Genomic DNA, 57671 nt, shown 5'->3' on the forward strand with positions numbered 1-57671 from the left:
CAGGCGCTTGGCTGGTTGTCCGGTTATCAGCCGGATCTCGCCAGCAACATGGACTACTACGCGACCTGGGCCGGGCTGACTCAGGAGCTGGGCCAGAATGCCGATGCGGCGGCGCTCTATGTGAAGCTGCTGCGTCAGCAGCCTGATCAGGGCCGCTGGTGGCTTGGCCTCGGTGTGGCCGAGGATGGTCAGGGCCACAGCCAGCGGGCGCTCGATGCCTATCGCAACGCCTTGCTGCACGGCAACCTCGGCGAGGCATCGACCAACTGGCTGGAACAACGAATTGGCCAACTAACCCCTTGATAAACAGTAGGTTCGATTAGCGAAGTGGAATCGGATACGGCAACGGGTGTGAAGTAACAGAGATCGGAGCAAACATGGCACAACCCAGACTGAAAATGCGCCTCGGCGACCTGCTGGTACAAGAGCAGATCATCTCTGATGATCAGCTGCAGCTTGCCCTGCAGCAGCAGCGTCAGACCGGCCGCAAGCTGGGCACCACCCTCATCGACCTCGGCTTTATCAGCGAGGTGCAGCTGTTGCAGTTTCTCGCCCGCCAGCTGGATGTGCCCTTCTTCGATCTCAACAACCTGACCATCGACGCCGCTGCGGTGCCACTGCTGCCCGAAGTGCAGGCGCGTCGCTATCGGGCGCTGGCGGTCAACCTTACCGACGACAAGGTGACGGTAGCCATGTCGGACCCGGCGGATCTGAGCGCACTGGATGCCATCGCCGCCCTGCTCAGCCCGCGCATCATGGTGCTGGCGGTGGCGCGCGAAGGGCAGCTGCTGGAGTATTTCGACCGCCTCTATCGCCGTACCCGCGAGATCGAGAGTTTCGCCGAACAGCTGCAGGAGGAGTATCAGGACTCCGGCTTTGAGCTGGGCTCCAGTAACCTAGGGGCCAACGACGAGGGGGAGGCGACGGTGGCCAAGCTGCTGCGCTCCCTGTTCGAGGATGCGGTGCAGGTGGGGGCGTCGGATATCCACATCGAACCGGACGAGAAGGTGCTGCGGATTCGCCAGCGGATCGACGGTATCCTCCACGAGAACATCCTCAACGAGGTGCGCATCGCCCAGGCGTTGGTGCTGCGCCTCAAGCTGGTGGCGGGGCTCGATATCTCCGAGAAGCGCTTGCCGCAGGATGGCCGTTTCAATATGAAGGTGCGCGGTCGCGATGTGGATGTGCGGATGTCCACCATGCCGGTGCAGTATGGCGAGTCTGTGGTGATGCGTCTGCTGGATCAATCCTCCGGCATCCTGTCGCTGACCGAGACCGGCATGCCGCCGGAGATCCTGACCCGTTTCCGTCGCCAGCTCAAGCGGCCGCACGGGATGATCCTGGTGACCGGCCCGACCGGTAGCGGCAAGACCACCACCCTTTATGGCGCCCTCTCCGAGCTCAACCAGTCCAGCAACAAGATCATCACGGTGGAAGATCCGGTGGAGTATCGTCTCTCCCGCGTCAATCAGGTGCAGGTCAACCCCAAGATCGGCCTCACCTTCTCCAACGTGCTGCGCTCCACCCTGCGTCAGGATCCGGACATCCTGCTGGTGGGTGAGATGCGTGACAACGAAACGGTAGAGATCGGCTTGCGTGGCGCCATCACAGGTCACCTGGTGCTGACCACTCTGCACACCAACGATGCGGTGACCAGTGCCTTGCGCCTTATCGACATGGGGGCGCCCGGCTATCTGGTGGCGAGCGCCCTGCGGGCGGTGGTCGCTCAGCGGCTGGTGCGGCGGGTATGTGAGCACTGCGTCGAGGAGAAGGCGCCCGACGAAGGGCAGGCCACCTGGCTCACCGTGCTCTCCGGCGAGGTGCCCGGCCAGCACACCTATCACAAGGGCCGGGGTTGCCAGAGCTGCAACTTTACCGGTTATTCCGGCCGGATCGGGGTCTACGAGCTGCTGGAGCTGGATCAGCCGATGATGGATGCCCTGCGCCGCAACGATGCGGAAGGGTTCGCCAAGGCGGCCCGTCAACACGAACACTACCGGCCGCTGGCCCTCACTGCCCTCGATTATGCCCGTCAGGGGATCACCTCGGTGGATGAGGTGCTGCGACTGGCCGAGGATCTGGGGTAAGCGATGGCTAACTTTGCCTACAAGGGGCGTGACAGCCAGGGCAACGCCACCAGTGGCGTGGTCGAAGCGGCCAACGAGATGGCGGCCGCCGAGCAGCTGATGCGCCGCGGCGTGATGCCCACCGAGCTCAAACCGGGCAAGGCCAAATCCGCCGCCATCGACTGGTCGCTGTTGCTGGAAGGGGGTGTCAAGCTGGATGAGCTGGTGATCTTCAGCCGCCAGATGTATGCCCTGACCCGGGCCGGGATCCCGATCCTGCGCGCCATTGCCGGGCTGGAGGAGAGCACTCACAGCAAGCCGCTCAAGCGGGCGCTTCATTCGCTTGGGGAAGATCTTGGCAACGGTCGCCCGCTCTCCAGCTCGATGCAGGCGCACCCCAAGGTATTCAGCAGCCTGTTCGTCGCCATCATCCATGTGGGTGAGAACACAGGTCAGCTGGAAGAGGCCTTTTTGCAGCTCGCCAACTATTTCGAGCTGGAGCTGGAGACCCGCAAGCGGATCAAGACCGCCATGCGCTACCCCAGCTTCGTGATGATCGCCATCGGTATCGCCATGGTGATCCTCAATATCATGGTGATCCCGGTGTTTGCCGGCATGTTCGCCAAATTCGGGGTGGAGTTGCCGCTGGCGACCCGCATTCTGCTCGCGACTTCCCACTTTTTCGTCCACTACTGGTGGCTGCTGCTCGCCATTCTGGCGGGGATGGTGTTCGGCTGGCGCCGCTGGGTCGCCACCACCAAGGGCAAGCTGACCTGGCACCGCTGGCAGCTCAAGTTGCCGATCGTCGGCACCATCATAGAGCGCTCCCTGCTGGCCCGTTTTGCCCGCAGTTTTTCCATGATGCTCAAGGCCGGGGTGCCGCTGAACACGGCGCTGACCCTGGTGGCCGATGCGGTGGATAACGCCTATATGGCGGGGCGGGTGCGGGATATGCGCGCCGGTATCGAGCGGGGCGAGAGCCTGCTGCGCACCGCCAGCAGCAGCGGCCTGTTCACCCCGCTGGTGATGCAGATGATCGCCGTGGGTGAGGAGACCGGTCAGGTCGATGACCTGCTACACGAAGCGGCCGAGTATTACGAGCGGGAGGTGGATTATGACCTCAAGAGTCTCACCGCTCGGATCGAGCCGATCCTGATCGGGATCGTGGCGGTGATGGTACTGATCCTGGCACTGGGTATCTTCACCCCCATGTGGGACATGATGCGCGCAGTTCGCGGCAAGTAATCTTGCTGGAACTGGATATCTTCACACCTGAGTGGTGGGACATGATGAGAGCCGTATGAGGCATGTGATCGGTGGAGTCGAGGGCTGGATGAACAGACAGACGCAGCAAGATGATCGCTGGCTGACCGGATATCGGCGGATCGCCGTGATCATCCTGTTGATGGTGATTGTTGCTACGTTGGTGCGTAGCTATCAGGGCCACCGGGAAGAGGCGCAGCAGCTCACTCTCACCCTGCTGGGGGAGCAATTTGCCGAGCGGGCACAGCGTTTGCACGGCATTTGGCTCGATGAGCGGCGTCCGCAGACACTGCATGTTGCCGGCAAGGGGTGGCAGTTTGACGCCCGGGGTTGGCCTCTGGGGCTGGTGCCGCTGCAATCCCCTTCGGAAAATTGCCGTCAGTTGTGGCTGGCACTGATGGGTGAGGCGAAGGGGGGCGTGCCTCCCCTGCAGGTTCTGGCCCGTCCTGATGGCAGTGGTTGCGAGATGGGGTGGGATGGTTATTGGCTGGTTTATCAGTTTTCTGACGGGCGGGTGATGAAAAAGCCTTGAATGAAACCAATCATATGACCCAACTACATGATTTTTTTGGGCCTGCATGAAATAATGTGGGGCATTACGGAGGGAGCATGACAATGAAACCAATGGCACCAACAATGCCGGAAAACGGGATGAGAAGACGGTCTGCCGGCTTTTCCCTCATTGAGCTGGTGATCGTTATCGTGATCCTGGGGATCCTGGCGGTGACTGCACTGCCGCGCTTTCTCGATGTGACTGACGAAGCGAAAAAGGCCAGCGTGGAGGGAGTCTCTGGCGGTTTTGCTACCGGCGTTTCGCTGGTGCGGGCGCAATGGGAGGCGGAAGGTCGCGCCAAACAGGACAGTCTCAATACCGTGCTCTATGACGGTAGTCGCTTCTATCTGACCACACCGACCGAGACCCAGATCAGCAACGGCGAGCTGTCGCCCGGCTATCCGATGGATACCGTTGCCAGTGGTAATCCCGGTGTGGATCCGGCTAATCTGACCGCCGAACGTTGTCTCAATATTTGGGAGGGGTTACTGCAAAACCCGCCCAAGGCTACGGCCACCTTCAATGAAGTGCGTGGTAGCGGCAATGACCTGAAATACTATGCCACCGTGAGTGGTAGCGGGCTTGATTCGGTCTGCCGCTACTATTTGGTCAATAGTTTGAGTAAGGGCAGTGATGGCAAGTATCAGGATCCGCAAGGCAAGACTGATGCATTTATGAGTTTCAGTTACCGCCCGGCATCCGGTCAGGTGACCACCAATATTAATTAACAGAGGAAAGTGAAATGAAAAAACAGGCGGGTTTTACCCTGATCGAACTGGTTATCGTGATCATCATTCTGGGTATTCTGGCGGTCACCGCTGCACCCAAGTTCCTGAATCTGCAGGATGATGCTCGTAAGTCTGCTGCACAAGGCGTACAAGCTGCCCTGCAAAGTGCTTCTGCGCTGGTTTATAGCAAAGCTGTTCTGAATGGCTATGAGACCAGTGCTGGGCCGATCTCTATGGCCGCTCCAATCGATAAAGTTGCTGTAGCATATGGCTATCCAACTGCAGCCACAATCAGCGAGGCGGTGGCGCTGGATGGTTGGAAAGTTTCTGGGGCTGTAGCAGCTAACACCATAACTTTTGCTCCAAGCGGTAAAGGTGACAGCTGTTCTGTTACCTACAAGGAAGTTACCGTTTCTAACGGTACACCGACCATCAGTTTGGTTGGCTGTAAGTAATTGGATGATGGAAAGGGTAGGAGTCAATTCCTACCCTTTCTATTGACATGTTAGAGTCAAGGCATAAGGGTTTTACCCTCATTGAACTGGTACTGGTGATCCTGTTACTCGGGATTCTGGCCGCCTTTGCCGTGCCCAAATGGCTGGGCAAAGGCGGCTTTGAAACTCAAACCGTGCGTGACGAGCTGCTTACCCGGCTGCGGTTGGTACAGACCGTCAATATGCATGAGCCTGCCAACCGCTGTACCCAGCTGGTGGTTGCCTCTCCCCGTTTTGCCCACCGAACTTATGCTGCGTGTCCCGCCAGCGATGATCTGGATACCAATAGTGGCTGGACTCCCCAGTTGGAGACTCGTGGTCGACTGGTTACGCCCTCTGCCGGTATCTCCATCTCCCTAGATAACAACAACCGCTTCGTGCTGCGCTTCGATCAGATGGGCAGACCGCTAGGCAGCTGCGCCACCGGTTGTACCTTGCTGGTGAGTGATGGCCGCGAAATCAGCCGTATCAAGATTGAATCCGAGGGGTTTATTCATGAGATCCCTTAAGCGCGGTTTCACCCTGATTGAGCTGATCGTTGGCATAGTGCTGCTGGCGGTGGCTTTGACCGGCATTTTGGGGTTGCTTATCAATCAGGCGCCACAGGCGGTGGATCCGGTGCAGCAGGTACGCGCCGCCCAGCTGGCCCAGCGCCTCTCCGGCGAGATCTTGCAAAAGTCGTTTGATGAACATTCGGATCATAACGGTGGTCGTTATCGTTGTGGCGAGCAGGTGGCAGGGGTGACCATCTCTTCCTGCTCCACCAGTTATGGTCCGGATGGCGAGCCCGCATCCTATGCCTATAACGATGTGGATGATTTCGATACCGCAGGTAACTGGGTGGATGCCAACACGCTGACCCAAACTGAGGTGGGAGTCAGCAGCGAGGAGTATCGCAACTATCAGGTGAAAATTGCGGTGAGTGGAGCCGATTTCAGCGACGGCACCTTCAAGAGTTGTGTCGCCCCCTGCTCTGTGGGCAAGCGCATTGATCTGCAGATCAAGCTACCGGATCAGAGCGTGCTCGACTTCTCCTTCTATCGGGGGAATTACTGATGGATCGCTCCGCTATCAGGTGTTGCCTGTCTACCAGAATTTCAGCGCCCCTAGCCAACTCCGGCGCCAGATTACGCCTGGCGGCTAATCGAACCTACCGCAAACCTCGGGGTAACCGTGGCTTTACCTTGGTCGAGCTGGTGATGGTCATCCTGCTGCTCGGGATAATGGCGACCTTTACCAGCCAGTTTATCGGTATCGGTACCCAGATTTATGGTGATGCCAGCAGCCGTGAGCAGCTGATGAGCGATGCCCGCTTCGCCATGGAGCGGCTTAACCGCGAACTGCGTGATGCGGTGCCGGGCTCGGAGCGGATCGAGACGACTGGCGGGACATGGGACGACACCGGTGCCTGTTTGCGGTTCTGGCCCATCAGCACCTCGAGCCGCTATCTGGCACTTAACCGCGCCATGTCGGGGAGCACGGCTACCCTTGAGCTGGTGATGGCGACCCCGGCTTCTGCTGCCAATCCGCTGGATGTGGATGCCACCGCCGTCAAAAAAGATGATCAGCTGATCGTCTTCCCCGTGCCGGACAAAAAAGTCGGTTCGCTCACGGCAGGCTGCGATTATGGCCGCTGCGTAGCCAAGGTCACGGATGTGCTGACGCCCGTATCCGGAGCGCAAACCATCCGCTATACCAGTGCCGAGAGTCTGACTGGCCTCTCTCCCGGCAGCCGGGTCTACTTTGCCAACCAGCAGGTTCGCTACTGTGTGGAAGGAAACACGCTGACCCGTGCCACAGCCCCCATTGGAGCATCCTTACCTGCACAGGGCGTGTTGATGGCGGATTCCCTTCGTATTGGCACCTTCTATCGGGAAACCTCGGCGTTTAACGCCGAAGGGGAGTTTGGCATGCGCTTTGTCTTCGAGCGCAAGGGGGAGTCGGTCACCTTCAACCACAAGATAGAGGTGTTCAATGTGCCCTGATCCACAGGCTTTCGGACGGATGCGAGGCAGTGCCTTGATGATCGCCCTGTTTGTGATTGTGGTGATGGCACTGCTGGCGGCTGCCATGGGCCGTTTTCTGGTCGATAGCGGCGAGAAAAATACGGTGGAGGTGCGCAGCGTGCGGGCCCTGCTGGTCGCCCAGAGCGGGTTGGAAGTGGCGCTCTATCGGTTGTTCCCCAAGCGCACGCTTGCCCAACCGACCCCCCCAGCGGTCTGCCTGGCAAGCAGCCCACTGAGCTTTGCCAGCAATCCAGGGCTGACCAACTGCCAGGCAGTTGTTCGTTGCGCCACGGTGCCGGTGACCTACAACGGATCTGTGACCAATGGCTATCGTCTCGAGAGTGTCGGAACCTGTGGCAGCTCCAACCTTAACAGTGCCAACCCTGATTTTGCCGTGAGCCGAACCCTGATGGTAGAAGCTTATGATGGAGGAACTCCCTGATGCGCAATTTATTTCTGATCATTTGCTTATACATCATGGTTTCACCAGTTTGGGCGACAATTGATTGTAATAGTATTTTCCCTGGACCGATTCAGAGCCATGATGCAGACGGAACTCTTTATATGCAAGGTGGTGCTCGTGTAGATAACTACAATGGATTTGAAGTATGTTTTAAGAAAGTTAGGGCCTATAACGAAGAGATGAATTCGTTAGCTTGTGGTACAGGTAAGTGTGAGATAACCGGTATTTCGAGTAAAAAACAGGTTAGTCTGATAATGCCTAGTGGGACAGATAACAAAACCTATTCAATACCAAGTTGGGGAAACCCTTCCCAAGTTGTACTAGGGCAAACGTCTAACTATGGTAAGGCCGTTGGTTCGCGTTGGGATGCAGGTCAGATTACTGTATCTGGGAACATAGGTGGGTATGATGGTCGCCCAGGAACTTTGGGTTTTTCTGATTTTTACGATACATATGTCATTAAAGGATTAACAATACAGAATAAGGGAGTTGTAACCTTAATTTCAGGTAAGACATATGTCATTGACGGCAACCTCAAATTGAGTTCCGGTGAGATCAAACTGATAGGTAGTGCTCCAACACGCCTTTTCGTTAAAGGCGACTTTGATGCTTATAGTGATACTCAGCTGTCAGCTAATTCAGATATGGAGGTTTACATATCTGGAGCAGTGACACTCACAGGTAATAATGTCTTAGCTGGCTCTTACTATGTTGAGGGTAATGCTACGTTTGAGAATGATGTGACTCTTTTTGGTCGAGTGAGTGCGAAGAATGTCAACTTGAAGGGCAATAGTAAGGTTATATACGATGGTGGTGTGCCTCCATTTAAATGTGAGAGTTCAGAAACCTTTGATTCAGCAAATTCGCTGGCTATGTGGGCATTATCTGCGGCAGCCCAAAGTACACTGCCTTCAGTCAAAAATGGGCGACTGCAATTAACCACTAATGACAACAGCCAATCTACGGCTGCGACTTACAAGATGCTGTTCCCTGGCGCTGACAATCAGGTTGTTCTGGAATTTGATCACTTTGCATACGGTGGATCAGGGGCTGATGGAATGGCCGTTGTTTTGTCAGATGGTTTAGTGACAGCGCAACCAGGTGCGGCTGGCGGGCCTCTCGGTTATGGCGCGCGCAGCAATGTCAACGGTTTTGCCGGTGGTTGGTTAGGTATCGGTCTTGATGAGTATGGGAACTTTTCTACTGAAGGTGGGCCAAGGGGGGCTGGACCTGGGGCTCGACGCCCCCAGTCTGTGGTGATCCGAGGTTCGGGTAGTGGTACCTCGGGTTATAGTTATCTTGCAGGTGCTTGTATAAATGGAACCCAGAATACCGGTTCTTGCCTCTCGCCAAGAGTCGATGGTAACGGTAGTGCTAACCCAGTGCATCGTTACCGGATTGAAGTTGACTCGCGCCAGAGTAATAAAACCTTTGTAGAAGTCAGTCGCCGTACCAGCGGAAATCAATTCACCATCCTCATTCCTCGCTTTGAGCTAAAAGGTCAGGTAACGACGCCTAATGATTTTCAGCTCTCTCTGACGGGCTCGACTGGCGGTTTAACCAATTTCCATGAGCTCGATAATTTTCAGGTATGTGCGCTAAAAAGTCGGCCATTGAATGTGCAGATCGATCACTTTCGTTTTGACTACAGTCGTGTGCCGCTGACCTGTAATCCACAAGATGTCACGCTAACGGCCTGTGCTAATAGTGACTGTTCGGTTCAATATAAAGGTCCTGTGACTGCTTATCTGTTACCTAAAAAACTTGCGCAAGGAGAGTGGCGCGACAGTCAGGGCAACGTGTTAGCCAATGATCAAGTGACGTTCAGCGGCGGGAAAGTGGATCTGCGCTTACGCAGCCCGATTAAAGGCAAGATAACACTGGGAGTAGAAGGATCCACGCCCGCGACCAGACCTTTAAGCTCGACTTTGTGCAGGATGGGCAGTGGTGCCTATTCGATCGGTGCTTGCACAATCGACTTCGCTGACAGTGGTTTTATCTTTGATGTGCTGGATACCTATTCCAACCAGCCTCAGGATGTGACTATCAGTGCGGTCAAAAAAGACGACATTACCAAGCAATGTGTGCCCGGATTTACCGGCGTGAGGTCTGTCGGCTTTTGGGGAACGTACAACAATCCAAATACCAATAGCTTTGGTAGCAAGATTTCCATCGATGGCAACGCTATTGCAACTTATGCCGGCAGTGTTTCTTCACCAACACCAACCACCCTCAACCTGACTTTTGATAATCAGGGTAAAGCGACCTTGAAAAAAGTGACCTACCCGGATGCGGGTCAGATGCAGCTTTCAGCCAGTCATAATGGCAGTGGTGAGACGGAGGGTCTGGTGATGACGGGGGCCGACACGTTTGTGGCACGTCCTGTCGGCTTGTGTATAACCCCTCCGCAAGGGGTCTGCGCGGTGGGTGACAGCAGTTGTCCGGTATTCAAAAAAGCAGGGGAAACGTTCCTGGTAGATATCAAGGCGATGGCCTGGGAGTCGGCCAATGATGGGGATATCTGCGTAGGGAATCAGACTACGCCCAACTTTGCCCTGCCCAATATTGCTCTGGGCAGTACGCTGGTGGCACCCAATCCGGGCACCAATGCAACGCTGGGTAATACCACCTATAGCCATGTGGCTGCGGCCAACAGTGCCAATAACGTTAGCCAGACTGTGAGCGAGGTGGGAGTGTTCCGGATGACGGCGACACCACCGGTGGCAAAGCCGCCAGAAGGAAGCACTGTATCTACGGGCTATTTCGGCTACACCATCCCTCCCGCCAGCAGCGTGCCGGTGGGCCGCTTCGTACCCTGGGATTACAGTTTGAGTAATGGCTTTATCACGCCTGCCTGCAATGCCTTTACATATATGAGCCAGCCCTTTGCCAGCGGTTTTGTCCTCACTGCACGCAATCTGCAGAAAGGGACGACAGAGAACTATAAGGGGGCGTTCGCTAAAGGGGTTACTGAGATGGTGGCTGCCAATGCTCTGGATGGGGTTGCGCGTGACAAGCGTATTACACTATCTCCCTCGCTCAGCTGGGCAAGTGGTATTGCGAGCGTTAATCAGCAGTCACCTTTGGGGCTGAATACCCGCTTTGATCGTGCAGTGAGTCCAGAAGCACCTTTCGCCACGTTGAGCTTTGGTCTCAAAGTCGATGATAAGGATGGCGGCAATACACTGTTGGCTAATCCAAATATGAATACTGCTGTCGCTGGGACATGTTCCGGATCGGGGTGTAATGCGGTGCTGCTGGGTACTCAAAAGCTGTTGTACGGCCGCCTGCAGGCGGGCACGGCGGCGGGTCTGGCCTCGGCGCCGCTGGCCATTCCACTGCAGATGCAATATTACGAAGCGGGCAATTGGCTGCAAAACAAGGAAGATCAATGTACCCAGCTCTCTTTGGCCAATCAGGGGTTCACTTTCCTCAATCCGAGTCACACCTTTGATGCGGCGACTCGCGAGCTGAATCTGGGGGCGGGTCGCAAGATCAAGCTGGGGTTGGGCAGTTCTGCACCAGGTGGGGATGCTGCACTGGCGAAAGACGGGGAGATCTTGTTCCACTTTGCCAAGCCGGACATCTCGGTGCGCATTCCCTACAAGGTCGAATTGGCAAAACAGCCGTCGCAGCCCCTCTGGTTGTCTGACCCAACGAGTGCCAATGACGGCAACCTGCAAGGTGAGGCCATTTTCGGCTCCAGCCGGGGTAATGACAGAATTATTTATCGGCGCGAAGTATTGCAGTAAATGATGTGTAAGGGGGGTTGGCTCAACAGCATCCCCCTAAATCCTTGTTTATTAGTGTTTGCAAGCGTGTGCGAGTGAGTGATGACTCGCATTTTTGTCGCGCCTGATTGATTGGCGACAGTTTGAGCGCTTGCCCATTGGGGTGGGCATTGGTAAAGTTAGCCGGTTTTCTGCACCTCCAAATTCTTAGGATTTCCCGTAGCCATGTTCAAAAAGCTCAGAGGCGTCTTTTCCAACGATCTGTCGATCGATTTGGGAACTGCCAACACCCTGATCTATGTAAAAGATCAAGGGATCGTCCTTAACGAACCCTCAGTTGTCGCCATTCGCCAAGAGCGCGGGAACGCCAAATCGGTCGCTGCTGTCGGTCATGCCGCCAAGCAGATGCTGGGCCGTACCCCGGGCAACATTTCCGCAATCCGCCCGATGAAAGACGGCGTGATCGCCGATTTCTACGTGACCGAGAAGATGCTGCAGCACTTCATCAAACAGGTTCACGACAACAACTATTTCCGCCCCAGCCCGCGTGTGCTGGTGTGTGTACCGTGCGGTTCAACTCAGGTTGAGCGTCGCGCCATCAAGGAGTCCGCACTGGGCGCCGGTGCCCGCGAGGTCTACCTGATCGACGAGCCTATGGCTGCTGCCATCGGGGCCGGCCTGCCGGTGTCCGAAGCGACCGGCTCCATGGTGGTTGATATCGGTGGTGGTACCACTGAAGTGGCCATCATCTCTCTGAACGGTGTGGTCTACTCCCAGTCCGTCCGTATCGGTGGCGACAAGTTTGACGAAGCCATCATCAGCTACGTCCGTCGCAACTACGGCAGCCTGATCGGTGAAGCGACTGCCGAGCGCATCAAGCACGAGATCGGCTCCGCCTATCCGGGCGAAGAGGTGCGCGAGATTGAAGTCCGTGGCCGCAACCTGGCTGAAGGTGTACCGCGCAGCTTCACTCTCAACTCCAACGAAATCCTGGAAGCGCTGCAAGAGCCGCTGTCCGGTATCGTGGCTGCCGTCATGGTGGCGCTGGAGCAGTCTCCGCCGGAACTGGCTTCCGACATCTCCGAGCGCGGCATGGTGCTGACCGGTGGTGGCGCACTGCTGAAAGATATCGACCGTCTGCTGATGGAAGAGACCGGCATTCCTGTCGTCGTGGCCGAAGATCCCCTCACCTGTGTGGCCCGTGGCGGCGGCAAGGCGCTGGAGCTGATCGATATGCACGGTGGCGATCTGTTCCACTACGAATAAGACCCAAAGCCGGCCAGCGTGCCGGCTCTTTTTTGACGACCCATGAAACCCATTTTTGGTAGAGGCCCTTCGCTTCAGTTACGGTTGTTTCTCGCCGTCATCATCTCCATCGCTGCCATCGTCGCGGATTCCCGCTTCGGTGTGTTTACCCATGTCCGTGTCTACCTCAGTTCGTTAGTCAGTCCCCTGCAATACATGGCCAATGCGCCGGGTACCCTGCTCGACACCATGTCGACCCAGGTGCAGACCCGCGCCGATCTCATCGAGCAGACCAAACAGCAGGAGCAACAGCTGTTTACCCTGCGTGCCCGTCTGCTCAAAATGGATCAGCTGGAACACGAGAACCAGCGGCTGCGTGAGCTGCTGGGTTCGCCGGTGCACAAGGAGTCCCGCAAGATGGTGGCCGAGCTGCTGTCAGTGGATTCTGACCCCTTCAGCCATCAGGTGCTGATCAACAAGGGGGCGCTGGATGGCGTCTACAACGGTCAGGCGGTGATCAACGATCAGGGGGTGATTGGTCAGGTGCTCCACGTGGGCTCCACCACCAGTCGCGTGCTGCTGATCACCGACTCCAGCCACGGTATTCCGGTGCGGGTGCTGCGCAACGACTTGCGCGCTATTGCCTCCGGCAGTGGTGAGCTCGACAAGCTTGAGCTGCGCAACCTGCCGCGCAACACCGATATTCAGGTGGGTGATCTGCTGGTCACCTCGGGTCTGGGTGGCCGCTTCCCGGAAGGTTATCCGGTGGCGACTGTGACCCGCTCCGAGTATGTGGAGGGCAAGCCCTTCGCCCAGGTCGAGGCCAAGCCGCTGGTGGAGCTGGACAGACTGCGTTATCTGCTGCTGCTGTGGACCGACAAGAAGCCTGAAGTTCATGATGAGGATGGCGAACGGGCGGCTCCCGCTGCGTCCGCCGCAGGAGCCACCCGCTGATGCTAGAACCCGCCAGCGGCAGGATCTGGATCTGGATCTCGATCCTGCTGGCCTTGAGCCTGTCGATCCTGCCGCTTCCTTTCGAATTTGACCCCTTCCGCCCGGACTGGCTGGCCATGGTGCTCATCTACTGGGCACTGGCTTTGCCGCATCGGACCAACGTCGGCACTGCCTGGGTGGCGGGCCTGCTACTGGATGTGCTGCTTGGCAGCACCCTCGGCGTGCGGGCGATGGCGATGGCCATCACCACCTACCTGGCGGCCTTCCAGTTCCAGAAGATCCGCAACTTCTCCCTCTGGCAGCAGGCACTGATCATCGGTGGCCTCTCGCTGGTGGGTAAAATGACGGTATTCTGGGCCGAGCATCTGTTCAGCCAGGCCAGTCTCAACTTCTCCTACTTTTGGTCGACGTTGACGACGATGCTAATATGGCCCTGGGTGTTTCTGGTGCTGCGCAAGGTGCGGCGCCGCTTCAATATCAGGTAAATATGAACAAAAACAACGAACCACAACTCTATCTCGCCTCGGCTTCTCCCCGTCGCCGTGAACTGCTGACCCAGATTGGTTACCGCTTCGAGGTGCTGAAACTGGATGTGCCCGAGCAGCGGGAAGAGGGTGAAAAGGCGCAGGATTACGTCTGCCGCCTCGCCCGTGACAAGGCGATGGCGGGCGTGGCGTGTGCGCCGACGGCGTTGCCGGTGCTGGGTGCCGACACCATAGTGGTGCTGGGCGACCGGGTGCTGGAGAAACCATCCGATCTGCTGGATGCCAAAGATATGCTGGAGTCCCTCTCCGGCAAGGTGCATCAGGTGATGACGGCGGTGGCGCTGGCCAGCAAGGATCGTTGTGACGTGCGTCTGGTCACCACCAACGTGGCGTTTCGCAAGCTGGACGAGGCCGAGATCGAGGCCTACTGGCAGACCGGTGAGCCCTGTGACAAGGCCGGGGCTTATGGCATTCAGGGTATTGCCGGCAAGTTTGTCAGCCGCATCGAAGGGAGCTATAGCGCCGTGGTCGGCCTGCCCCTGCTGGAGACAGACCTGCTGATCAAGCATCATCTGGAACAGCTCAAATAATTTCCCGTCAGCTGTGCTCTGCTGCGTTTCTTCCTTGCGCGCGTTGTACCGGATTGGCTCTATAGAATTCAAAACTGGAACAGGCAAGGTTACTTATGTCGGTAGAACTGCTGGTTAACGTTACCCCCTCCGAAACCCGGGTCGCTCTGGTCGAAAACGGTCTGCTGCAGGAAGTGCATGTAGAGCGTCAGGCCAAGCGCGGCATTGTCGGCAATATCTACAAAGGCAAGATCAGTCGGGTGCTGCCCGGCATGCAGGCAGCATTCGTCGATATCGGCATGGACAAGGCGGCGTTTCTCCATGCCTCCGACATCGTGCCGCACACCGAATGTGTGGCGGTGAAGGAGAAGGAGCAGTTCCAGGTCGGTAACATCGCCGAGCTGGTGCGTCAGGGGCAGGACATCATGGTGCAGGTGGTGAAAGATCCACTGGGTACCAAGGGTGCCCGTCTCACCACCGATATCACCTTGCCATCCCGCTATCTGGTCTTTATGCCGGGCAGCGCCCATGTCGGCGTCTCCCAGCGTATCGAGTCCGAAGCGGAGCGGGAGCGCCTCAAGCGTACCGTAGCTGGCTATGTGGACGAGCTGGGTGGCTACATCATCCGCACCGCTGCCGAAGGGGTGGGGGAGCAGGAGCTGGAGCAGGATGCTGCCTTCCTGAAACGCCTGTGGCGCAAGATCCTCGAGCGCAAGCAGAAGTATCCCCCCTGCAAGATCCTCTACGAGGATCCCAGTCTGGCCTTTCGGGTGGTGCGCGACTTTGTCGGCGCCGAGCTCGACAAGATCCGCGTCGACTCGCGCCAGAGCTTCGATCAGCTCAAGCGCTTCACCGAGGAGTATGTGCCGGAGCTGGCCAGCAAGCTGGAGTACTACCCAGGCGAGTCGCCGATCTTCGATCTCTACGACGTGGAGAACGAGATCCAGCGGGCACTGGAGCGCAAGGTAGAGCTGAAATCCGGCGGCTACCTCATCATCGACCAGACCGAAGCCATGACCACGGTGGATATCAACACCGGCGCCTTTGTCGGCCATCGCAACCTGGAAGAGACTATCTTCAACACCAACGTCGAGGCGACGGCGGCCATTGCCCGTCATCTGCGCCTGCGCAATCTCGGCGGCATCATCATCATCGACTTCATCGACATGCAGTCGGAAGATCACCGCCGTCGGGTGTTGCACAGCCTGGAGCAGGCGTTGTCCAAGGATCGCGCCAAGACCAACGTCAATGGCTTCTCCCAGCTCGGTCTGGTGGAGATGACCCGCAAGCGCACCCGCGAGAGTCTGGAGCATGTGCTCTGCTCCGAGTGCCCCGAGTGCAAGGGACGCGGCCGGGTCAAGACGGTGGAGTCGGTCTGCTTCGAGATCCTGCGGGAGATCATCCGGGTCAATCGTGCCTACGATGCGGATCAGTTCACCGTCTATGCAGCCCCGGCCGTGGCCGACTACCTCCATGGCGAGGAGTCCCACAGTCTGGCGGAGCTGGAAGTGTTTATCGGCAAGCAGGTGCGGGTAGTGAGCGAACCCCTCTGCGGTCAGGAGCAGTTCGACGTGGTGATGATGTAATTGGTCTATCGCTGGCTGAGTCGGGGCTGGTTGGCCCTGGGGGTCCTGTTCGTACTGATGGCCATGCTGGTCACCCTGGTACGGGTCGGGGGCCCTTTGCTGAATCAATACAGGGAGAGTCTGATCCACACTCTGCTGGGCGATTCACAGCTCAAGGTCAGCGTGGAGCAAGTGGGGCTGGACTGGACACAGTCCGGGCCCGCGCTCGAACTGCAGCAACTTGCCATCGCCCCGGATTCGGGGCGTTTTACCGTACAGCTCGGCAAAGCCTGGGTGCACCTCGACTTCTGGCGCACCATTAACGAGCTCAAGCCGGTGTTTGGCGAGCTGATCCTGAGCGATGGCGATATCACCATCGACTTGCGCCAACCGGCTGACGACAGCCCCTCCGGCGATCCCCAGCAGGGCGCCCTGCTGCGCTTTCTGCTGACCCAGCTCTCCACCTTCGATGTGCACAACACTCGCCTCAGCGTCACCACCTCCCTCGGTGATCTGCGGGCGCTCGACATTGCCCAGTTGCGCTGGCAGAACCGTGGCAAGCGCCATCAGGGGGTCGGCAAGGCTTATCTCATCAACGGGGTGGGCGAGAGCACCCTCGATCTGATTCTGGATGTGGACGCCCCGACTGCCCGGCTCGATCGCCTCAAGGGTCAGCTCTATCTGGGGGCCCGCCAGCTCGATATCACCCCGACCCTGGCCAAAATCCATGCGGGCGAACCCAAGGTTGCCGGTCAGCTCGACTTCCAGCTCTGGAGCGAGTTTGACAGCGGCAAGCTGGGCAATACCCTGCTGGCGTTTGGCAACAACTACCTGATCTGGAAGGATCCCAAGAAAGGGGAGATGCACCGTTTCGGCCTCGATGGTGGCAAGATCCAGCTGCGCCGTGAGGGCACCGACTGGCAACTGGCCAGCCACAACGTCAACTTCAAGCTGGACGGCAAACCCTGGTTGCAGAGCCGCTTGCAGCTGGAGCGGATCGGGGATCGGGTGCAGGGCTATCTGCCCAGCATTGAGTTCGACAAGATCACCCAGATCAGTCAGCTGGTCTCGGCGCTCTACCCCACACTCTGCGACACCCTGCGCCAGACCAATCCGCAGGGTTCGGTGCAGGATCTGACGCTGCTGGCCAATGCCGACTGGCAGGAGCTCTCCCTCAGTGGCCGCTTCAGCAAGGTGCGTCTCAAGGCCTGGCAGGATATACCCGGGATGCAGGATCTCAACGGCGAGTTCTGGCTTACCCCGACCGGCGGTAGCGCCAGATTGGCGCTGGCGAACGACAAGGTGGATCCCGCCCGTCACTTCAAGATGCCGATCCCGGTCGACAACTTCTCGGCCCGCCTCGACTGGTGGCGTGAGGAACAGGGCTGGGTGCTCTACGGGCAGGATATCGCGCTGGATAACCCGGATCTGACCCTGTCCAGCCGTTTCCGCCTCGATCTGTTCGAGCACCCTTTCCTCGCCCTGACCGGTCGCATCGATGTGAAGAATGCGGGCCATGCGGATCGCTACTTCCCGCTGCAGGCGATGGACAAGGGGCTGGTGGATTACCTGAGCGGCGCCATCAAGGGGGGCAAGGCCAAGGGGGCCGACCTGCTCTGGTATGGGGAGTTTCGGGATTTCCCCTACGACAACGGCAAGGGCATCTTCCAGGTGGCGGTGCCGCTGGAGCAGGCCACCTACGAGTTCTTCCCCGGTTGGCAACCGCTCACCGACCTGCAGATCGATCTCTTGTTCCAGAATGCCGGTCTCGATATGCGCAGCCGATCCACCAAACTCGGCAAGGCGAGCTCCGACTCGGTGCATGCCTGGATCCCGGATCTCTCCCCCGGCGCCCACCTCTATGTGGATGCCAAGGTGCAGGGGGAGGGCAAGGCCATCAGCGACTACCTGCAGGACTCCCCGCTGGGTAGTTCGGTGGGACAGGCGCTGCGGGATATCGAGATCCGCGGCCCGATGGCCGGTTCGGTCAAGCTCGATATTCCTCTCGATGGCGAGAGCGAGGTCAAGGCGAGCGGCGATGCCACCTTCAGCAACAACAAGGTGCGGGTCGCCAGTCTGGATCTGCCGCTGGAGAAGGTGCAGGGGCGCCTCGAATATGACAACGAACAGACCCGTTTCAGTAACCTCAAGGCGAGTTTGTGGAACCAGCCGCTGACCCTCGATTATCAGGGGCGCCAGCATCCGGATCACTATCAGGTCGACCTCGATTTCAAGGGGCAGTGGGATAGCCGCCGCCAGCCCGCCGCCATCTCTTCATTTGGCATTCTCAACGGCCGCAGCAACTGGGGCGGCAAGCTCGGGTTGACCCTGCCCGACAGCAAGCCGTTCAGCTTCCAGCTGGCGCTCGACTCCAACTTGCAGGGGATGGGGCTGGATCTGCCGCTGCCGCTGGCCAAGAGCAGCGCCAGCCGGCTGCCGCTCAAGGTGATCGCTCGTGGCCGGGATGGCAGCGCCGACATTCGTGCCGTGCTGGGGGCTGATGTGGATATGCAGACCCGACTGGTCTACGGCGAAGGGGTGCCTTATCTCAGCCGGGTGCGGGTCGATGTGGGTCAGCCGGGCGCCCGGGTAATGCGCGATGCTCCCATGCTGCTTGCCATCAACCAGCAGGAGGCCGATGTGGGCGGCTGGCTGGCGCGACTCAAGCAGTGGCTGCCAGCGCAGAACCAGACCGGCAATGCGGTGGTCGGCCCCGCCTTCCTGCCGCAGGAGTGGTGGGTGGATGGGCAACTGGCTCGCGCCTATATCGGCAGTGCCACCCTCAAGGCGGCGCGTTTCACCGTGGGGCCGACCAATCAGGCGACCGAAGTGATGATCGACAGCCCCGACGTGATGGGGGTGATCCGCCTGCCCGCAGTGGCCAATCGCCCGGTGGATGCCAAGTTTGCCCGCATCTACTGGTCCGGCAAGAGTTCGGATCTCAGCCCGGATCCCGATGCGCAGCAGGACAACGCCATCATGGCATCCATCCCCTGGTTGAAGGTGAGCTGTGTCGATTGCCGCTTTGGCGAGCTACCTCTTGGTGAAGTGAAAGGGGAGCTGGTGCCCGGCGCCAACAAGGTGACCCTCAAGGGGCTGGATGTGCGGCTGGCGGGGAGTCAGCTCACCGGCAGCGTCGACTGGCTGGCCGATGGCAACCGGATGGAGACCCGCGCCCGTGGCAAGCTGACCAGCAACAACAGCGAACTGCTGCTCAAACGGCTCGGCTACACCTCGCCCATCGGCGATGCCCCCGGCTCCCTCGCTTTTGATCTGAACTGGCAGGATGTGCCCTATCGCCCGAGCCTGCCGACTCTGGGGGGAAGTGCCAACTATCAGCTGGAGGGCGGCACCCTGCGGGAGATCAACGACAAGGGGGCACGGCTGCTCTCCCTGCTCAGTCTCGACTCCCTGCTGCGCAAACTGCGGCTCGATTTTCGCGATGTGTTCGACAAGGGCTTCTACTTCGAATCCATGTCCGCCTCTGCCACCATCAAGCAGGGGCAGGTCAGCAACGATGATTTCTATATGAAGGGGGCGGCAGGCAACCTGCGCGGTGAGGGGATCGCCGATCTGGTGCGCTGGCAGCTCGACTACGAGCTGAGCTTCTCCCCCAATCTGGGGGGCACCCTGCCGGTGGTGGCGGCCTTCTCCATCACGCCGGTCACGGGTCTCTATGTGCTGGCCCTCTCCAAACTGCTGGAGCCGGTGGTGGATGTGGTGACCCGCATCGATTTTCGCATATCGGGCCCGCTCGACGCACCCAAGCTGATCGAGGCGGGACGAGATCGCGCGCGCATCAAGCTCAACCAGCAGCAGAAAGAGGCGGTTGACGCCGTTGCCCCCGGCCTGCCGACTCAAGAGGTGACCCCTTTCCTGCTGAGCCCCAAACACGCAGGGCCCGCTCAGCGCTGAACGAGCGGCCCGGCATCATCACAAGGAGTGAGCCATGATCCGACATATCCTGCTGATCGCCTTCAAGCCGGGCACCCAGCCTGCCCGGATAGATGCGGTGCGTACCGCCTTTCTCGCCATTCCCCATCAGGTCAGCGGCGTGACCGCCGTGGAGTGGGGTCGTGATGACAGCCCGGAGGGGCGAGCCGAGGGGTTTACCCACAGCGTGCTGATGACCTTCGCCGACGAAGCGGCCCGCCAGCGCTATCTGCCCCATCCTGATCACGATGCCCTCAAGGCCATCTTCCGCCCTGTGCTGGAGCGCATCATAGTGCTGGATTACACCCTGCAGCCCGGTGATGCGGTTGCTGTCGGGGTTCCGTCATGATGAAGGATGAGCGCTGGTCTGCCATCCCGCCACTGCAGCGCGCACTGCTGGAATCAGTTATGAAACATGGCGCAGCCCATCCTGCGATTGATGCTGGGGTAGTAGTTGGGTCGCTCGCCAAGGGCAAGGCAGACAGGGTATCAGATGTCGATCTCTTGCTGCTGGCCGAGCCGGGCTTCCATAAGCAGGGAGACGAACTGGTGCGCACCATTGTGGGGGATCGGCCCATCTTTCACTGCTGGCAAGGAAGACATGAAGAGGTCTGTTCATACTGGCGCTTCATATTCCTCGACATGTCCAGCATCGAGATCCACATCCTTGATCGGGGGGCTGAGTTCCCCCTTGCCAAACCTTATTTGCCACTGTTCGATAAAACTTCCTCCCTTGGTGCGCTTGAGGTATCTGGCCCTGCCCCAAGCCATTGGGACTTTCCTGCCTATATGGCTGAAGGGGATGGCCTGGTGTGGGAGTTGTTCGATTGCCTCAAATGGGCGGAACGGGGCCAGCGTGGCTTGGTCAGGCATCATCTTCGCAAGCTGCTGGCCGAGATGGATAAAGACCCGAATATTGTGGATCGTGATTAACGCGGACAAGGAGAGAGTCATGTGGTTAGCCGTAATACAGCTGGTATCTGGCCGTCACTGGCAGGATAACCGGGAGCAGATCGCCGCCGAACTGGCGGCCTTGCCCAAAGAGCGGCCGCTGCTGGTGCTGCTGCCGGAGAACTTTGCCCTGTTTGGCGAACGACAGGGCTATCTGGATGGTGCCGAGGCAATAGGTGAGGGCCCGATCCAGCAGCAACTGGCTGAATGGGCCCGCGATTACGGCATCTGGCTGGTGGCCGGAGCCATGCCGACCACCATCGCAGATTCCGACCATATCCACACCAGCTCGCTGGTGTTTGACCCCAGCGGTGAGCTCAGGGGCCACTACCACAAGATCCACCTGTTCGACGTGGATGTGGCGGATAATCACGGTCGCTACCGTGAGTCGGAGACCTTCAGCCCGGGGGAAGCGCCTGTGTTGGTGGACTCTCCCTTTGGTCCCCTCGGCCTCTCGATCTGTTATGATTTGCGCTTTCCCGAGCTCTACCGTCAGTTGGCCCGTGCCGGTGCCCGCGTGCTGCTGGTGCCTGCAGCCTTTACCGCCGTGACCGGCGAGGCGCACTGGGAGCCGCTGCTGCGGGCTCGCGCTATCGAAAACCAGTGCTACGTAGTCGCTGCCAATCAGGGCGGCACTCACGAGACTGGGCGCCAGACCTGGGGCCACAGCATGGTGATCGACCCCTGGGGTCGGGTGCAGGCGAGCAAAGAGTCCGGGCGCGGCACAGTGCTGGCGAAGATGGAGCCCGGGCTTATCGACGAATTGAAACGCACCATGCCAGTGCTGCAACACGCCCGTTTGCTCTGATGGTGTGGTGAAAAATTGAAACGCAGCCGTTTGCCCGTGCTGGAGCATGCCCGTTTGTTGTGATGGTGTGGCTTGTTGCCAATCCGTCGGCAAGACGATTTAAAACAGCTCGTTACGAGAGTGGAGAAGAAGATTGAGTCTATTGAGCCAGGTTAGTGCCTCCCTGTTGGCCCCCAACGACCTCGACGAAGGGCGCCTGCAGCAGCTGCTCGGCAGCCTGATGAGCCATCAGGTTGAGTTCGGCGATCTCTATTTCCAGCGCAGCTGGCACGAGTCCTGGATGCTGGAAGATGGCATCGTCAAGGATGGCAGCTATAACATCGATCAGGGAGTCGGGGTGCGCGCCGTCAGCGGCGAGAAGACTGGCTTCGCCTACTCGGACGAGCTGAGCCTGCTGGCGCTGCAACAGTCGGTGACTGCCGCTCGCGGCATCGCCGCAGCAGGTGCTCACGGCAAGGTGAAGGCGTGGGCCCGCACCGAAGCGAACCTGCTCTATCCGGCCATGGATCCGCTGCAGACCCTCGACAAGCACCAGAAGATCGCCCTGCTGGAGCAGATGGACAAGTTCGCCAGAAGTCTGGATCCCGCCATCAATCAGGTGATGGCCTCCATCAGCGGCGTCTATGAAGAGGTGCTGGTGGCAGCCACCGACGGCACCCTGGCCGCCGATGTGCGTCCGCTGGTGCGTCTGTCGGTGACTGTGATCGCCGAGAAGGGCGATCGCCGCGAGCGTGGCAGTGCCGGTGGCGGCGGGCGCTTTGGTTACGACTGGTTCCTCGAACTGGACGGGCTGGAGAGCCGCGCTTTTGGCTATGTGCGTGAAGCTGTGCGCCAGGCACTGGTCAACCTGGAAGCCATCGACGCGCCAGCCGGTACCATGCCAGTGGTGTTGGGCTCCGGCTGGCCTGGCGTGCTGCTGCACGAGGCGGTAGGTCATGGTCTGGAGGGGGATTTCAATCGCAAGGGATCTTCCGCATTTGCTGGTCGCATCGGCGAGCAGGTGGCCTCCAAGCACTGCACCATCGTCGATGATGGCACCCTGCCGGGTCGGCGCGGCTCCGTCTCCATTGATGACGAGGGGACACCGGGTGGCTACAACGTGCTGATCGAGAACGGCATCCTAAAGGGTTACTTGCAGGACAAGCAGAACGCCCGTCTGATGGGCGTGCCACTCACCGGCAACGGGCGCCGCGAATCCTACGCCGCCATGCCGATGCCGCGCATGACCAACACCTACATGCTGGCGGGCCAGTATGATCCGGCGGAGATCATCGCTTCGGTGAAGAAGGGCATTTATGCCCCCAACTTCGGTGGCGGTCAGGTGGACATCACCTCCGGCAAGTTTGTCTTCTCCGCCTCCGAGGCCTACCTCATCGAGGATGGCAAGATCACCGCTCCCATCAAGGGCGCGACCCTGATCGGCAACGGCCCCGAGGCGATGAGCCAGGTCTCCATGGTGGGTAGCGACCTTGCGCTGGATCGCGGTGTCGGCATCTGCGGCAAGGAGGGGCAGAGCGTACCGGTCGGTGTCGGCCAACCCACCCTCAAACTGGATCAGCTCACCGTGGGTGGCACGTCGTAGGTTTGGGTTAGCCGCGCAGCGGCGTAACCCGACGCATTCAAACCCCGGCTCTTGCCGGGGTTTTGCTATTCAGGGGATCGCAGACAACAAAAAGCCCCGGTCGTTGGACCGGGGCTGGCGGGTGATTCGGTATCAGTTGACGGATATGGCGCGGGCGTCGATGAAATAGCGAGCGTTACCCTGTTTGTCGATCTGGATTTTGGCAACCAGCTGCTCTTGATCTTTATATTCCCAGCGTTGCTCGATCTTGGCGAGGGATGGGCTCGCAATCCCAACCACGTTCAGGTACTCGTGAAACAGGCTATGGCTCCCTATTTCGGTCAGCATCTTGTCCATCTGCATACTCTCCTGAAGTTGAGTGGGTATTCATCAACAAACCTATCAGCGTCCATCTGAATACAGTCTGTATGAAAAACAAACTAACTCATTTGTGTGTCAATAACATGATCAGGAACAAGATCAGTGCAGATCGTCAGGGACTTTTTGATACCGTTTTCAATCAGAGCCGGTGGGCTTCTGCGGCAACTGATCAAACGTGCCGGAAGCCTTTGGGAGCGCAGGTGCGGTTTGCACGGTCTGGCCGCCGTGGAAGACCGGATCCTGTGCCACTTCCTTGATGCCGTTGATGCAAAACTGCATACCCATGCAGACCAGCAGGAAGCCCATGATGCGGGTCATGGCGTCGATGCCGGTGGCACCCAGGATCTTGCAGACCGGATCCGCCAGCTTCAATACCCCCCAGCTGATCAGGCTCATCAGGGCAAACGCCGTTACCACACCGGCGTAGATTGTGAGGCGGTTGTACTCGTCAGGCAGCTCGGCAATCTGGGCGGCACCGCTTATCACCAGCGCCATGGTGCCCGGCCCGCACATGCTGGGCATGGTGAGCGGTACGAAGGCAATGCTCTGGTTTATATCGACCCCGCTCTGCTGGCTGGGGGCGGGGAACAGCATGCGAAAGCCGATAAAGCCGATGATGAGGCCACCGGCCAGGCGCAAGCCCGGAATGGAGATCCCGAACAGATCCAGGATCGAGGATCCGATAAAGAAGGTGATGCAGAGGGTGCAGAACAGATAGATGGCGGCCAGATTGACCTGACGGCGCACGTGTTCGCGCGACATCCCCTTGCTCAGTCCCAGCAGCAGGGTGGCCGTGGTGGGCGGGTTGACCATGGGCAGCAGCGCCAGCAAGGTGAGTAATACGACCTGAAAGAACATCTTGAGCCTCGGATAAAGAGTTGGAAGCCATGGGGCGATGCGGGTGGCAGGCCCCAGAGGGAGGCTATCTTATGCTGGCGAAACTGAACATAAGCAGTACAAAAAAGCCCCGGCAGATACCGGGGCTTGTTGTTCGGGTCAGGCCGCTTGCGGCGCTTGCTGCTGCCGGATGGCCCGTTGCTGGAACCAGAGCCAGAGACCGATGGCGAAACCCAGCACCGACAGGCTCACCACATAGTGGGAGGGGGCCAGCATGTCGCTCTTCATCCAGAGGGTCACCGCCATCGGGGTGAGGCCGCCGAAGATGGCGTAGGCCACGTTGTAGGAGAATGACAGACCGGAGAAGCGCACCACCGGGGGGAAGGCGTTGACCATCACGTAAGGCACGGCGCCGACAATCCCGACCGCAAAGCCTGCCAGCATGTAGAGCGGCACCAGCTGACTCGTACCGGCCGCCAGACCGTGATAGAAGGCGTAGCTGGAGCCCGCCAGCAGCAGGGAGCCGAACATGAAGGTGAGACCGCTGCCCAGCAGGTCGATCAGTCGACCATAGACGATGCAGCCGAGGGTCAGGGCCACGATGGCCAGCGAGTTGGCGGTCAGGGCGTCGGCCGGGCTGATGCCATAAACCTTCTGCAGATAGGTCGGGGTCATCAGGATCACCACCACGATCCCTGCGGAGAGCAGCCAGGTGAGCAGCATGGAGACCACCACGCTGCTCTTGTGGTTGCGCAGCACCGACTTGAGGGGCAGTTCGTCAGCCAGGGTCTTGTTGGCTTGCATCTCGGCGAAGACCGGGGTTTCGTGCAACCAGCGACGCAGGTACATGGCGACGATGCCGAAGATACCGCCGAGCAGGAAGGGCACTCGCCAGCCCCAGTCACTCACTTCGGCCGGGGTCAGGCTCTTGTTGACCGCAGTGGCGATCAGGGAGCCGAGCAGGATACCTGCCGTCAATCCCGCCGTGAGCGTGCCGCAGGCGACCCCGACCCGACGGGCAGGGACGTGCTCGGCGACAAACACCCATGCGCCGGGCACTTCACCGCCGATAGCGGCGCCTTGCAGGATCCGCAGTCCCAGCAAGGCGATGGGGGCGCCGATGCCGAGCACTGCATAGGTGGGCAACAGACCGATCAACAGGGTCGGCAGCGCCATCATGATGATGCTAAGGGTGAACATCCGCTTGCGACCGATGAGATCACCAAAGTGGGCCATGATGATACCGCCGAGCGGGCGGGCCAGATAACCGGCGGCGAAGATGCCGAAGGTCTGGAACTGGCGCAGCCACTCGGGAATGTCGGCTGGGAAGAACAGCTCGCCGATGACCACGGCGAAAAAGACGAAGATGATGAAGTCGTAAAACTCCAGCGCACCGCCGAGGGCAGCCAGACTCAGGGTTTTGTAATCCTGTCGATTGAGGGGGCGGGCGTGATCGTGTTGTTGTATGGTCGTGGTCATATCCGTATGTTTCCCATCGGTTTTTTTAGTTATTGTCGCCCCGTGCAAGGGGCATATACAGGTGATCGAGAGTATGCTGCCTGCCTCTTGTGTGTAAATCGCGCAATTCGCAACACTGTCTTGCATCTTTTTGGGGCAATCCGAATGCCCCGCTGGCGGAGGAATGATGGAAAAGAAACGGGTACTGCTCTCCTGGAGCAGCGGCAAGGATTGCGCATGGGCATTGCATCAGTTGCGGCAAGATCCCGCCATTGAGGTGGTGGGGCTGTTCACCACCCTCAATCAGGCATTCGAGCGGGTGGCGATGCACGGGGTGCGCAAGCAGCTGTTGACCGAGCAGGCCGCCTGCGTCGGGCTGCCCCTCATCACCATCGATCTGCCTTGGCCCTGCAGCAACGAGGATTACGCCCGCATCATGACCGGCTTTATCGCTGATGTGGTGGCACAGGGGATCCGCCATATGGCCTTTGGCGACTTGTTCCTCGAGGATGTGCGCGCCTACCGTGAAAAGCAGCTGGCAGGTACCGGCATCGAACCACTGTTCCCGCTCTGGGGCAGCAATACCCGTGAACTGGCGCCGCAGATGGTGGCCGCTGGGTTGAAGGCGCGGATCAGTGCTCTCGACCCGAACAAGCTGGATGCCAGCCTGGGGGGCCACGATTTTGACGAGGCACTGCTGGCGGCGCTGCCGGAGGGGGTCGATCCGTGCGGCGAGAACGGCGAGTTTCACACCCTGGCCTATGATGGCCCCATGTTCTCCCGTCCGCTCGGCATTCGGGTCGGCGAGACAGTGCTGCGCGACGGCTTTGTCTTTACCGATCTGCTGCCAATCGAGGATTAATTATCGGGCGTCAAATGCTCCCTTTTGCAGGAGCATTCACAGATTTGAGAGGCGGGATGGGGGCACTATTGGCCCCCTCTTTTGATTCAAGATGACAACCTGCCTTATGAAACACATCTCTCGTCCGGCGCTGCTTGCCTCCTTGCTGGCTGCTGCCCTCTCTCTGCCTGTAGTCGCGGGTCAAGCCGCTACCGTTCAGCCGATCCCTGCCGGTGTCACCACCGTCACCTTGGCCCACCAGGCGCCAATCCACTGGGTATCAGTGGAGCAGATTGCCAAGAGCCTTGATGGATTGCCGCCGATGGCGGTCGGGTTTGATATCGACGATACCCTGCTCTTCTCCAGCCCGGGCTTTTATCGCGGCAAGCAGGAGTTCTCGCCCAACGACGAGAGCTATCTGAAGAACCCCGCCTTCTGGGAGAAGATGAACAATGGCTGGGATGCGTTCAGCATGCCGAAAGAGGTGGGCAAGGCGCTCATCGCCATGCATCTCAAGCGCGGTGACCATATCTATTTCGTCACCGGTCGCTCGGCTACCAAGACCGAAACCGTGAGCCAGACCTTGCAGCAGACCATGAATATTCCGGCCGACCAGCTCAATCCGGTGATCTTCGCCGGTGATCAGCCGGGCCAGAACACCAAGGTGCAGTGGCTCAAGGATAAGCAGATGAAGCTCTTCTACGGCGACGCCGACGGGGATATCAAGGCGGCGCAGGAGGTCGGCATTCGCGGCATTCGTCTGCTGCGGGCCGCCAACTCCAGCTATCGGCCACTGCCGTTGGCAGGGGCGCTGGGAGAAGAGGTGATCATCAACTCCCAGTTCTGATCCGGAGCGGATCCATGCAACAAGGGCGGGGCCATTGGCACCCGCCCTTTTTGCATCCGTTATTCAGCTCGGGTCACTCGTCTGCCCACGGCATCTCGGGCAGGCTGTCGAGGAACTCGCCGTAACGGGTCAGATTGAAGGGGCCCTGATCGGCCTCCATCGCCATCAGCTCGGCTCCGAGGGCGCAGGCGATATATTGCAGTGCCTCTTCCCGCGGGGTGCCCTTCATCACCAGCCGCATCAGAGTCGCCTTCACATGGGGCGGGTGACCATCGTTGAGCTGGTTCTCCACCATCTCCAGCAGCGCGTCTTCGTCAAAAAATTCCTGAGTGTCGTTCATGGGATATCCGCAACAGTGAATGTGGCGGCCAGTATAGCCTGAATGTGACTAACACCTTGAATGACCAGCGAATAAACAATCCGATGGGGAGGCCATTTGTTACCCATAATTAGGAGGAGTTTGCCAAGGCAAACAGGTTGGAACACAGATAACATGGATGGACACGCCTATGCCCACGATAGATTCCCTGCTGGCCGAGCCCAAGCTACTGCCCCAGATCCCGGAAGTGATGCGCGATTTGATCCAGACCTTCAATGAAAAGGATCCGGATCTGCTCAAGATCAGCAAGTTGATCAACAAGGACCCTGTCATCTCCGCCAAGTTGCTGCGCCTGGCCAACTCGGCCAAATTCGGCAGCAGTCGTCAGATCGGCACCGTCAATGAAGCCGCAGTGCGGCTGGGGTTGGCGATGGTGCGCAACATGGTGCTGGCCTGCGGGCTCACCGAATCGGTCACTGCGGTGCCCGGCATTGACCTCAAACATTTCTGGGGCTGCGTTTTCAACGTGGCTGAGCTGGCCCGTCGTCTGGCGGTGAAGAAGGGGATGAAGGGAGATGAGGTTTTTACCTGCGCCCTGCTCTACGATCTTGGCCGACTGGTGATGCATGTGGGCCTGCCGGAAAACACCGTCCATCACATTCACGATCTGGAGTTGCACAAGGGGCGGGCCAAGGCGGAAGAGCTGGTGGTCGGCTTCAACTATGCCCAGGTCGGGGCGGCCATGGCACGCTACTGGAAGTTCCCCGAGACCATCAGCAATGCGGTGGAGTATCACTACAACCCCATGCTGGCCAAGGAGTTCTCTCCCGAGGCCGGGTTGATCCATCTGGCGATCGTGCTGGCAGCACAATCCGATGTGGGTGAAGAGGCGCCTCCCGAGTGGCCCCACAAGGTGGCAGATGCGCTGGGGTTGAGCTGGGCCGATTGTGCCGCCCAGTTCACTGCGCTGCGCGAGCAGGGTAATGGCTATGCCGGATTGCTGGCTGCCTGAGCCCGTTTATCCCATCTCATCAGGGGCCAATATGGCCCCTTCTTTATGGCCGATGGTGCCACAGGCTTGCCAGCTCGGGAGTGACGGGGCACTCTTTGCCCTTCACTTTCCGTTTGAGAGCCCTTGCCATGATTGCCTCCTCCCGCCTGATCCTGCGCGAAATGATCGCCACCGACGCCCCCTTCATCCTTGAGCTGCTCAATGACGGCGACTTTTATCGCTACATCGGCGATCGGGGCATTCGCACCCTGGAGCAGGCGCAGGAGTATATCCAGCAGGGGCCGGCGGTCAGCTATGCCCGCTATGGTCACGGACTCTATCTGGTGGAGCGCAAGGAGGACGGTGCCAGCCTCGGTATCTGCGGTTTGATCAAGCGCGATACCCTGGAGCAGGTCGATATCGGTTACGCCTTCCTGCCGCAATATCGTGGGCATGGCTACGCTATTGAAGCGGCGCAGGCCGCTCTTGCCGATGGCAAAAGCCGATTGGGGATCGGGCAGGTGGTCGCCATCGTCACCCCGGGTAACGAGCGATCCATCGGCCTGCTGGCCAAACTGGGGTTGGTGCGCAGTCGACTGGTCAAATTGAGCGAAGATGCCGATGAGTGCCTGCTGCTGGAGCAGTGATCAAGGTCAGAGAGCGGGAAAGCGAATGGCGAGGTGGCTGTCAGGCTGAGTGACAAGCAAGAGCCCGGGTCTGGCTAAAGGCGTGAGAGAAGCAAAGAGGCCGCCGTGAGTTGCGGCCTGTCTGCATCGGGGGCTGCCGGAGGGCAGGCAGGATCAGTTGAGGTCTTCGATGGAGAACTCGCCAGCGATACCATCACAGGAGATGGCGAAACCGCCGCTGAAGCGGGTGCTGAACTGGATCAGAAACGCATCATTGTCGTGCTCTTGCACAGGTAGGTTGATGGGCTTGCTGCGACGCAGGGGCTTGTGTGTTTGTACTGCTTTCATCATGGTATTTCTCTATATAAATTAGGTGTTTGCTCCTTGTATTGGCAAATGTCAGGTCAATGGGCGCGGTCGATTGGGTGAACGACAAGCGCGCAGGAATACCCAGCCCGGTTAAGGGGCGTCTGCACTTTCAAGGAATATGCTGATGCATAAATCAAATTGGGTGGGCAGATCGGGTCTGCACCGTGAGAGCCGGGCAACGCAGGCAGACAGCCTGACGGTTCTCAAGGCGAGTAAATCAGAAGAAGGTTATGCGGGTACTGGCAGGATTCATCGTGAGGTGAAGCATTGCAGGGTAAACATAAACAGGGCTGATTAACTAGCCGACGCGCATTCTCTCCTCGAAATGAATAAAAAGCAAACAATAATTTGCCTATGTTGAAGTCAATACGCTTTTCCTCTGTGTAATCAAGGTGCTATCAGCAGTAAATATTCGCAACTATCCGCCATAACAAGAGGGCTCCCGACGGGAGCCCTCTCTCATTCTGCAATCAGCACAGTGGACCGACTCAGTAGTCGCCACAGGCCTTTTTGGCTGCCGTGATCATCGGGGTGATGGTCATGCCTTGCACCACGATGGAGAACATCACCACCGAGTAGGTCATCACCAGGATGACCTGACGCAGGTCGACGCCATGTTCCGGGATCATCATGACACCGGAGGGGAGTGCCAGTGCCATCGCCATCGCCAGACCACCGCGCAGGCCACCCCAGGTGAGGATCCGCACCGAGAAGGTGTTGTAATTGCGGAATCGGCGGAAAGCCACATAGGGCAGCGACACGCTGATAAAGCGGGCACCCAGGCAGAGCGGCACCGCAATGACCAGCAGGATCCAGTCACGCCAGGCGAGATCCAGCAGTACCAGCGCCAGACCGATCAGCAGGAACAGCAGGGCGTTGAGGAACTGGTCCATCAACTCCCAGAAGTGATCCAGGTGATGGCTGCTCTGCTCGGAGAAGCCGGAGTGACGGGTCCAGTTGCCGATCATGATGCCGGTGACCACCATGGCCAGTGCGCCGGAGACGCCGATCATGTTGGCAAAGGCGAAGCCGGCGGTCGGGATGCAGAGGGTCAGCAGCAGCTCCAATGAACCGTCATCGGTGGCGCTGATCATCACGTGGGCGATGAGGCCCAGCACGGCACCGAACAGGATGCCGCCGAGGGCTTCGTGCAGGAACAGACCGGCCACGCTACCGAAGGTGGGCTCGACACCGCCAAAGGCGACGGCAAACACGGTAGCGAAGATGACGAGGCCAACACCGTCGTTGAACAGGGATTCCCCTTCGATCTGGATGGCGATCTGGGGTGGCGCTTTCATCTTCTTGACGATGGCCAGTACGGCAATCGGGTCAGTGGGGGAGATCAGCGCGCCGAACAGCATGCAGTAGACCAGCGGCAACTCCCAGCCCAGCAGCTTGGCGATAAACCAGAAGCCGTAGCCGATGAGGAAGGTGGAGAGCAGGGTGGCAATGATGGCCAGAATGGTGATCTCCCACTTCTGGCTACGCAGCGCCTTGAGGTTGATGCCGAGGCCACCGGCGAACAGCAGGAAGCCCAGAATCCCCTTCAGCAGGAAGTTCTGGAAGTCGATGCTCTCCATGGTTTTGACGGCAAGAGGTTCCAGATTGAACCAACCCAGTTTGCCAAACAGCACCAGCAGTGCGGAGATCAGCATGGAGCCCGCAGTAATGGCGATGGTGGTCTGGATCTTCACAACATACTGGTTGGCAAAGGCGATAAAAATCGCCAACGCTGCCAGAAAACAGAGTGTGTAGTAGACGCTCATAGTTATTTTTTTCTCGTTGGTAGACAGCAAGCACGTATCCCTATGCAGGACGGGCATAGGTTACTCTCGGGCCCTATGTTACTCATTACCCATAAATGAGTATATGGTGGCGCATTTGGACTGATAGACGGCTAGATTTCCATTTTATTTGTTTGCTGTTAGGATGCTGTTTACGCAGTTGCATGGATGTAAGAGGAACACGCGGTGTCGAACGTAATGTCGAGCAGAGAGCCGAGCAAGCAGTCGGACGTAACAAAGAAGCTGGAAGCCTGCCTCAGGGAGCGGATCCTGATCATCGACGGGGCCATGGGCACCATGATCCAGGGCTACAAGCTGGGGGAGGCGGATTATCGGGGTGAGCGGTTTGCCGACTGGCATACCGACATCAAGGGCAACAACGATCTGCTGGTGCTGACTCGTCCGGCGGTGATCCGCGAGATCCACGAGCAGTATTGCGCTGCCGGGGCCGACATTCTCGAGACCAACACCTTCAACGCCACTCGCATCGCCATGGCCGATTACGAGATGGAAGCGTTTTCCGCCGAGATCAACCGTGAAGCCGCCCGTCTGGCCCGCGCCGTGGCAGACGAGTGGACGGCAAAAGATCCCGCCAAGCCGCGTTTCGTAGCAGGGGTGTTGGGCCCCACCAACCGCACCGCCTCCATCTCGCCGGATGTGAACGATCCCGGCAAGCGCAACGTCACCTATGACCAGCTGGTGGCTGCCTACACCGAATCGACCCACGCCCTGATCGAGGGCGGCGCCGACATCATACTGATCGAGACCATCTTCGACACCCTCAACGCCAAGGCCGCCGCCTTCGCGGTGGAAGGGGTGTTCGAGGCGCTGGGTTACAGCCTGCCGGTGATGATCTCCGGCACCATTACCGACGCCTCCGGTCGTACCCTCTCCGGCCAGACCACCGAAGCTTTCTACCACTCGCTGCGCCACGTCAAACCGGTATCGTTTGGCCTCAACTGTGCGCTGGGGCCGGACGAGCTGCGCCAGTATGTGGAGGAGTTGTCTCGCATCAGCGAGACCCATGTCAGTGCCCACCCCAACGCCGGTCTGCCCAATGCGTTCGGCGAGTACGACCTCGATGCCGTCGAGATGGCGGAGCATATCCGCGAGTGGGCCCAGAGCGGCTTTCTCAACCTGGTCGGCGGTTGCTGCGGCACCACCCCGACCCATATCCGCGCCATGGCCGACGCCGTGGCGGGCATCAAGCCGCGCATGCTGCCCGAGCTGCCGGTGGCCTGCCGTCTGTCGGGCCTCGAGCCGCTGATCATCACCCCCGAGTCCATGTTCGTGAACGTGGGTGAGCGCACCAACGTTACCGGTTCAGCCAAGTTCAAGCGGCTGATCAAGGAAGGGCTCTACGACGAGGCCCTAGACGTGGCCAAGCAGCAGGTGGAGAACGGCGCCCAGATCATCGACATCAACATGGACGAGGGGATGCTGGACGCCGAAGCGGCCATGGTGCGCTTCCTCAATCTCATCGCCGGTGAGCCGGATATCGCCCGGGTGCCTGTGATGATCGACTCCTCCAAGTGGGAGGTGCTGGAAGCGGGCCTCAAGTGCGTGCAGGGCAAGCCGGTGGTCAACTCCATCTCCATGAAAGAGGGGGAGGAGAAGTTCATCCAGCAGGCGAAACTGCTGCGCCGCTACGGCGCCGCCGTCATCGTGATGGCGTTCGATGAGGTGGGTCAGGCCGACACCCGCGCCCGCAAGTTCGAGATCTGCCAGCGCGCCTACCGGATCCTGGTGGATCAGGTCGGTTTCCCGCCGGAAGACATCATCTTCGACCCCAATATCTTCGCGGTGGCGACCGGCATCGACGAGCACAACAACTACGCGGTGGACTTCATCGAGGCGGTGAAGGACATCAAGACGCACCTGCCCCACGCCATGATCTCCGGCGGCGTCTCCAACGTCTCGTTTTCGTTTCGTGGCAACGAGCCGGTGCGCGAAGCCATTCACGCCGTCTTCCTCTACCACGCCATCAAGAACGGCATGGACATGGGGATCGTCAACGCCGGTCAGCTCGCCATCTATGAAGACATTCCGGCGGAGCTGAAAGAGAAGGTCGAGGCGGTGGTGCTCAACCTCAATGACAACGCCACCGAAGAGCTGCTGGCCATCGCCGAGAAGTATCGTGGTGCCGGTGCCCAGGCTGAGGATCCGCGGGATCAGGAGTGGCGCAGCTGGCCGGTGGGCAAGCGGCTGGAGCACGCGCTGGTCAAGGGGATCACCGACTTTATCGAAGAGGATACCGAAGAGGCACGCGCTGGCGCCGAGAAGCCGCTGCACGTCATCGAAGGGCCGCTGATGGATGGCATGAACGTGGTCGGCGACCTGTTCGGTGCGGGCAAGATGTTCCTGCCGCAGGTGGTGAAGTCGGCGCGGGTGATGAAGCGGGCGGTGGCCTATCTGCAGCCCTATATCGAGGCGGAAAAATCGGGCGGCTCCAGCAACGGCAAAATCGTGCTGGCGACCGTGAAAGGGGATGTGCACGACATTGGCAAGAACATCGTCGGGGTGGTGCTGCAGTGCAACAACTTCGAGATTGTCGACCTCGGGGTCATGGTCTCCTGCGAGACGATTCTCAAGACGGCGCGTGAGGTCGGTGCCGATATCATCGGGTTGTCGGGTCTCATTACCCCGTCGCTGGACGAGATGGTGCATGTGGCCAAGGAGATGGAGCGTCAGGGCTTCAAGCTGCCGCTGCTGATCGGCGGCGCTACGACCTCCAAGGCGCACACTGCGGTGAAGATCGAGCAGAACTACTCGGAGCCTGTGGTCTATGTCTCCAACGCCTCCCGCGCGGTGGGGGTGGCCCAGAGCCTGCTCAGCCCGGATCTGAAGGAGGCGTTTGTCGCCCGCATCGACAAGGAGTACGAGATTGCCCGGGATCAGCATGCCCGCAAGCAGCCGCGCTCCCGCCCAGTCAGTCTGGCCCACGCCCGCGCTAACCGGCATCAGCTGGATTGGGTTGGCTACCAGCCACCCAAGCCCCACGAGCTCGGGGTGCAGAAGTTCGAAGATGTACCCATTTCGGTGCTGCGCCCCTACATCGACTGGACGCCGTTCTTCCTCAGCTGGGAGCTGGCGGGCAAGTATCCGCGCATCCTCGAGGACGAGATCATTGGCGAGGAGGCGACCAAGCTGTTTGCCGATGCCAACGCCATGCTGGACCAGCTGGAAAAGGATCAGAGCGTGCGCTGCGCCGGGGTGATCGGTCTGTTCCCCGCCAACGCGGTAGGGGACAGCATCGAGGTTTACAGCGACGAGTCCCGCACCGAGGTCATCAAGGTGCTGCATCACCTGCGCCAGCAGAGCGAGAAGCAGGGCTTCCCCAACTACTGTCTGGCGGACTATGTGGCGCCGAAAGAGAGTGGCAAGCCCGACTGGATCGGCGCCTTCGCGGTGACCGGCGGCCTCGGTGAGGAGGCCATCGCCAAGGCCTACAAGGCGCAGCATGACGACTACAACGCCATCCTGATTCAGGCGGTGTGCGACCGTCTGGCCGAGGCCTTTGCCGAGTACCTGCACGAACAGGTGCGCAAGGTACATTGGGGTTATGCCCCGGACGAGGCCCTCAGCAACGAGGAGCTGATCCGCGAAAACTATCAGGGCATCCGTCCGGCGCCCGGTTATCCGGCCTGCCCGGAGCACACCGAGAAGGGGAGCATCTGGGAGCTGCTGGAGGTGGAGCAGGCTATCGGCATGCAGCTCACCGAATCCTACGCCATGTGGCCGGGGGCGGCGGTATCGGGCTGGTACTTCTCTCATCCCGAGAGCAAATACTTCGCGGTGGCGCAGATCCAGCAAGATCAGGTGGAAGATTACGCTGTTCGCAAGGGGATGACGCTGGCAGAGGCCGAACGCTGGTTGGGGCCAAACCTGAGCTGACTCCCGCGTGACACCGGTTGATCTTTAACGAGAAACGGCGGCATCCTTGCACGGGTTGAACAACCTGCGCAGAGCCGCCGTTTAACCTGTTGGTCACAGTGATGTGGTAGCGTGCGGTTTGGTGTGGTTTGTCTTGTTGTCAGGATAAACAATTGGCGTTGTCTTGGCGCTGTGGCACCTTATACTCTCCCGCCCCATCCTGCCCAGGCACAGCCTTCTAGCGGAATTGTCATGAAGATCGCCATTTTATCCCGTGAGCCGAAAAACTACTCCACCCGCCGTCTGGTCGAGGTGGCACAGGCGCGCGGTCATCAGGTAGAGGTGCTCGACACCCTGCGCTGCTATATGAATATCGCTTCCCACAACCCCTCCATTCACTACGAGGGTGGGGAGCTGGGAAGCTATGACGCCGTGATCCCCCGGATCGGTGCCAGCATTACCGCCTACGGTACCGCCGTGCTGCGCCAGTTCGAGATGATGAACACCATGGCCCTCAACAGCTCGGTGGCCATCAGTCGTTCCCGCGACAAGCTGCGGGCGATGCAACTGCTCTCCCGCCATGGCATCGGCCTGCCCATCACCGGCTATGCCCACAGCACCCACGACGTGCCCGACCTCATCACCATGGTGGGCGGGGCGCCGCTGGTGGTGAAGCTGCTGGAGGGAACCCAGGGGATTGGCGTGGTGCTGTGCGAGACCCAGAAAGCCGCCGAGAGTGTGATCGAGGCCTTTATCCAGACCAACAACAACATTCTGGTGCAGGAGTATATCCGCGAGGCCAATGGCGCCGATATCCGCTGTCTGGTGGTCAACGGCAAGGTAGTTGCCGCCATGCGCCGTCAGGCCCAGCCGGGGGAGTTTCGCTCCAACCTGCACCGTGGCGGCACCGCCGAGGCGATCAAGATCACCCCGGAAGAGCGCGCAACCGCGGTGCAGGCCGCCAAGATCATGGGGCTGGATGTGGCGGGGGTGGATATTCTGCGCAGCGCCCGTGGCCCGCTGGTGCTGGAGGTCAACTCCTCCCCCGGCCTGCAAGGGGTGGAAGCCGCCTCCGGCAAGGATGTGGCCGGCAAGATCATCGAGTTCCTCGAACTCAAGGCGAGCCGCAAGAACAAACCGGCGGAGTGAGCCTCAGGCTTGCATCCGTCAGATAGAAACAGGGCGCCCTCGGGCGCCTTGTTGCTATCTGGCTGGTGGGCAGCGGGCTTGCCGGGGAGTGTCTGTTGTCTCCCTTCTCCTTTGAATAGACGGGGGGAAGGGCCAGGGATGAGGGGGCTATGCCTTCGTGGGTTCGCTGGTGATCATCGCCAGCCGGGCGCTGAATACGCCATCCTCCAGCCGGGTATCGATCTGCCAGCCCAGCTTCTCGCAGATGCGCTGGATGATGGTGAGGCCGCAGCCGTAGCCGAGGATCTGATCCGGCGCCGCCGCCGTCGGGTTGCTGATGGTGAGCACCGGGCCACACAGTTCGATGTCGATATGTCCTTCGGCATAGCTCAGGGCATTTTTCAGCAGGTTGCCGAGGGCAATGGCGAGCAGGGAGAGGGGGGCGTTTACTTCGCTGCTCTCGTCCAGATTAAGCCGGATATCGAGTGCCTCCCGCTGCAACAGCGGAGCGAGGCGGGCCAGCTCCTGACGGATCAGCGGGGTCACCTGTTGCAGCGGTCGCTCCACAGCCTCCTTGCGGCCCAGCAGCAGGAAGGTCTCGGTGAGCAGTGCCATCTCGTCGGCGGCGGCGCGGATGCGGGTGGTGGCGCGGGCGGCCGGCGCGGGCAGATCCGTCACCTTGCCGAGCAGGGCCGCCGAGCCCTGGATCACCATGTTGGGGGTGCGCAGCTCGTGGCTGGCGAAGCGGCTGAACTCCTGTTCGCGGGCGAACACTGCACTCACCTCCTGCTTGCCAGCCAGCAGCGCCAGCTCGATATCCCGCAGCTCCTGCCAGGGGGCATCGGGCTCGAAATCCGCCTGATCCGGGGTGAGGTGGGCGACCCTCTGTTGCAGCCGTTGCAGCGGCCCCGTGATATGGCGCACCAGCCAGATGCCGAAGCCGAGGCAGCCCAGCAGCAGGGTCACCCCGATCAGCCGGGTCGCCAGATGCAGCTTGTCTTCGTAGGGGTCGAGGTAGTCGTCGGCGTCGTCGTTGAAGACCAGATAGAGCAGTCCCTCGCCGGAGGGGTGACGGGCCACCAGAAAGTGTTTGTCCTCCTTGCCCAGCTGATGCTCGAAAAAGCCGGGGGTCTGGTAGGGCTTCAGCCATTTCGGCAGGCGGCCCGCCTCGGTCCAGTAGCTGGAGAACTGTCTGGGGCTCGGGGCAGCGGCGGCCGGGCCGAGTCGCAGCCAGTCATCGCTATAGCGGGTCACTTCGGCTTCCAGCCAGTGGCGCAGGCTCAGCTCTTCCATCTTGTCCTCGGCCACCAGCATCAAGCCGGAGAGCAGGATCAGCAGCACCACCCCGGCGCCGCCGAGCGCCATGATCAGGCGGCGGCGCAGGCTCGGCAGGCTCATGCGCTCACCAGTCGGTAGCCCTGACCGTGCAGGGTCTCCAGCATGGGAGTGGGGAAGGGTTTGTCCAGCGCGTTGCGCAGGGCGTAGATATGGCTGCGCAGGGCATCGGAGTCGGGCTCCTCATCCCCCCAGACGGTGTCGAGTACCTCCTGACGGCTGACGATGGCGGGGGCGCGGCGGGCCAGCAGGGCGAGGATCTGGAACGGGATCTTGCCGAGTTTGAGGGGCTCACCGGCGCGGGTGGCGCGGCCGCTGGCGACATCGACCGTCAGATCGCCAAAGCTGATGGCCCCCACATCGCCGCGCGGGCCGCGCAGGCTCAGAGCTTGCAGCCGTACCTCCAGCTCCTCCATGGCGAACGGCTTGACCAGATAGTCATCCCCCCCCGCCTTGAAGCCTGCCAGCTTGTCTTCCAGGCTGTCGCGGGCGGTGAGAAACAGCACGGGAGTGGCAATCCCCTGCTCGCGCAGGCGCGCCACCGTGCTGAGGCCATCGAGGCGCGGCATCATCACATCCATGATGATGACGTCGAAACGCTGATCCTCCAGCAGTTGCAGCGCCGCCTGACCGTGATAGGCACAATCGAGGCGGTGACCGGCCAGCTCCAGATAATCCATGATGGTTTCCGCCACCTGAGGATTGTCTTCCACTACCAAAATCTTCATGCTTTGCTCTCCTGGTTGGCGAGCGTTTCACGCTCTTTTCACACCGGATTCGGCATCCTGTTTGCCAGTGTAACCCCGAGGATCCCTGATGAAGAAGTCTCTCTGCGCCCTTCTGCTGCTGATATTGTTGCCACTTGGCACCGCACAGGCGACCGAATTCAAACTGACCGGCCGCACCACCTGGCAGCTTGGCCAGTTGATGGTCAACGGCATGCCGTTCGTGATCGACGACCAGACTCGCTTCAAGGATTGGCTCAACGAGGATGATCTCGGTGGTACCTGGGTCGAGATGAAAGGGGTGGTTGAGAACGGCGTGCGCTATGTACGCAAGGTCGAAGCTCTCGACGAAGATGACAAGGACGAGATGGATCTGGAGGGGCCGGTGGAAGGGGGGCGGATCTGGGGCTACACCACCTCGGATAACAGTCTGGCGCCGTTTGAAGGGCGCTGGCTCGAGCTGGAGTGCAAGTTTGACGGCATGCGCCTGAGCCGCTGCCGCGAGGATGACTGATCCGATCTCTGCGTTCCGATTAGAAATGCTCCCGAATGAAGCCCATGCTTGTCCTGCATGGGCTTTTTGTTCAGGGACGAACGAAGATGGAACAATCGAGAAAGTGGTGTGCATGGATGCTGGGTGTGCCGCTCTGGGCGGCGCAGGCGGGAGCCGACGAATTGTGGCTGGTGGAGCTGGAGCACAGCGATGGCATCCGCCTGCAATTTCAGGGGGCCGAAGTGGAGCAGGGCAGTGCCGCCGTCTGGCGGCAGGGGGAGATTTGGCCGCAGCCACTCAAACCCGGCGACCAGCTCGCCCTGCTGGTGGCCGATGGCGTTGCCACCCGGATTGAGCTGCTGACCGCCAGAGCTCCGCTGGCCAATCAGCCCTGGCAGCGGGCGCAAGATCGCCTGCAATCCTTCGATGAACGGCAGCTCACGCTGGCCACCCTGGGCACTGTGCCACTCAATCCACAGGTGCGCTGGGTCAACGGTTCGGCCGCCGATCTGCATGCCGGGAGCGAGCTGGTATTGATCCGTTCGGCGGATGGAATATTGCAGGGAATTGAAGTGATCAATCCGGAAGAGTAATTCAGCATCTTCTTATTTAATATAGTTTCACCATATTGTGGCAGCCATTAAATAATGGCTGCCACAATATTTATGAGTTATTCCTCAATAAAGTCATCGCTCTAATTATTTTCCTGTATCACCATTATTTTGTTTGTCATGGATATTTTTTGGTGGTTTATTTTATTTGTGTCAGGTTTTGTCGGAGTCCATACCTGTCAAATGAAAAAGGATATTTCTACACAATAACAATTATCGTATGTCTGAAAGAGGGATAAATGATGAATAGAATAATTACCGCCAATCTGGCGTTTTTGGCGTCTTCATTGATGCTCGCTCAGGTGCAGGCGGCTGAGCCTGTCTACCCTGATCAGGTCAAGTGGGCGGGTCTTGGGACGGGCGTCTGTGCCAGTGGTTATCGTCCTCTGACCCGCGATGAAGCCATGAGTATCAAGGGTAATCTGGTCAGCCGCATGGGGCAGTGGCAGATCACCGGGCTGGCTGATCGCTGGGTGATTATGGGGCCGGGATATAATGGCGAAATCAAACAGGGCACTGCCGGAGAAACCTGGTGTTATCCCAACTCACCGGTTTCCGGAGAAATACCAACACTCTCTGGCTGGAATATTCCGGCGGGTGATGAGGTCGATGTGCAATGGCGGCTTGTCCACGACAATGATTATTTTATCAAGCCAGTCAGTTATCTCGCTCATTATTTGGGATACGCCTGGGTAGGTGGAAATCATAGCCCCTATGTCGGGGAAGATATGGATGTTACCCGGGTTGGCGATGGCTGGCTGATAAAGGGAAATAATGACGGCGGCTGCTCCGGATATCGTTGCGGGGAGAAGAGCTCCATCAAGGTAAGCAACTTCTCATATACCCTGGAACCCGACTCCTTCAGCCATGGTCAGGTCACCGAGAGCGGCAAGCAGCTGGTCAAGACCATCACGGCCAATGCGACCAACTACACGGATCTGCCCCAGCAGGTGGTGGTGACCCTGAAGTACGACAAGGCCACCAACTGGTCGAAGACCGACACCTACAGTCTGAGCGAGAAGGTGACCACCAAGAACAAGTTTCAGTGGCCGTTGGTGGGGGAAACCGAACTGGCCATCGAGATCGCAGCGAGCCAGAGCTGGGCCTCCCAGAAAGGGGGCTCGACGACCGAGACCGTCTCGGTTGAAGCGCGCCCCACGGTGCCGCCTCACTCCAGCCTGCCGGTGCGGGTTGCTCTCTACAAGTCCAACATCTCCTACCCCTACGAGTTCAAGGCCGAGGTCAATTATGACCTGACCATGAAGGGCTTCCTGCGTTGGGGCGGCAATGCCTGGTATACCCATCCGGAGAATCGTCCGACCTGGGAGCACACCTTTGCCGTCGGCCCGTTCCGCGACAAGGCGAGCAGCATCCGCTACCAGTGGGACAAGCGTTATATCCCGGGTGAAGTGAAGTGGTGGGACTGGAACTGGACCATCAGCGAGTATGGTTTGTCGACCATGCAGAATAACCTGGGTCGTGTGCTGCGCCCGATCCGTTCGGCAGTGACCGGTGACTTCTATGCCGAGAGCCAGTTTGCCGGCGATATCGAAATCGGTCAGCCCCAGACCTGTTCCGCGAAGGCTGCCCAGTTGCGCAGTGCCTCTACCGATGAGGTGGCGCTTACCGGTGTGGATCTGGACAGCGAGGCCCTTGCCAACGAAGGGTTTGGCAATGTATCCCTGACCATAGTTCCGGTTCAATAACCTCACTCGCAGGCCCCTTTCATAGGGGCCTGTTTCTGTTCTGCGCAAGACGATGCACTTGCCCTGCGCCCCTCGATTTTCCCTCTTTTTCTCCTCTTGTCCCTGAATGATCACAGCGGGAACCTGTGGCGTGCCAAGGTGATGCCAACGCAGATTTGACCTCTGTTTGGGGTGGCCCCGTGAGCGAGGCATCGTTCACTCATTTGTTGAAAGAGGCGTGTTGGCCAGATTGTTAACGGCTTGTGCTTTAAATTTTCCCCCTTATACTGGCGCCATCTTGTCGGAGTGCTGACCGTCGAACGACGCGAAGCTGAGACCGTTAATTCGGGATCCGTGGAACCTGATCAGGTTAAAACCTGCGAAGGGAACAAGGGTAACTTGCGGGTTACCGCGCCGGAGGAGGGACAAGCCTCTTCCGCTCATCGAAGGGATCATCCTTGATGGGTCAGGGCGCACAGGAGGGAGTCTGTCCCGTCCGGTTGTCCAGCACGTGGGGCGCCTTGCCACAGCGTGCAGAGAGCGGAAAGCGGCAGAACAACAGCGCGGAGATCTATCCCGCACGCACTCCCTCCCGAGATAAACACCCCGCCGCAAGTTCATCTTCTCCTCGAACTCCAGACAAGCAAACACCCATAACTTCAACCAGTTAATGTGAGTTTTGCTATGTCTACTTCCGTATCTGATATCACCAAATCCAGCCGCCGCGAGCAGCGCTCCAGCGCTCAGGCCTTTATCGACAGCCTCAAGGGGATGGCTCACCCCAACTCCCGTCGCATCTTTATCGAAGGCTCCCGCCCCGATATTCGTGTTCCCCTGCGGGAGATCCAGCTGGCTGATACCTTCGTCGGCGGCACCAAAGAAAATCCCCAATTCGAACCCAACGAGCCGATTCCGGTCTATGACACCTCTGGCCGTTACGGAGAGGAGGGGGGCGCCATCGACGTGCGCCGCGGCCTGCCGTGCTTGCGGGAGAACTGGGTGCTGGAGCGCGATGATACCGACGAACTGCCGGGGCTCAGCTCCACCTTCACTCAGGAGCGGCTGGCCGACGAGGGGCTGGATCACCTGCGCTTCGAACATCTGCCCAAGCCGCGCCGCGCCAAGCCGGGTCGCCGGGTCACCCAGCTCCACTACGCCCGTGCCGGCATCGTGACTCCCGAGATGGAATTTATCGCCATTCGCGAGAACATGGGTCGCGAGCGAGTGCGCTCCGAGCTCTTGCGTACCCAACATCCGGGCCGCGATTTTGGTGCCCGTTTGCCCCAGAACATCACCCCTGAATTTGTCCGTGATGAGGTGGCCGCCGGTCGCGCCATTATCCCCAGCAACATCAACCACCCGGAAGCGGAGCCGATGATCATCGGCCGCAACTTTCTGGTGAAGATCAACGCCAACATCGGCAACTCGGCGGTCACTTCCAGCATTGAGGAGGAGGTCGAAAAGCTGGTCTGGTCCACCCGCTGGGGCGCCGACACTGTCATGGATCTCTCCACCGGCCGCTATATCCACGAGACCCGCGAGTGGATCCTGCGCAACAGCCCGGTGCCCATCGGTACCGTGCCCATCTATCAGGCGCTGGAGAAGACCAACGGCATCGCCGAAGACCTCACCTGGGAGCTGTTCCGCGACACCCTGCTCGAACAAGCCGAGCAGGGGGTGGACTACTTCACCATCCACGCCGGCGTCTTGCTGCGCTTTGTGCCGATGACCGCCAAGCGCCTCACCGGCATCGTTTCGCGCGGCGGCAGCATCATGGCCAAGTGGTGCCTCTCCCACCACAAGGAGAACTTCCTCTACCAGCACTTCCGCGAAATCTGCGAGATCTGCGCCGCCTATGACGTGGCGCTGTCGCTGGGCGACGGTCTGCGTCCGGGCTCCATCTATGACGCCAACGACGAGGCTCAGTTCGCCGAGCTGCGCACTCTGGGCGAGCTGACCAAGATCGCGTGGGAGTACGACGTACAGGTGATGATCGAGGGGCCGGGTCACGTGCCGATGCACATGATCGAGCGCAACATGACCGAGCAGCTGGAGCACTGCCACGAGGCGCCGTTCTATACGCTGGGCCCGCTCACCACCGACATCGCCCCGGGTTACGATCACTTCACCTCCGGCATTGGCGCCGCGCTGATCGGCTGGTACGGCTGCGCCATGCTCTGCTACGTCACCCCCAAGGAGCATCTGGGGCTGCCCAACAAGGAGGATGTGAAGCAGGGGCTGCTTACCTACAAGATCGCCGCTCACGCCGCCGATCTGGCCAAGGGTCACCCGGGGGCCCAGATCCGCGACAACGCCATGTCCAAGGCGCGCTTCGAGTTCCGTTGGGAGGATCAGTTCAATCTGGCGTTGGATCCCGACACCGCCCGCGCCTACCACGACGAAACCCTGCCGCAGGAGTCCGGCAAGGTGGCCCACTTCTGCTCCATGTGCGGGCCCAAGTTCTGCTCCATGAAGATCACTCAGGACGTGCGTGACTATGCCGCCAAGCTTGAGGCTGTGGAGATCAAGCTGGTCGGTATGGATGGCCAGCAGGAGCAGGTGGTGGCTCAGGTGGAGAGCGGCATGGCCCGCATGGCTGAGACTTTCAAGGAGACCGGCGGCGAGATCTACCATCAGGCTGCGGCGCTGAAACAGGCCGCAGGGGAGGAGGCGTGAGCAGCGCAAGCGGGGCTGTCAGCCCCGCCGATCAGCTGCCTGTGACGGACTCGCGTCCTGTGGTCTGGACTATTGCGGGTTCAGACTCCGGCGGTGGCGCCGGCATTCAGGCCGACTTGCACACATTGCACGACCTTGGCGTGCACGGCTGTTCGGTTATCTCCGCCATTACCGCCCAGAACTCGGTGGCGGTGAAGATGGTTGACCCCGTGCTGATGCAGACCTTCACCGCCCAGATCGACGCCCTCGGCGTCGATCTGCCGCCTGCCGCCATCAAGATCGGCCTGCTGCCGACCCGGCTTCACGTCGAAGTGCTGGCCCGCCGACTGGCAACTATTGAGAGTCCCTGCGTGGTCTACGATCCGGTGGCCATCGCCAGCACCGGCACCCCGATGGCGGAGCCCAATATGCTGGAGGCAGTGCGCGAGCAGCTGTTGCCACGTCTGTCGCTCATCACCCCCAACGGCCCCGAACTGGAGGCCCTGACCGGCTTGCCGGTCAGCAGCCCCGAGCTGGTGCGCCTCGCCGCCCGCCGTCTGCGTGAACTCGGCGCCCGCGCCGTGCTGGTCAAGGGCGGCCATCTGGAGTGGAGCGGCGATCTCTGCCTCGACTACTACCAGGATGAGACCCGCGAATTCTGGCTCGCCGCGCCGCGTCTGAATACCCGCCACGGCCATGGCACCGGCTGCTGTTACGCCAGCGCCATCGCCGCCGTGGTGGCGCAGGATTATCCGGTGGAAGATGCCATTACCCTCGCTCGAGCCTACCTGCAACAGGGGCTGGCGGCGGCGCAGGGAGTGGGGGCAGGCCCTGGGCCCATCGCCCATCTTGGCTGGCCAGCCGATCTGGCCCACTTCCCCCGTGCCGTGCTGGCGGGCTCAATGCTCGATCGTCGTTTCGGGCTCTATGAGACAAGCAGTGCCCGCCTGCCGCAGGGCCCTTTTGCCGCAACCGAACAGCATCTGGGCCTCTATCCGGTGGTGGACTCGGTCAAGTGGCTGCGCCGCCTGCTGGGGCAGGGGGTCAAGACCATCCAGCTGCGGATCAAGAATCTGTCCGCCGCCCAGGTGGCACCGGCCATTCGTGATGCGGTAGAGCTCGGTCGCCACCATGGGGCGCGGCTCTTTATCAACGACTACTGGCAGCAGGCCATCGAGGCGGGCGCCTGGGGCGTGCATCTGGGGCAGGAGGATATGGAGACCGCCGATCTCGCTGCCATTCAGGCGGCCGGGCTACGCCTTGGCATCTCCACCCACGGCTACTTCGAGCTGATGCGGGCCCGCGAGCTGGCCCCCTCCTATATTGCGCTGGGTCATATCTTTCCGACCAACACCAAGACGATGCCTTCGCGCCCGCAGGGGCTGCTGCGGCTGCATCGATACTGCGCCCTGATGGCGGAGTGGCCGACGGTGGCCATCGGCGGCATCAGCGAGGAGCGGGTGGCGGCGGTCAAGGCAAGCGGGGTCGGCAGTATCGCGCTGGTCTCGGCCATCACTGCCAGCGACGACTGGCAGGGGGCGACCGAACGGCTGCTCGCGGCAGTGGGGGCGGGGGATGAGCCACGCTCGGCCACCGTTATACGGGAGGCAGAACATGCGCTCTGATGCTGCTTCTCTTAGTGACAAAGAGTATCTGCGATACGGCCGCCAGCTGATGCTGGCGGAAGTGGGCGAAGCAGGGCAGGCACGGCTGAAAGATAAGTCTGTGCTGATCGTGGGCTTGGGCGGGCTCGGTTCGCCGCTTGCCCTCTATCTGGCCGGGGCCGGTGTGGGCACCTTGTGGCTGGCCGATGGCGATACGGTCGATTCCAGCAACTTGCCGCGCCAGATCCTGTTCGATAGCGAGGCGGTCAACCACTCCAAGGCGGAGCTGGCCCGTGAGCGCCTGGCCGCCCACAACCCGCTGGTGGAGCTGATTGCCATTAACCAGCGGCTCGATGCCGCCAGCCTGCCGGAGTTTGTGGCCGAGGTGGATCTGGTGATCGACTGCTGCGACAACCTCGCCACCCGCCAGGCCATCAACGCCGCCTGCGTGGCTCAGGGCAAGCCCTGGATCTCCGCCGCCGCAGTGGGGTGGCAGGGGCAGCTGATGGCGCGCACCAGCAGTGAGCACGCCTGTTACGCCTGCCTCTATCCGCAGGATACCAAGGTGAGCCAGAGCTGTGAGACCAGCGGCGTCACCGGCCCGCTGGTCGGGGTGATGGGCTCTTTGCAAGCGCTGGAGACACTGAAACTGCTGCTCGGGATGCCTAGCCCGGTCGCCGGCACATTGCGCCGCTTCGATGCCCTGAGCCATCAGTGGCAGACCCTCACTCTGGCCCCGGATCCCGATTGTCCGGTTTGCGGACAGCGCCGATGCCCGACAGACGATAAGGAGATCACCCCATGACCCTCACCATCCGACTCAACGATAAAGCCCAGCAGCTGGCGGCAGGGCAGAGCGTGGCCGACCTGCTGGCCGCGCAGGGGGTCAGTCCCCAAGGAGTAGCGGTGGCCCTCAACGGAGCCGTGCTGCCCCGTGGCCGCTGGGCCGAGACCCGTCTCAATGACGGGGATGAACTTCACCTCTTCACTGCCATTGCAGGAGGCTGACATGCTGACAATTGCCGATCACACCTTCTCATCGCGCCTCTTTACCGGCACCGGCAAGTTTGCCCGCCCGGATCTGATGGCCGCCGCCATCGAGGCGAGTGGCTCCCAACTGGTCACCATGGCCATCAAGCGGCTCGAACCGGGCAAGGCCCACGACGATATCCTGAGCCCCTTGCTGCAACTCGGGGTCAAGCTGCTGCCCAACACCTCCGGCGCCAAGACCGCCGCCGAGGCGGTGTTTGCCGCCCATCTCGCCCGCGAGGCGCTGGGGACGAACTGGCTGAAGCTGGAGATCCACCCCGACCCGCGCTATCTGCTGCCCGATCCCATCGAGACGCTGAAAGCCGCCGAGCAGCTGGTGAGAGAGGGCTTTGTGGTGCTGCCCTACTGCGGCGCCGACCCCGTGCTCTGCAAGCGGCTCGAAGAGGTGGGCTGTGCCGCCGTGATGCCGCTGGGGGCGCCCATCGGTTCCAATCAGGGGCTGGTGACCCGGGAGTTTCTCTCCATCATCGTCGAGCAGGCCAATGTGCCTGTGGTGGTGGATGCGGGGATCGGTGCGCCGAGCCACGCCGCCGCCGCCTTTGAGCTGGGCGCCGATGCCGTGCTGGTCAACACCGCCATCGCGGTGAGCGGCGACCCGGTCGCCATGGGCCGCGCCTTTGCGTTGGCCTGTGAGGCTGGCCGCAGTGCCTATGAAGCCGGTCTCGGCGCCCGCGCCCTGCAGGCCCAAGCCTCCAGCCCGCTGACCGATTTTCTGGGGGCGTTATGAGTCATGAAACAGGGGCGACCATGAACATCTCCCCCTTGCCCCAAGGGCAGCCAGAGGTTTGCCCCCCTCTCCCTCTGGGAGAGGGGCTGGGGGTGAGGGCGCCGGGGGTGAGGGCTAAGGAGCCTACCTTTCTCGAGCGCTGGCAGGAGCTGGAGTGGGACGATATCGGCATGCAGATCCGCGCCAAAACGGCCGCCGATGTGGCCCGCGCCCTGAGCGCACCGCGCCGCACCCTGGCCGATTTTATGGCGCTGATCTCGCCAGCTGCCGAGGCGTTTTTGCCCCAGATGGCGGCCGAGGCCGAGCGGCTGACCCGCCAGCGTTTTGGCAACACCATCGGCTTCTATGTGCCGCTCTATCTGTCCAACCTCTGCGCCAATGACTGCACCTACTGCGGCTTCTCCATGAGCAACCGCCTCAAGCGCAAGACCTTGAATGCAGGGGAGATTGAGCGCGAGTGTCTGGCCATCAAGGCGCGCGGTTTTGACAGCGTGCTGCTGGTGACCGGCGAGCACGAGCACAAGGTGGGGCTCGCCTATTTTCGGCAGGTGTTGCCCATCATCCGCCGCCACTTCAGCACGGTGGGGATGGAGGTGCAGCCCCTCTCGCAGGCCGACTATGCCGAGCTGAAAAGCCTCGGCCTCGATGCCGTCATGGTCTATCAGGAGACCTACCACGCCCCCACCTACGCCCGCCACCATCTGCGCGGCAACAAGCGGGACATCGCGTGGCGCCTCGCCACGCCGGATCGGCTCGGCCGCGCCGGTATTGACAAAATCGGGTTGGGGGCGCTGATCGGTCTATCCTCGGACTGGCGCGCCGACAGCTACTTTGTTGCCGAGCATCTGAGCTGGCTTGAGCGTCACCACTGGCAGAGCCGCTACTCGCTCTCCTTTCCGCGCCTGCGCCCCTGCACCGGTGGGCTGGAGCCTGCCGTAGTCATGTCGGATCGCCAGCTGGCCCAGCTTATCTGCGCCTGGCGCCTCTTCTCGCCCACGCTGGACTTGTCCCTCTCCACCCGCGAGTCAGCCACCTTTCGCAATGGCGCGGTGCGCCTTGGTATCACCCAGATGTCGGCCGAGTCGCGCACCCAGCCGGGGGGCTATGCCGAAGGGGATAAAGAGGAGCTGGAGCAGTTCGCCATCCACGACGACCGCCCGGTGGGGGAAGTGGCCGCCGCCGTGCGGCAGGCGGGGTTGCAGCCGGTGTTCAAGGATTGGGAACCGTTTTTGGGCCGATAGGGGCTGCCAGGTGTAGTGGTCTAATCATCCCGGACACCATTGTAGGTGGTACAGTCGCCACCATGACCTGAGGTGTTCAATGACAAGATTACGTCACTCATTTACTGCCGAATTCAAACTCGAAGCCGCATCCCTGGTGCTCGACCAGGGATATTCTGTCCCTGAAGCCAGCCGTTCACTGGATGTCGGTGAAACCGTACTGCGCCGCTGGGTTCAGCAGCTCCAATCCGAACTCTGCGGCACAACCCCGATTAGTAAAGCTCTGACCCCGGAACAGCAGAAAATCCAGGAGCTGGAAGCCCGTATCAATCGACTCGAACGTGAAAAGGACATTCTAAAAAAGGCTACTGCTCTCTTGATGGCGGACGAGTTCACACGTACGCGCTGATAGACCGATTAAGGGAGCAAGCCCCATTACCCTGGTCTGCTGCGCCTTCGATGTTCCCACCTCCTGTTTTTACGATTATCTGGCTCGCAGGCGGACGATTAACCGTGAACGTATGCAACAGCGCTGTGAGTTGCGCCGTTTGTTCAAAGAAAGCCGGAACTCAGCGGGCAGCCGCGCCTTGATGTCGATGATGCGGGAGTTGGGGTATCAGATTGGTCGATTCAAAGTACGTAACCTGATGAAGGAAGCCGGGCTGGTATCCAAGCAACCGGGCGCGCATCGCTATCAGGTCGCTCGGTCTGAACGACCGGACATTCCCAATCTGCTGGCCCGCGAATTTGATGTCCAGCAACCCAATCAGGTGTGGTGTGGCGATATTACCTACGTCTGGGTAGGTGGTCGCTGGCATTACCTGGCAGCGGTGCTTGACCTGCACACCCGGCGGGTCGTGGGCTGGGCGATGTCTGATCAACCTGATGCAGAATTAGCAATCAAAGCACTGGAGATGGCCTATCAGCAGCGGGGTTGCCCATCCGGTGTGCTATTTCACTCCGACCAGGGCAGCCAATATGGCAGCCGGGCATTTCGGCAACGACTGTGGCGCTATCGTATGACCCAGAGTATGAGTCGGCGTGGCAACTGCTGAGATAACGCCCCGATGGAGCGACTGTTCAGGAGCCTGAAGTCAGAGTGGCTCCCGGCTATGGGATATATGAGCTTGCGAGAAGCGAAACGAGATATCAGTTATTACCTGATGGATTACTACAACTGGCGGCGTCCACATCACCACAATGACGGGATACCGCCAGCAAAAGCCGAAGAACGGCCTAACCAAGTGTTCGGATTTAGTTGACCACTAGAATATGCTAAAGATAGGTTTTGGCACTGATGAGAGAGGCACGATGCTAGAAGCACCCATTCCACCCGATGAGGCATTGCGGTTGGAGACCCTGCGGCGGCTCTCTTTGCTCGATTCCGAGGCTGAGGAGCGGTTTGACCGGCTGACCCGCATGGCCCGACGGGTGTTCAATGTCCCCATCGCGCTGGTGAGTCTGGTGGATGAAGATCGTCAGTGGTTCAAATCCTGTATCGGACTGGAGGTCCGCGAGACCGCCCGGGACATTTCGTTCTGTGGCCACGCCATCATGGGCAATGAGACCTTTATCGTGCCGGATGCTTCACAGGATCCCCGCTTTGCCGACAATCCGCTGGTGGTAGGCGGGCCCGGCATCCGCTTTTATGCCGGACAGCCACTGCGGATCGCCAACGGCTGCAAACTGGGGACACTCTGCATCATCGATACGGTGCCGCGGGAATTGAGTGAGGAGGATGTGGGGCTGCTCAAGGATCTGGCGGCGATGGTGGTGCGGGAGCTCGAAGCGGTGCAGCTGGCCACCATTGATGAGTTGACCTTGATCTCCAATCGGCGCGGGTTCGTGATGCTGGCGGAGAAGAGCCTCTCGCTTGCCAGTCGCTTGCAGATGCCACTGGCGCTGCTCTATCTGGATCTCAATGGCTTCAAGGGGATCAACGATCGGTGGGGGCATGCAGAAGGGGATCGGGCCCTGATCGCCTTTGCCACTCTGCTCAAGCAGGCTTTTCGTGGCGCAGACGTGTTTGCCCGCATGGGCGGCGATGAGTTCGTCGTCCTGCTGCCCAATGTGGTGGAGGCGCAGGCACAACTGGCCTATGAGCGTTTCAATGCCATCTTGGCCGAGCACAATCAGCACAGTGGTTGCGGCTATGCGCTGACCTGCAGCACCGGAATTGTCTGCTATGACGGGCACGGCTGTGTCTCCCTTGCCCAGCTGCTCACCCGCGCAGATGAGCTGATGTATCAGCGTAAACGGGATGGCAAGGGCTGACGGCTATGCCGGATTAGCCGCCACCAAAACAACAGAGAGCGCCACGGCGCTCTCTGTTGTTGAGTACTCAAGTCAAGGTCGGGGTCAGAGTCGGAAGTTGCCAACCAGCTTGTCCAGCTGGCCGGAGAGCTGCTGCAGGCTGCGACTCGATTCGGTCAGCTGGTGGGCGATATCGGCGGTCTCCATGGTGAGCTGGTTGATATCTTCCACGTTGCGGTTGATCTCGCCGACCACGCTCGACTGCTCCTCGGTGGCGGTGGCGACCTGGATATTCATGTCGTTGATCTGGGTGATGTGGGCGGTGATCTGGCCGAGGGCGGCGTTGGCCTCATCGGCCTGGCTCACCACCTCTAGGCTCTGGTTACGCCCCTGCGCCATGGCGCTGACTGCGCGGGCACTCTGCTCCTGCAAGCGGTTGATCATCCCCTGGATCTCGGCAGTCGAGGCGGCGGAGCGGTTGGCCAGATTGCGCACCTCATCTGCCACCACGGCGAAACCGCGACCCTGTTCACCGGCGCGAGCGGCCTCGATAGCGGCGTTCAGTGCCAGCAGGTTGGTCTGCTCCGAGATGCTGCGGATGGTTTCGAGGATGCTGCCGATGGAGTCGGTCTGGCTCGCCAGCGACTCGATAACCCCTGCCACCTGCTCAATCTCACCGGAGAGGTCGACGATGCCGTGGCGTGCCTGCGCCACCACTACCGCACCTGCATCGGCCTGATCGTTGGCCTGTCTGGCTACTTCGGCTGCCAGCGAGGCGTTACCGGCGATCTCGCTCACCGTGGCCCCCATTTCGTGGATGGCGGTGGCCACCTGCACGGTGCGGTCACGCTGGGCAGTACAGTTGTGCTGGGTCAGCTGCGCCTTGTTGGCCACCTCGTTGGCGGTGGCCGCGAGCTGGCGAGAGTTCTCCGCCACCTGCTCGATGGAGCCGTGGATCTTGGCGACGAAGTTGTTGAAACCGGTGGCGACCTGACTCAGTTCGTCACGTCCTTCCACTTTCAGGCGCTGGGTAAGATCCCCATCGCCGCTGCCCAGCTCCTTGAACAGGCGGGCCAACTCGTTGAGCGGGCGGCTGACCGAGCCTGCCAACAGCATCCCCATCAGCCCCATGGCCAGCGCAATCACCAGCGAGACCATCAGGATCTCGTTGCGGGTCTGATCCAGCTCGGCATAGATCTCGGCTTCTGGCACCTGGGCCACCAGATACCAGTCGAGCAGCGGGATATAGCTGCTGGCCAGTACCATGGGCTCGCCATTGACTTCGGCGTTGATGACGGCAAAGGGGCGTTTGGCCAGCAGGCTGCCGGTATCATCGCTGGCAATGTTGCCAAGTGTGTCACGCTCGATGCGATTAGCCTCGGGGTGCAGCTTCACCTTGCCGCTGCCATCGACCATAAAGACGATGCCGCTCTCTTCCAGCCGGAAGTTGGAGACCATGGTCACCATGGTGTCGAGGGATTTGGCAAAGCCCGCCAGCCCGCGCCCGTTGAGCTGCTGGAAGTTGACGAACAGCTTCACCTCGCCGTTGCTCTCGCGGAAGATGCTGAGGGTCATCTCCTTCTGGCTCTTGGTGTAGTCATAGAACCAGGCATCTTGCATGGGGGTCAGGTTGCGCAGAAAGCCATCCTGGTTGTAGTAGGCGGCACTCTGACGATCGGCGAAGGAGGCGGTCACCAGCCCGTACTGGTTGGCCACATCCTTGAGCTGGTTGATGAGGATCGGCTCCTGCTCTTTGGGCATGCCCCGATCCACCCAGTCGAGGATGAAGCGGTCGGTGGCCAGTTGGCGTGCGGCCTGGGCGATGCCGTGGAGATCCTGTTCAATCTCCTTGCTGATCCGCTGGGTCAGGTTGGGGAGCTCCTGTTCGAACATCCGGTTTTCGATCAGTTGCTGGGCCGAGCGTTGGCTGAAGTAGCCTACCAGCAGGCAGGAGACGACCACGGCCAGGGTGACCGTGGCCAGTATTTTCTGTTTAAGAGTGAGGGTTGCCAGCATAAAGGTGCTCAAAAGGTTGAGATTGACGACGCTCATATTAGCGGCAGCGCGGCGCTACCCATGAGGCTTGCAGCCCTTTATTTGCGGATTACGTTTGCGCTCACAGGGGCGGCGGCGTGCCCCTTCGCCATGCAGCACAGGCGGGATGCGGATTGACGGTTGCGCTAACTGCCGGGCCCCTTATAGTAGAGGCCATCCTTGGTGACTGACCCTCTGAATAATATGGAAAATATGATGCGCAGCTTAGGTGCGGGATGGACCCGTCTGCTTTTGGTGATGCTGGCGGCCTGCCCGCTGCTGGCTGTGGCGGCACAGGGGGAGCGCCCGAAAATTGCGGTGGTGCTCAGCGGCGGCGGCGCCAAGGGATCGGCCCATATCGGCATCCTCAAGGTACTGGAGCAGAAACGGATTCCGGTCGACATCATAGTCGGCACCAGCATGGGCTCTTATGTGGCGGGGATGTATGCCATGGGGCTCAGTGCCGAGGAGGTGGAACGCACCACTTTGGCCATCGACTGGAACAAGGGGTATCAGGACAAGGTTGGCCGCGACGAGCTGTCGCTGCGCAAAAAGCAGCAGAACGAGCAGTACCAACTGCGCACCGACATAGGGGTGAATGGCGACACCACCCAGCTGCCGGACGGTTTCTTCCAGGGCCAATCCATGGCCAGCCTGCTGCGGGGGGCCACCTCCAACCTGCCGGTGCAGGCGAGTTTCGATGATCTCCCCATTCCCTACCGCGCCATGGCGACCGACATGGAGACGGTCACCCCCTTTGTGCTGGATCACGGCAGCCTTGCCAAGGCGATGCAGGCCTCAATGTCCATTCCCGGCGCCCTCAAGCCGGTGGAGTGGGAGGGACACATCCTAGCGGACGGCGGCAGCGTCAACAACATGCCGGTGGATGTCGCCAAGGCGATGGGGGCCGATGTGGTGATCGCGGTGGATATCGGTGCCAAGCTGCGTACCCGGGAGTCCCTCAAGTCAGGGTTGGCGATGATCGACCAGCTCACCACCTACATGACCCAGGTGGGCACCGACAAGCAGAAGGCGCTGATGGGACCGAAGGATATTCTGATCGCCCCCGAGTTTGGCGATATGGGGATCGCCGACTTTGCCCGGATGCCGGAGGGGATCAAGATCGGTGAGACGGCGGCTGACAAGGTGTCGCTGCAACTCGATAAACTGTCGCTCACCAAGGCGCAGTACAACGCCTATCGCAACCAGAAGCTGAGCCGCCGTGCCGAGCGTAGCGGTCAGCCCGCCTACTTCATCGACAAGGTGGAGATTATCAACAAGTCGCGCCTCTCCGACGAGACGGTGCGCGCCATGCTGAAAGTGCGGCCGGACAAGGTGCAGACCAATGAGAGTCTGGAAGCGGGCATTCGCCGCCTCTACGCGCTGGAGTCCTTCGATCGCATCACCTACGAGGTGGAGGAGCGTGACGGGGAGAATGTGCTGCTGGTGGACGCCAGCGAGAAGAACTGGGGGCCGGGCTACCTCAACTTCCAGTTCGGTTTCACCGATGACTTCGAGAACACCTCCAACTACAACGTCGGCATGTCCTATACCCTCACCAACGTCAACGAGTGGGGGGCCGAGTGGCTGACTGAGGCGTCGCTGGGCACGGCCAAACATATCAAGACAGACTTCTATACCCCGCTCGAACCCTCCCAGACCTTCTATGGTGAGGCGAGTCTGGCCTATGACCAGACCCTGCGCCGCCTGTTTTTCCCCAATCCGGATCCCGAGGCGGTTTCGATAAGCTATCTCGACTCCGAATACTCCTTCTTCAGCGGTGATCTGGCGGTGGGCTGGAACCGCCAGCCCTGGAGCCGGTTGTCGATGGGACTGGAGGGACAACTGGGCACGATTGATGTGAAGAACTTCAAGGGACTGGAGATGGATGCCACGGCGTGGGGCCCCTATGTCCGCTTTGAACACGACAATCTGGATAGCCTCTATTTCCCCTATCAGGGGATGAAATGGGACATGAAACTGGGCCACTCCCACGTCAGTGTGGATGGACTCGAGTCGGCAGATGGCCGCAGTGAAGGCTGGAATTATCAGCTCTCGATGATCAAGCCCTGGTCATGGGACAGGCACAGCCTCAACCTGATCCTCGAAGGGGGTGGCTCGGGCAGTGAAGAGGTGGTGCCACTGCATATTCAGGATCTGGGCGGGCTGTTCCGCCTCTCCGGTTTCCAGCGCTACCAGCTGAGCGGTCGCTACAGCCTGTTTGGTGGCCTGCGTTACATCTATCGGGTGGCGGACAATGACTTCGGTGCCCTCAAGATGCCGCTCTATCTGGGTGGATCTCTGGAGCAGGGCGGGGTCTGGAACAAGGGTGAGGATATCAGTCTGGAGAGCTCCTTCACCGCCGGGTCGGTTTATGTCGGGGTGGAGAGCTTCCTCGGCCCAGTGTTCCTCGGCTACGGCATGGCGGAGGGGGGCAATGACGTCTTCTATCTGCAATTGGGCAGTACGTTCGAATAATGCTGAAATGATGCCAATTTGTTAACTCTGGTTGAGGGCGTTCAATTAATTTTCAAAAAATACCAGTCTGTTTAATTGGTTACGATTTTGTGGTGAATAAGTAAACAGGGTTTGGATTTTAATTAGTCGTTAAAACTTATATAGTGGGGAGCACCCTACGGGGTGTCCCGCAAGGACGATCGCCGCGAGCGTGGGCGAACCCCAAAAAAAGACCAAAGAGGAATTAGTCGTGCTTGAAACATACCGTAAACACGTCGCAGAACGTGCCGCCGAGGGCGTGGTTGCCAAACCTCTGGATGCAGAGCAGGTCGCCGCCCTGGTTGAGCTGCTCAAGAACCCGCCCGCTGGCGAAGAAGACTTTCTGAAAGAGCTGTTGTCCTCCCGTATTCCCCCCGGTGTTGATGAAGCGGCCTATGTCAAAGCCGGTTTCCTCACCGCCGTCGCCAAGGGCGAAGCCCACTCTCCCATCCTGACTGCCGCCGAAGCCGTTGAGCTGCTGGGCACCATGCAGGGTGGTTACAACATTCAACCGCTGATCGACCTGCTGGATCACGCCACTCTGGCGCCGCTTGCCGCCAAGGGGCTCTCCCACACCCTGCTGATGTTTGACTCTTTCCACGACGTGGAAGAGAAGGCCAAGGCGGGCAATGTCCACGCCAAGCAAGTGATGCAGTCCTGGGCTGATGCCGAGTGGTTCCTCTCCCGCCCGGAGCTGGCCGAGAAGATCACTGTCACCGTGTTCAAGGTAACCGGCGAAACCAACACCGACGACCTCTCTCCGGCACCGGACGCCTGGTCCCGCCCGGACATTCCGCTGCACGCCCTGGCGATGCTGAAAAACGCCCGTCCCGGCATTACTCCGGACAAGGATGGCGCCGTCGGCCCCATCAAGACTATCGATGCCCTGAAAGAGAAAGGCTTCCCGCTGGCCTATGTGGGTGACGTGGTCGGTACCGGTTCTTCCCGTAAATCCGCCACCAACTCGGTGCTCTGGTTTATGGGCGACGACATTCCGTTCGTGCCGAACAAGCGCGCTGGCGGTGTCTGTCTGGGTGGCAAGATTGCCCCGATCTTCTTCAACACCATGGAAGATGCCGGCGCTCTGCCTATCGAAGTGGACGTCTCCAAGCTGGAAATGGGCGATGTGATCGACATCTACCCGTTTGCCGGCAAGATCTGCAAACACGGCACCGAACAGGTGCTGGCGCAGTTTGAACTGAAGACCGACGTGCTGATCGACGAAGTGCGCGCCGGTGGCCGTATCCCGCTGATCATCGGCCGCGGCCTCACTGACAAGGCCCGCGAAGCGCTGGGTCTGCCGTTCTCCACCGTATTCCGTCGCCCGCAGCCGGTGGCCGATACCGGTAAAGGCTTCACCCTGGCCCAGAAGATGGTGGGCAAGGCGTGCGGCGTGAAGGGCATTCGCCCGGGCACTTACTGCGAGCCCAAGATGACCACGGTCGGCTCTCAGGACACCACGGGCCCGATGACCCGCGACGAGCTCAAAGATCTGGCCTGTCTCGGCTTCTCCGCCGATCTGACCATGCAGTCCTTCTGCCACACTGCCGCCTATCCGAAGCCCATCGACGTACAGACCCACCACACCCTGCCGGACTTCATCATGAACCGCGGCGGTGTGAGCTTGCGTCCGGGTGACGGCGTCATCCACTCCTGGCTGAACCGCATGCTGCTGCCGGATACCGTGGGTACCGGTGGTGACTCCCACACCCGTTTCCCCATCGGCATTTCCTTCCCGGCGGGCTCCGGTTTGGTGGCTTTCGCCGCCGCTACCGGCGTGATGCCACTGGACATGCCGGAGTCCGTGCTGGTGCGCTTCAAGGGCGAGCTGCAACCGGGCATCACCCTGCGTGATCTGGTTCATGCCATCCCCTATGCCGCCATCCAGAAAGGGCTGCTGACCGTCGAGAAAGCGGGCAAGAAGAACATCTTCTCCGGCCGCATTCTCGAGATC

Annotated in this window: 48 protein-coding genes, 1 pseudogene and 1 riboswitch (2 of these 50 only partly in view); of the genes and pseudogenes, 40 read left to right on the forward strand and 9 right to left on the reverse strand. The window is 60.1% G+C overall.

Features of this window, described 5'->3' with window-relative positions; genetic code table 11:
- The 21 genes from I6L47_RS15745 to tldD all read left to right on the forward strand — a co-directional run.
- On the forward strand, positions 1-303 hold the 3' portion of the coding sequence (locus I6L47_RS15745) for a tetratricopeptide repeat protein (RefSeq protein ID WP_216947827.1). The gene continues 792 nt to the left of window position 1, outside the view; 303 of the gene's 1095 nt are visible here — the last part of the coding sequence; its start codon lies off the left edge, out of view; its stop codon occupies positions 301-303.
- 74 nt (positions 304-377) lie between these two features.
- On the forward strand, positions 378-2087 hold the full coding sequence (gene mshE, locus I6L47_RS15750) for an MSHA fimbrial ATPase MshE (protein WP_129504850.1): 1710 nt from the start codon (positions 378-380) through the stop codon (positions 2085-2087).
- Between the two features lie 3 nt (positions 2088-2090).
- The gene (locus I6L47_RS15755) at positions 2091-3311 is read left to right on the forward strand and encodes a type II secretion system F family protein (protein ID WP_019446485.1); all 1221 of its coding nucleotides are present in this window, start codon (positions 2091-2093) and stop codon (positions 3309-3311) included.
- 88 nt (positions 3312-3399) lie between these two features.
- A complete protein-coding gene (locus I6L47_RS15760) occupies positions 3400-3861 on the forward strand; it encodes a hypothetical protein (protein ID WP_216947829.1) in 462 nt (153 codons plus the stop codon).
- A gap of 77 nt (positions 3862-3938) precedes the next feature.
- Positions 3939-4610: a prepilin-type N-terminal cleavage/methylation domain-containing protein gene (locus I6L47_RS15765; RefSeq protein WP_216947831.1), complete on the forward strand. Its 672-nt coding sequence runs from the start codon at positions 3939-3941 to the stop codon at positions 4608-4610.
- A gap of 14 nt (positions 4611-4624) precedes the next feature.
- A complete protein-coding gene (locus I6L47_RS22615) occupies positions 4625-5065 on the forward strand; it encodes a prepilin-type N-terminal cleavage/methylation domain-containing protein (protein ID WP_005348618.1) in 441 nt (146 codons plus the stop codon).
- A gap of 47 nt (positions 5066-5112) precedes the next feature.
- Positions 5113-5613, forward strand: coding sequence for a prepilin-type N-terminal cleavage/methylation domain-containing protein (locus I6L47_RS15775; protein WP_103251121.1), 501 nt, complete (start codon positions 5113-5115; stop codon positions 5611-5613).
- Positions 5600-6160 (forward strand): prepilin-type N-terminal cleavage/methylation domain-containing protein, encoded by a 561-nt coding sequence (locus I6L47_RS15780; RefSeq protein WP_103251120.1) that lies wholly within the window; start codon positions 5600-5602, stop codon positions 6158-6160. Before I6L47_RS15775 ends, I6L47_RS15780 begins: the two co-directional genes overlap by 14 nt.
- Complete coding sequence (locus I6L47_RS15785) at positions 6160-7089, forward strand: PilW family protein (RefSeq protein ID WP_180993716.1); 930 nt, start codon at positions 6160-6162, stop codon at positions 7087-7089. Before I6L47_RS15780 ends, I6L47_RS15785 begins: the two co-directional genes overlap by 1 nt.
- 37 nt (positions 7090-7126) lie before the next feature.
- Positions 7127-7552 (forward strand): MSHA biogenesis protein MshP, encoded by a 426-nt coding sequence (locus I6L47_RS15790; protein WP_103251119.1) that lies wholly within the window; start codon positions 7127-7129, stop codon positions 7550-7552.
- The gene (locus I6L47_RS15795; RefSeq protein ID WP_103251118.1) at positions 7552-11325 is read left to right on the forward strand and encodes a DUF6701 domain-containing protein; all 3774 of its coding nucleotides are present in this window, start codon (positions 7552-7554) and stop codon (positions 11323-11325) included. Before I6L47_RS15790 ends, I6L47_RS15795 begins: the two co-directional genes overlap by 1 nt.
- A 204-nt stretch (positions 11326-11529) precedes the next feature.
- Entirely contained in the window at positions 11530-12570 is a 1041-nt protein-coding gene (locus tag I6L47_RS15800) for a rod shape-determining protein (RefSeq protein WP_005340051.1), read from the forward strand.
- A 42-nt stretch (positions 12571-12612) separates the two neighbouring features.
- A complete protein-coding gene (mreC, locus tag I6L47_RS15805) occupies positions 12613-13503 on the forward strand; it encodes a rod shape-determining protein MreC (RefSeq protein ID WP_005340053.1) in 891 nt (296 codons plus the stop codon).
- Positions 13503-13988, forward strand: a complete 486-nt coding sequence (gene mreD / locus I6L47_RS15810) for a rod shape-determining protein MreD (protein ID WP_005340054.1) — start codon at positions 13503-13505, stop codon at positions 13986-13988. The genes mreC and mreD overlap by 1 nt, the downstream gene beginning before the upstream one ends.
- A 2-nt stretch (positions 13989-13990) precedes the next feature.
- A complete protein-coding gene (locus I6L47_RS15815; RefSeq protein ID WP_005340055.1) occupies positions 13991-14578 on the forward strand; it encodes a nucleoside triphosphate pyrophosphatase in 588 nt (195 codons plus the stop codon).
- A 95-nt stretch (positions 14579-14673) separates the two neighbouring features.
- The gene (rng, locus tag I6L47_RS15820; RefSeq protein WP_005340056.1) at positions 14674-16143 is read left to right on the forward strand and encodes a ribonuclease G; all 1470 of its coding nucleotides are present in this window, start codon (positions 14674-14676) and stop codon (positions 16141-16143) included.
- A complete protein-coding gene (locus I6L47_RS15825; RefSeq protein WP_216947832.1) occupies positions 16144-20037 on the forward strand; it encodes a YhdP family protein in 3894 nt (1297 codons plus the stop codon).
- Positions 20038-20071: 34 nt separating this feature from the next.
- Positions 20072-20404 carry a Dabb family protein gene (locus I6L47_RS15830; RefSeq protein WP_199428136.1) on the forward strand — a complete coding sequence of 111 codons (333 nt, stop codon included), beginning with the start codon at positions 20072-20074 and terminating at the stop codon, positions 20402-20404.
- Positions 20401-20988 (forward strand): nucleotidyltransferase domain-containing protein, encoded by a 588-nt coding sequence (locus tag I6L47_RS15835; protein ID WP_216947834.1) that lies wholly within the window; start codon positions 20401-20403, stop codon positions 20986-20988. The genes I6L47_RS15830 and I6L47_RS15835 overlap by 4 nt, the downstream gene beginning before the upstream one ends.
- Before the next feature lie 19 nt (positions 20989-21007).
- Positions 21008-21814: a carbon-nitrogen hydrolase family protein gene (locus tag I6L47_RS15840; protein ID WP_216947836.1), complete on the forward strand. Its 807-nt coding sequence runs from the start codon at positions 21008-21010 to the stop codon at positions 21812-21814.
- Between the two features lie 133 nt (positions 21815-21947).
- On the forward strand, positions 21948-23396 hold the full coding sequence (gene tldD, locus I6L47_RS15845; RefSeq protein WP_026035085.1) for a metalloprotease TldD: 1449 nt from the start codon (positions 21948-21950) through the stop codon (positions 23394-23396).
- A 132-nt stretch (positions 23397-23528) separates the two neighbouring features.
- Here tldD and I6L47_RS15850 read toward each other — a convergent pair whose 3' ends face one another.
- The 3 genes from I6L47_RS15850 to I6L47_RS15860 all read right to left on the reverse strand — a co-directional run bounded on the left by I6L47_RS15850 (position 23529) and on the right by I6L47_RS15860 (position 26072).
- Positions 23529-23732 carry a hypothetical protein gene (locus I6L47_RS15850; RefSeq protein ID WP_005340062.1) on the reverse strand — a complete coding sequence of 68 codons (204 nt, stop codon included), beginning with the start codon at positions 23730-23732 and terminating at the stop codon, positions 23529-23531.
- Between the two features lie 159 nt (positions 23733-23891).
- On the reverse strand, positions 23892-24614 hold the full coding sequence (locus tag I6L47_RS15855; protein ID WP_005348656.1) for a MarC family NAAT transporter: 723 nt from the start codon (positions 24612-24614) through the stop codon (positions 23892-23894).
- Positions 24615-24752: 138 nt separating this feature from the next.
- The gene (locus tag I6L47_RS15860) at positions 24753-26072 is read right to left on the reverse strand and encodes an MFS transporter (RefSeq protein ID WP_216947838.1); all 1320 of its coding nucleotides are present in this window, start codon (positions 26070-26072) and stop codon (positions 24753-24755) included.
- Between the two features lie 166 nt (positions 26073-26238).
- Here I6L47_RS15860 and I6L47_RS15865 point away from each other — a divergent pair, with 166 nt between their 5' ends.
- Together I6L47_RS15865 and aphA are read left to right on the forward strand one after the other, a co-directional pair.
- Entirely contained in the window at positions 26239-26913 is a 675-nt protein-coding gene (locus I6L47_RS15865; RefSeq protein WP_019446503.1) for an ATPase, read from the forward strand.
- Positions 26914-27019: 106 nt separating this feature from the next.
- Positions 27020-27739: an acid phosphatase AphA gene (gene aphA, locus I6L47_RS15870; protein WP_216947839.1), complete on the forward strand. Its 720-nt coding sequence runs from the start codon at positions 27020-27022 to the stop codon at positions 27737-27739.
- A 73-nt stretch (positions 27740-27812) separates the two neighbouring features.
- On the opposite strand, the gene I6L47_RS15875 is transcribed toward aphA, so the two are convergent.
- A complete protein-coding gene (locus tag I6L47_RS15875; RefSeq protein ID WP_005340078.1) occupies positions 27813-28079 on the reverse strand; it encodes a hypothetical protein in 267 nt (88 codons plus the stop codon).
- A gap of 169 nt (positions 28080-28248) precedes the next feature.
- Here I6L47_RS15875 and I6L47_RS15880 point away from each other — a divergent pair, with 169 nt between their 5' ends.
- The gene (locus I6L47_RS15880) at positions 28249-29070 is read left to right on the forward strand and encodes an HDOD domain-containing protein (RefSeq protein WP_019446506.1); all 822 of its coding nucleotides are present in this window, start codon (positions 28249-28251) and stop codon (positions 29068-29070) included.
- Between the two features lie 128 nt (positions 29071-29198).
- Positions 29199-29696: a GNAT family N-acetyltransferase gene (locus I6L47_RS15885; protein WP_216947840.1), complete on the forward strand. Its 498-nt coding sequence runs from the start codon at positions 29199-29201 to the stop codon at positions 29694-29696.
- A 153-nt stretch (positions 29697-29849) separates the two neighbouring features.
- On the opposite strand, the gene I6L47_RS15890 is transcribed toward I6L47_RS15885, so the two are convergent.
- Both I6L47_RS15890 and I6L47_RS15895 read right to left on the reverse strand, forming a co-directional pair.
- Complete coding sequence (locus I6L47_RS15890; RefSeq protein WP_005340085.1) at positions 29850-30026, reverse strand: hypothetical protein; 177 nt, start codon at positions 30024-30026, stop codon at positions 29850-29852.
- Positions 30027-30532: 506 nt separating this feature from the next.
- Positions 30533-31810 (reverse strand): sodium:proton antiporter, encoded by a 1278-nt coding sequence (locus tag I6L47_RS15895; protein WP_021231596.1) that lies wholly within the window; start codon positions 31808-31810, stop codon positions 30533-30535.
- A 216-nt stretch (positions 31811-32026) separates the two neighbouring features.
- On the opposite strand from I6L47_RS15895, the gene metH reads away from it, so the two are divergent.
- Both metH and rimK read left to right on the forward strand, forming a co-directional pair.
- Positions 32027-35722, forward strand: coding sequence for a methionine synthase (gene metH / locus I6L47_RS15900; protein WP_216949367.1), 3696 nt, complete (start codon positions 32027-32029; stop codon positions 35720-35722).
- 231 nt (positions 35723-35953) lie between these two features.
- Entirely contained in the window at positions 35954-36850 is an 897-nt protein-coding gene (rimK, locus tag I6L47_RS15905) for a 30S ribosomal protein S6--L-glutamate ligase (RefSeq protein ID WP_005340088.1), read from the forward strand.
- Between the two features lie 147 nt (positions 36851-36997).
- Here rimK and I6L47_RS15910 read toward each other — a convergent pair whose 3' ends face one another.
- Positions 36998-38227 carry a HAMP domain-containing sensor histidine kinase gene (locus tag I6L47_RS15910; RefSeq protein ID WP_216947841.1) on the reverse strand — a complete coding sequence of 410 codons (1230 nt, stop codon included), beginning with the start codon at positions 38225-38227 and terminating at the stop codon, positions 36998-37000.
- The gene (locus I6L47_RS15915; RefSeq protein ID WP_111900303.1) at positions 38224-38892 is read right to left on the reverse strand and encodes a response regulator transcription factor; all 669 of its coding nucleotides are present in this window, start codon (positions 38890-38892) and stop codon (positions 38224-38226) included. Before I6L47_RS15915 ends, I6L47_RS15910 begins: the two co-directional genes overlap by 4 nt.
- A gap of 88 nt (positions 38893-38980) precedes the next feature.
- Here I6L47_RS15915 and I6L47_RS15920 point away from each other — a divergent pair, with 88 nt between their 5' ends.
- The 11 genes and pseudogenes from I6L47_RS15920 to I6L47_RS15970 all read left to right on the forward strand — a co-directional run bounded on the left by I6L47_RS15920 (position 38981) and on the right by I6L47_RS15970 (position 51208).
- Complete coding sequence (locus tag I6L47_RS15920; protein ID WP_005340092.1) at positions 38981-39403, forward strand: hypothetical protein; 423 nt, start codon at positions 38981-38983, stop codon at positions 39401-39403.
- Positions 39404-39489: 86 nt separating this feature from the next.
- Entirely contained in the window at positions 39490-39975 is a 486-nt protein-coding gene (locus I6L47_RS15925) for a hypothetical protein (RefSeq protein WP_216947842.1), read from the forward strand.
- A 260-nt stretch (positions 39976-40235) separates the two neighbouring features.
- Complete coding sequence (gene aerA, locus I6L47_RS15930; protein ID WP_216949368.1) at positions 40236-41699, forward strand: aerolysin AerA; 1464 nt, start codon at positions 40236-40238, stop codon at positions 41697-41699.
- A gap of 271 nt (positions 41700-41970) precedes the next feature.
- Positions 41971-42083: riboswitch (TPP riboswitch) on the forward strand.
- Positions 42084-42362: 279 nt separating this feature from the next.
- The gene (gene thiC, locus I6L47_RS15935) at positions 42363-44354 is read left to right on the forward strand and encodes a phosphomethylpyrimidine synthase ThiC (RefSeq protein WP_302056602.1); all 1992 of its coding nucleotides are present in this window, start codon (positions 42363-42365) and stop codon (positions 44352-44354) included.
- Positions 44351-45958 (forward strand): thiamine phosphate synthase, encoded by a 1608-nt coding sequence (gene thiE / locus I6L47_RS15940; RefSeq protein ID WP_216947844.1) that lies wholly within the window; start codon positions 44351-44353, stop codon positions 45956-45958. Before thiC ends, thiE begins: the two co-directional genes overlap by 4 nt.
- Positions 45948-46742, forward strand: a complete 795-nt coding sequence (locus I6L47_RS15945) for a HesA/MoeB/ThiF family protein (protein WP_216947845.1) — start codon at positions 45948-45950, stop codon at positions 46740-46742. The genes thiE and I6L47_RS15945 overlap by 11 nt, the downstream gene beginning before the upstream one ends.
- Positions 46739-46945, forward strand: a complete 207-nt coding sequence (thiS, locus tag I6L47_RS15950; protein WP_128815977.1) for a sulfur carrier protein ThiS — start codon at positions 46739-46741, stop codon at positions 46943-46945. Before I6L47_RS15945 ends, thiS begins: the two co-directional genes overlap by 4 nt.
- A 1-nt stretch (position 46946) precedes the next feature.
- Entirely contained in the window at positions 46947-47714 is a 768-nt protein-coding gene (locus I6L47_RS15955; RefSeq protein ID WP_216947846.1) for a thiazole synthase, read from the forward strand.
- 20 nt (positions 47715-47734) lie between these two features.
- Positions 47735-48955, forward strand: coding sequence for a 2-iminoacetate synthase ThiH (gene thiH, locus I6L47_RS15960; protein ID WP_216949370.1), 1221 nt, complete (start codon positions 47735-47737; stop codon positions 48953-48955).
- Positions 48956-49034: 79 nt separating this feature from the next.
- A pseudogene (locus tag I6L47_RS15965) lies at positions 49035-50196 on the forward strand (IS3 family transposase).
- 49 nt (positions 50197-50245) lie between these two features.
- Positions 50246-51208 (forward strand): sensor domain-containing diguanylate cyclase, encoded by a 963-nt coding sequence (locus I6L47_RS15970; protein ID WP_216947848.1) that lies wholly within the window; start codon positions 50246-50248, stop codon positions 51206-51208.
- An 84-nt stretch (positions 51209-51292) separates the two neighbouring features.
- On the opposite strand, the gene I6L47_RS15975 is transcribed toward I6L47_RS15970, so the two are convergent.
- Complete coding sequence (locus I6L47_RS15975; protein WP_216947849.1) at positions 51293-53203, reverse strand: methyl-accepting chemotaxis protein; 1911 nt, start codon at positions 53201-53203, stop codon at positions 51293-51295.
- A 234-nt stretch (positions 53204-53437) separates the two neighbouring features.
- On the opposite strand from I6L47_RS15975, the gene I6L47_RS15980 reads away from it, so the two are divergent.
- Both I6L47_RS15980 and acnB read left to right on the forward strand, forming a co-directional pair.
- A complete protein-coding gene (locus tag I6L47_RS15980) occupies positions 53438-55699 on the forward strand; it encodes a patatin-like phospholipase family protein (RefSeq protein WP_216949371.1) in 2262 nt (753 codons plus the stop codon).
- A 229-nt stretch (positions 55700-55928) separates the two neighbouring features.
- On the forward strand, positions 55929-57671 hold the 5' portion of the coding sequence (gene acnB, locus I6L47_RS15985) for a bifunctional aconitate hydratase 2/2-methylisocitrate dehydratase (RefSeq protein ID WP_216947851.1). 855 nt of this gene lie beyond the right edge of the window; the window shows 1743 of its 2598 coding nt (coding positions 1-1743); it begins with the start codon at positions 55929-55931; the stop codon falls past the right edge of the window.

It is taken from the genome of Aeromonas sp. FDAARGOS 1417, assembly GCF_019046985.1.
GTDB lineage: Bacteria > Pseudomonadota > Gammaproteobacteria > Enterobacterales > Aeromonadaceae > Aeromonas > Aeromonas veronii.

Excerpts from the sequence above, each read along its gene's own strand:
- metH (WP_216949367.1), top strand. The coding sequence starts at position 32,027 with ATGTCGAGCAGAGAGCCGAGCAAGCAGTCGGACGTAACAAAGAAGCTG.
- I6L47_RS15920 (WP_005340092.1), top strand. The coding sequence starts at position 38,981 with ATGAAGAAGTCTCTCTGCGCCCTTCTGCTGCTGATATTGTTGCCACTT.
- I6L47_RS15800 (WP_005340051.1), top strand. The coding sequence starts at position 11,530 with ATGTTCAAAAAGCTCAGAGGCGTCTTTTCCAACGATCTGTCGATCGAT.
- aphA (WP_216947839.1), top strand. The coding sequence starts at position 27,020 with ATGAAACACATCTCTCGTCCGGCGCTGCTTGCCTCCTTGCTGGCTGCT.
- thiC (WP_302056602.1), top strand. The coding sequence starts at position 42,363 with ATGTCTACTTCCGTATCTGATATCACCAAATCCAGCCGCCGCGAGCAG.
- I6L47_RS15925 (WP_216947842.1), top strand. The coding sequence starts at position 39,490 with ATGGAACAATCGAGAAAGTGGTGTGCATGGATGCTGGGTGTGCCGCTC.
- I6L47_RS15795 (WP_103251118.1), top strand. The coding sequence starts at position 7,552 with ATGCGCAATTTATTTCTGATCATTTGCTTATACATCATGGTTTCACCA.
- mreC (WP_005340053.1), top strand. The coding sequence starts at position 12,613 with ATGAAACCCATTTTTGGTAGAGGCCCTTCGCTTCAGTTACGGTTGTTT.
- I6L47_RS15835 (WP_216947834.1), top strand. The coding sequence starts at position 20,401 with ATGATGAAGGATGAGCGCTGGTCTGCCATCCCGCCACTGCAGCGCGCA.
- I6L47_RS15975 (WP_216947849.1), bottom strand. The coding sequence starts at position 53,203 with ATGCTGGCAACCCTCACTCTTAAACAGAAAATACTGGCCACGGTCACC.
- I6L47_RS15755 (WP_019446485.1), top strand. The coding sequence starts at position 2,091 with ATGGCTAACTTTGCCTACAAGGGGCGTGACAGCCAGGGCAACGCCACC.
- I6L47_RS15875 (WP_005340078.1), bottom strand. The coding sequence starts at position 28,079 with ATGAACGACACTCAGGAATTTTTTGACGAAGACGCGCTGCTGGAGATG.
- rimK (WP_005340088.1), top strand. The coding sequence starts at position 35,954 with ATGAAGATCGCCATTTTATCCCGTGAGCCGAAAAACTACTCCACCCGC.
- I6L47_RS15885 (WP_216947840.1), top strand. The coding sequence starts at position 29,199 with ATGATTGCCTCCTCCCGCCTGATCCTGCGCGAAATGATCGCCACCGAC.
- I6L47_RS15840 (WP_216947836.1), top strand. The coding sequence starts at position 21,008 with ATGTGGTTAGCCGTAATACAGCTGGTATCTGGCCGTCACTGGCAGGAT.
- I6L47_RS15910 (WP_216947841.1), bottom strand. The coding sequence starts at position 38,227 with ATGAGCCTGCCGAGCCTGCGCCGCCGCCTGATCATGGCGCTCGGCGGC.
- I6L47_RS15785 (WP_180993716.1), top strand. The coding sequence starts at position 6,160 with ATGGATCGCTCCGCTATCAGGTGTTGCCTGTCTACCAGAATTTCAGCG.
- I6L47_RS15890 (WP_005340085.1), bottom strand. The coding sequence starts at position 30,026 with ATGATGAAAGCAGTACAAACACACAAGCCCCTGCGTCGCAGCAAGCCC.
- I6L47_RS15760 (WP_216947829.1), top strand. The coding sequence starts at position 3,400 with ATGAACAGACAGACGCAGCAAGATGATCGCTGGCTGACCGGATATCGG.
- I6L47_RS15915 (WP_111900303.1), bottom strand. The coding sequence starts at position 38,892 with ATGAAGATTTTGGTAGTGGAAGACAATCCTCAGGTGGCGGAAACCATC.
- I6L47_RS15855 (WP_005348656.1), bottom strand. The coding sequence starts at position 24,614 with ATGTTCTTTCAGGTCGTATTACTCACCTTGCTGGCGCTGCTGCCCATG.
- I6L47_RS15860 (WP_216947838.1), bottom strand. The coding sequence starts at position 26,072 with ATGACCACGACCATACAACAACACGATCACGCCCGCCCCCTCAATCGA.
- I6L47_RS15895 (WP_021231596.1), bottom strand. The coding sequence starts at position 31,810 with ATGAGCGTCTACTACACACTCTGTTTTCTGGCAGCGTTGGCGATTTTT.
- I6L47_RS15865 (WP_019446503.1), top strand. The coding sequence starts at position 26,239 with ATGGAAAAGAAACGGGTACTGCTCTCCTGGAGCAGCGGCAAGGATTGC.
- I6L47_RS15815 (WP_005340055.1), top strand. The coding sequence starts at position 13,991 with ATGAACAAAAACAACGAACCACAACTCTATCTCGCCTCGGCTTCTCCC.
- I6L47_RS15765 (WP_216947831.1), top strand. The coding sequence starts at position 3,939 with ATGACAATGAAACCAATGGCACCAACAATGCCGGAAAACGGGATGAGA.
- mreD (WP_005340054.1), top strand. The coding sequence starts at position 13,503 with ATGCTAGAACCCGCCAGCGGCAGGATCTGGATCTGGATCTCGATCCTG.
- rng (WP_005340056.1), top strand. The coding sequence starts at position 14,674 with ATGTCGGTAGAACTGCTGGTTAACGTTACCCCCTCCGAAACCCGGGTC.
- I6L47_RS15980 (WP_216949371.1), top strand. The coding sequence starts at position 53,438 with ATGCGCAGCTTAGGTGCGGGATGGACCCGTCTGCTTTTGGTGATGCTG.
- I6L47_RS15830 (WP_199428136.1), top strand. The coding sequence starts at position 20,072 with ATGATCCGACATATCCTGCTGATCGCCTTCAAGCCGGGCACCCAGCCT.
- aerA (WP_216949368.1), top strand. The coding sequence starts at position 40,236 with ATGAATAGAATAATTACCGCCAATCTGGCGTTTTTGGCGTCTTCATTG.
- I6L47_RS15970 (WP_216947848.1), top strand. The coding sequence starts at position 50,246 with ATGCTAGAAGCACCCATTCCACCCGATGAGGCATTGCGGTTGGAGACC.
- I6L47_RS15775 (WP_103251121.1), top strand. The coding sequence starts at position 5,113 with ATGTTAGAGTCAAGGCATAAGGGTTTTACCCTCATTGAACTGGTACTG.
- I6L47_RS15850 (WP_005340062.1), bottom strand. The coding sequence starts at position 23,732 with ATGGACAAGATGCTGACCGAAATAGGGAGCCATAGCCTGTTTCACGAG.
- mshE (WP_129504850.1), top strand. The coding sequence starts at position 378 with ATGGCACAACCCAGACTGAAAATGCGCCTCGGCGACCTGCTGGTACAA.
- I6L47_RS15780 (WP_103251120.1), top strand. The coding sequence starts at position 5,600 with ATGAGATCCCTTAAGCGCGGTTTCACCCTGATTGAGCTGATCGTTGGC.
- thiS (WP_128815977.1), top strand. The coding sequence starts at position 46,739 with ATGACCCTCACCATCCGACTCAACGATAAAGCCCAGCAGCTGGCGGCA.
- I6L47_RS15880 (WP_019446506.1), top strand. The coding sequence starts at position 28,249 with ATGCCCACGATAGATTCCCTGCTGGCCGAGCCCAAGCTACTGCCCCAG.
- I6L47_RS15945 (WP_216947845.1), top strand. The coding sequence starts at position 45,948 with ATGCGCTCTGATGCTGCTTCTCTTAGTGACAAAGAGTATCTGCGATAC.
- thiH (WP_216949370.1), top strand. The coding sequence starts at position 47,735 with ATGAACATCTCCCCCTTGCCCCAAGGGCAGCCAGAGGTTTGCCCCCCT.
- I6L47_RS22615 (WP_005348618.1), top strand. The coding sequence starts at position 4,625 with ATGAAAAAACAGGCGGGTTTTACCCTGATCGAACTGGTTATCGTGATC.
- I6L47_RS15955 (WP_216947846.1), top strand. The coding sequence starts at position 46,947 with ATGCTGACAATTGCCGATCACACCTTCTCATCGCGCCTCTTTACCGGC.
- I6L47_RS15790 (WP_103251119.1), top strand. The coding sequence starts at position 7,127 with ATGATCGCCCTGTTTGTGATTGTGGTGATGGCACTGCTGGCGGCTGCC.